44 protein-coding genes are annotated in these 55314 nt (G+C 72.5%); 27 read left to right on the top strand and 17 right to left on the bottom strand.

Annotation, left to right across the window (positions count from 1 at the left end):
• The first annotated feature begins 96 nt into the window (after positions 1 to 96).
• From ACFC0G_RS37250 to ACFC0G_RS37240, 3 genes are all read left to right on the top strand, one after another.
• Positions 97 to 987, top strand: coding sequence for a polysaccharide deacetylase family protein (locus ACFC0G_RS37250; RefSeq protein ID WP_376412802.1), 891 nt, complete (start codon positions 97 to 99; stop codon positions 985 to 987).
• A 97-nt stretch (positions 988 to 1084) separates the two neighbouring features.
• A complete protein-coding gene (locus tag ACFC0G_RS37245; RefSeq protein WP_073910548.1) occupies positions 1085 to 1450 on the top strand; it encodes a YciI family protein in 366 nt (121 codons plus the stop codon).
• Between the two features lie 26 nt (positions 1451 to 1476).
• On the top strand, positions 1477 to 2727 hold the full coding sequence (locus ACFC0G_RS37240) for an RNA polymerase sigma factor (protein ID WP_376412799.1): 1251 nt from the start codon (positions 1477 to 1479) through the stop codon (positions 2725 to 2727).
• On the opposite strand, the gene ACFC0G_RS37235 is transcribed toward ACFC0G_RS37240, so the two are convergent.
• The 3 genes from ACFC0G_RS37235 to ACFC0G_RS37225 form a co-directional block, all read right to left on the bottom strand.
• A complete protein-coding gene (locus ACFC0G_RS37235) occupies positions 2721 to 4202 on the bottom strand; it encodes a hypothetical protein (protein ID WP_376412797.1) in 1482 nt (493 codons plus the stop codon). The two genes, ACFC0G_RS37240 and ACFC0G_RS37235, sit on opposite strands and share 7 nt — an antisense overlap.
• Positions 4195 to 4845: a hypothetical protein gene (locus ACFC0G_RS37230; protein ID WP_376412794.1), complete on the bottom strand. Its 651-nt coding sequence runs from the start codon at positions 4843 to 4845 to the stop codon at positions 4195 to 4197. The genes ACFC0G_RS37235 and ACFC0G_RS37230 overlap by 8 nt, the downstream gene beginning before the upstream one ends.
• Positions 4846 to 4919: 74 nt before the next feature.
• Positions 4920 to 6110: a methyltransferase domain-containing protein gene (locus tag ACFC0G_RS37225; protein WP_376412792.1), complete on the bottom strand. Its 1191-nt coding sequence runs from the start codon at positions 6108 to 6110 to the stop codon at positions 4920 to 4922.
• Positions 6111 to 6239: 129 nt separating this feature from the next.
• Between ACFC0G_RS37225 and ACFC0G_RS37220 the strand changes: the two genes are divergently transcribed.
• From ACFC0G_RS37220 to groL, 4 genes are all read left to right on the top strand, one after another.
• Entirely contained in the window at positions 6240 to 7178 is a 939-nt protein-coding gene (locus tag ACFC0G_RS37220) for a polysaccharide deacetylase family protein (protein ID WP_376412789.1), read from the top strand.
• Positions 7175 to 7450 carry a hypothetical protein gene (locus ACFC0G_RS37215; RefSeq protein WP_376412786.1) on the top strand — a complete coding sequence of 92 codons (276 nt, stop codon included), beginning with the start codon at positions 7175 to 7177 and terminating at the stop codon, positions 7448 to 7450. The genes ACFC0G_RS37220 and ACFC0G_RS37215 overlap by 4 nt, the downstream gene beginning before the upstream one ends.
• Positions 7451 to 7656: 206 nt before the next feature.
• A complete protein-coding gene (groES, locus tag ACFC0G_RS37210; RefSeq protein ID WP_024756677.1) occupies positions 7657 to 7965 on the top strand; it encodes a co-chaperone GroES in 309 nt (102 codons plus the stop codon).
• A 119-nt stretch (positions 7966 to 8084) separates the two neighbouring features.
• Positions 8085 to 9707 (top strand): chaperonin GroEL, encoded by a 1623-nt coding sequence (gene groL / locus ACFC0G_RS37205; protein ID WP_376412783.1) that lies wholly within the window; start codon positions 8085 to 8087, stop codon positions 9705 to 9707.
• Between the two features lie 69 nt (positions 9708 to 9776).
• On the opposite strand, the gene ACFC0G_RS37200 is transcribed toward groL, so the two are convergent.
• From ACFC0G_RS37200 to ACFC0G_RS37175, 6 genes are all read right to left on the bottom strand, one after another.
• Positions 9777 to 10475, bottom strand: a complete 699-nt coding sequence (locus tag ACFC0G_RS37200) for an ester cyclase (protein WP_376412780.1) — start codon at positions 10473 to 10475, stop codon at positions 9777 to 9779.
• A 1251-nt stretch (positions 10476 to 11726) separates the two neighbouring features.
• The gene (locus tag ACFC0G_RS37195) at positions 11727 to 12746 is read right to left on the bottom strand and encodes a hydroxyacid dehydrogenase (protein WP_376412777.1); all 1020 of its coding nucleotides are present in this window, start codon (positions 12744 to 12746) and stop codon (positions 11727 to 11729) included.
• Positions 12747 to 12763: 17 nt separating this feature from the next.
• Positions 12764 to 13618 carry a carbohydrate ABC transporter permease gene (locus tag ACFC0G_RS37190; RefSeq protein WP_376412774.1) on the bottom strand — a complete coding sequence of 285 codons (855 nt, stop codon included), beginning with the start codon at positions 13616 to 13618 and terminating at the stop codon, positions 12764 to 12766.
• Complete coding sequence (locus ACFC0G_RS37185) at positions 13615 to 14502, bottom strand: carbohydrate ABC transporter permease (protein WP_376412771.1); 888 nt, start codon at positions 14500 to 14502, stop codon at positions 13615 to 13617. The genes ACFC0G_RS37190 and ACFC0G_RS37185 overlap by 4 nt, the downstream gene beginning before the upstream one ends.
• 4 nt (positions 14503 to 14506) lie before the next feature.
• Complete coding sequence (locus ACFC0G_RS37180; RefSeq protein WP_376412768.1) at positions 14507 to 15823, bottom strand: ABC transporter substrate-binding protein; 1317 nt, start codon at positions 15821 to 15823, stop codon at positions 14507 to 14509.
• A 102-nt stretch (positions 15824 to 15925) separates the two neighbouring features.
• Entirely contained in the window at positions 15926 to 17032 is a 1107-nt protein-coding gene (locus ACFC0G_RS37175; RefSeq protein ID WP_376412765.1) for a substrate-binding domain-containing protein, read from the bottom strand.
• Positions 17033 to 17208: 176 nt separating this feature from the next.
• Here ACFC0G_RS37175 and ACFC0G_RS37170 point away from each other — a divergent pair, with 176 nt between their 5' ends.
• Together ACFC0G_RS37170 and ACFC0G_RS37165 are read left to right on the top strand one after the other, a co-directional pair.
• Positions 17209 to 19026, top strand: coding sequence for a DUF2264 domain-containing protein (locus ACFC0G_RS37170; protein WP_376412762.1), 1818 nt, complete (start codon positions 17209 to 17211; stop codon positions 19024 to 19026).
• On the top strand, positions 19023 to 20546 hold the full coding sequence (locus tag ACFC0G_RS37165; RefSeq protein WP_376412759.1) for a right-handed parallel beta-helix repeat-containing protein: 1524 nt from the start codon (positions 19023 to 19025) through the stop codon (positions 20544 to 20546). Before ACFC0G_RS37170 ends, ACFC0G_RS37165 begins: the two co-directional genes overlap by 4 nt.
• Before the next feature lie 33 nt (positions 20547 to 20579).
• Here ACFC0G_RS37165 and ACFC0G_RS37160 read toward each other — a convergent pair whose 3' ends face one another.
• Together ACFC0G_RS37160 and ACFC0G_RS37155 are read right to left on the bottom strand one after the other, a co-directional pair.
• The gene (locus ACFC0G_RS37160; protein ID WP_376412756.1) at positions 20580 to 21353 is read right to left on the bottom strand and encodes an SDR family NAD(P)-dependent oxidoreductase; all 774 of its coding nucleotides are present in this window, start codon (positions 21351 to 21353) and stop codon (positions 20580 to 20582) included.
• A 28-nt stretch (positions 21354 to 21381) separates the two neighbouring features.
• Positions 21382 to 22068, bottom strand: coding sequence for an MOSC domain-containing protein (locus ACFC0G_RS37155; protein ID WP_376412753.1), 687 nt, complete (start codon positions 22066 to 22068; stop codon positions 21382 to 21384).
• A gap of 81 nt (positions 22069 to 22149) precedes the next feature.
• Between ACFC0G_RS37155 and ACFC0G_RS37150 the strand changes: the two genes are divergently transcribed.
• On the top strand, positions 22150 to 23043 hold the full coding sequence (locus ACFC0G_RS37150; RefSeq protein WP_376412750.1) for a LysR family transcriptional regulator: 894 nt from the start codon (positions 22150 to 22152) through the stop codon (positions 23041 to 23043).
• 86 nt (positions 23044 to 23129) lie between these two features.
• Here ACFC0G_RS37150 and ACFC0G_RS37145 read toward each other — a convergent pair whose 3' ends face one another.
• Entirely contained in the window at positions 23130 to 23528 is a 399-nt protein-coding gene (locus ACFC0G_RS37145; protein WP_376412747.1) for a WhiB family transcriptional regulator, read from the bottom strand.
• Between the two features lie 433 nt (positions 23529 to 23961).
• Between ACFC0G_RS37145 and ACFC0G_RS37140 the strand changes: the two genes are divergently transcribed.
• The 4 genes from ACFC0G_RS37140 to ACFC0G_RS37125 all read left to right on the top strand — a co-directional run bounded on the left by ACFC0G_RS37140 (position 23962) and on the right by ACFC0G_RS37125 (position 28310).
• Positions 23962 to 24573 carry a response regulator transcription factor gene (locus ACFC0G_RS37140; RefSeq protein ID WP_003948568.1) on the top strand — a complete coding sequence of 204 codons (612 nt, stop codon included), beginning with the start codon at positions 23962 to 23964 and terminating at the stop codon, positions 24571 to 24573.
• 243 nt (positions 24574 to 24816) lie between these two features.
• Positions 24817 to 25419: a sigma-70 family RNA polymerase sigma factor gene (locus ACFC0G_RS37135; RefSeq protein ID WP_376412744.1), complete on the top strand. Its 603-nt coding sequence runs from the start codon at positions 24817 to 24819 to the stop codon at positions 25417 to 25419.
• 157 nt (positions 25420 to 25576) lie between these two features.
• A complete protein-coding gene (guaB, locus tag ACFC0G_RS37130; protein WP_376412741.1) occupies positions 25577 to 27079 on the top strand; it encodes an IMP dehydrogenase in 1503 nt (500 codons plus the stop codon).
• A 106-nt stretch (positions 27080 to 27185) separates the two neighbouring features.
• Positions 27186 to 28310 carry a GuaB3 family IMP dehydrogenase-related protein gene (locus ACFC0G_RS37125; RefSeq protein ID WP_024756695.1) on the top strand — a complete coding sequence of 375 codons (1125 nt, stop codon included), beginning with the start codon at positions 27186 to 27188 and terminating at the stop codon, positions 28308 to 28310.
• Between the two features lie 68 nt (positions 28311 to 28378).
• Here the strand turns inward: ACFC0G_RS37125 and ACFC0G_RS37120 are convergent, their stop codons facing one another.
• Together ACFC0G_RS37120 and ACFC0G_RS37115 are read right to left on the bottom strand one after the other, a co-directional pair.
• Positions 28379 to 28870, bottom strand: a complete 492-nt coding sequence (locus ACFC0G_RS37120) for a hypothetical protein (RefSeq protein WP_376412738.1) — start codon at positions 28868 to 28870, stop codon at positions 28379 to 28381.
• A 108-nt stretch (positions 28871 to 28978) separates the two neighbouring features.
• Complete coding sequence (locus ACFC0G_RS37115; protein ID WP_376412735.1) at positions 28979 to 30220, bottom strand: nucleotide sugar dehydrogenase; 1242 nt, start codon at positions 30218 to 30220, stop codon at positions 28979 to 28981.
• Positions 30221 to 30454: 234 nt separating this feature from the next.
• On the opposite strand from ACFC0G_RS37115, the gene ACFC0G_RS37110 reads away from it, so the two are divergent.
• From ACFC0G_RS37110 to ACFC0G_RS37085, 6 genes are all read left to right on the top strand, one after another.
• On the top strand, positions 30455 to 32161 hold the full coding sequence (locus ACFC0G_RS37110; protein WP_376412732.1) for a glycerol-3-phosphate dehydrogenase/oxidase: 1707 nt from the start codon (positions 30455 to 30457) through the stop codon (positions 32159 to 32161).
• Positions 32162 to 32366: 205 nt separating this feature from the next.
• On the top strand, positions 32367 to 34826 hold the full coding sequence (locus tag ACFC0G_RS37105) for a protein kinase (protein WP_376412729.1): 2460 nt from the start codon (positions 32367 to 32369) through the stop codon (positions 34824 to 34826).
• 148 nt (positions 34827 to 34974) lie between these two features.
• On the top strand, positions 34975 to 38151 hold the full coding sequence (locus ACFC0G_RS37100; RefSeq protein ID WP_376412726.1) for a protein kinase: 3177 nt from the start codon (positions 34975 to 34977) through the stop codon (positions 38149 to 38151).
• A gap of 145 nt (positions 38152 to 38296) precedes the next feature.
• The gene (locus ACFC0G_RS37095) at positions 38297 to 40162 is read left to right on the top strand and encodes a protein kinase (protein WP_376412722.1); all 1866 of its coding nucleotides are present in this window, start codon (positions 38297 to 38299) and stop codon (positions 40160 to 40162) included.
• Between the two features lie 154 nt (positions 40163 to 40316).
• Positions 40317 to 41981 (top strand): succinic semialdehyde dehydrogenase, encoded by a 1665-nt coding sequence (locus tag ACFC0G_RS37090; RefSeq protein ID WP_376412719.1) that lies wholly within the window; start codon positions 40317 to 40319, stop codon positions 41979 to 41981.
• Positions 41982 to 42027: 46 nt separating this feature from the next.
• A complete protein-coding gene (locus ACFC0G_RS37085) occupies positions 42028 to 43857 on the top strand; it encodes a GMC family oxidoreductase N-terminal domain-containing protein (protein ID WP_376412716.1) in 1830 nt (609 codons plus the stop codon).
• A 594-nt stretch (positions 43858 to 44451) separates the two neighbouring features.
• On the opposite strand, the gene ACFC0G_RS37080 is transcribed toward ACFC0G_RS37085, so the two are convergent.
• The gene (locus ACFC0G_RS37080; RefSeq protein ID WP_376412713.1) at positions 44452 to 44745 is read right to left on the bottom strand and encodes a chorismate mutase; all 294 of its coding nucleotides are present in this window, start codon (positions 44743 to 44745) and stop codon (positions 44452 to 44454) included.
• Positions 44746 to 45077: 332 nt separating this feature from the next.
• Here ACFC0G_RS37080 and guaA point away from each other — a divergent pair, with 332 nt between their 5' ends.
• From guaA to ACFC0G_RS37060, 4 genes are all read left to right on the top strand, one after another.
• Complete coding sequence (gene guaA / locus ACFC0G_RS37075) at positions 45078 to 46670, top strand: glutamine-hydrolyzing GMP synthase (protein WP_376412710.1); 1593 nt, start codon at positions 45078 to 45080, stop codon at positions 46668 to 46670.
• 141 nt (positions 46671 to 46811) lie between these two features.
• The gene (locus ACFC0G_RS37070) at positions 46812 to 47600 is read left to right on the top strand and encodes a class II aldolase/adducin family protein (protein WP_376412707.1); all 789 of its coding nucleotides are present in this window, start codon (positions 46812 to 46814) and stop codon (positions 47598 to 47600) included.
• Between the two features lie 144 nt (positions 47601 to 47744).
• Positions 47745 to 48977, top strand: a complete 1233-nt coding sequence (locus ACFC0G_RS37065) for a hypothetical protein (RefSeq protein ID WP_376412805.1) — start codon at positions 47745 to 47747, stop codon at positions 48975 to 48977.
• Between the two features lie 91 nt (positions 48978 to 49068).
• On the top strand, positions 49069 to 49659 hold the full coding sequence (locus tag ACFC0G_RS37060) for a DoxX family protein (protein WP_376412704.1): 591 nt from the start codon (positions 49069 to 49071) through the stop codon (positions 49657 to 49659).
• Between the two features lie 156 nt (positions 49660 to 49815).
• Here the strand turns inward: ACFC0G_RS37060 and ACFC0G_RS37055 are convergent, their stop codons facing one another.
• On the bottom strand, positions 49816 to 51153 hold the full coding sequence (locus ACFC0G_RS37055) for a PspC domain-containing protein (protein WP_376412701.1): 1338 nt from the start codon (positions 51151 to 51153) through the stop codon (positions 49816 to 49818).
• A gap of 156 nt (positions 51154 to 51309) precedes the next feature.
• On the opposite strand from ACFC0G_RS37055, the gene ACFC0G_RS37050 reads away from it, so the two are divergent.
• Together ACFC0G_RS37050 and ACFC0G_RS37045 are read left to right on the top strand one after the other, a co-directional pair.
• A complete protein-coding gene (locus ACFC0G_RS37050) occupies positions 51310 to 52575 on the top strand; it encodes a PspC domain-containing protein (RefSeq protein WP_376412698.1) in 1266 nt (421 codons plus the stop codon).
• Entirely contained in the window at positions 52572 to 53294 is a 723-nt protein-coding gene (locus tag ACFC0G_RS37045) for a LuxR C-terminal-related transcriptional regulator (protein ID WP_376412694.1), read from the top strand. The genes ACFC0G_RS37050 and ACFC0G_RS37045 overlap by 4 nt, the downstream gene beginning before the upstream one ends.
• 72 nt (positions 53295 to 53366) lie before the next feature.
• On the opposite strand, the gene ACFC0G_RS37040 is transcribed toward ACFC0G_RS37045, so the two are convergent.
• Positions 53367 to 54512, bottom strand: a complete 1146-nt coding sequence (locus tag ACFC0G_RS37040) for an NlpC/P60 family protein (protein ID WP_376412691.1) — start codon at positions 54510 to 54512, stop codon at positions 53367 to 53369.
• 345 nt (positions 54513 to 54857) lie between these two features.
• On the opposite strand from ACFC0G_RS37040, the gene ACFC0G_RS37035 reads away from it, so the two are divergent.
• Positions 54858 to 55211 (top strand): hypothetical protein, encoded by a 354-nt coding sequence (locus ACFC0G_RS37035; RefSeq protein WP_376412688.1) that lies wholly within the window; start codon positions 54858 to 54860, stop codon positions 55209 to 55211.
• Positions 55212 to 55314 lie beyond the last annotated feature (103 nt).

Raw genomic sequence — 55314 nt, 5'->3', positions numbered from 1 at the left:
GCTACGACAAACGAGCCCGCCACTACAAAGCCCTGGTCACCCTCGCCTGCCTGCGGCTATGGCTCCCCAACTGACATTGCGGACACCCCCTAGGGCGTGGACAAGAAGATCGTGGTGTGGGCGGCGCTGACCGTCGTCGCTCTGTTGGTGACCGGCTGCGCGGTGGAGGACTCCGCCGCCGCCCCCGCCCGGGGGACGGTCACCACCGCCCCCGCGGCTTCCCCGTCCGCCGGTGGAGCCGGTGGAGCCGATGGAGCAGGCGGAGCGTCCGCCGGCGCCGGTGCCGAGGCACCCGAGGCCGCGTCCGCCGCCGCGTACCGCCGCTGGGGGCTCAAGCCCTTCGCCGCCCCGCCCGCCCCGCCGGCGGTCAAGCCGGTCGTCCGCGAGCCCGGCGGCCCCGTCCCCGTCATCAGCGACATCCCCACCACCGAGAAGATCGTCTTCATCACGATCGACGACGGGGCCGAGAAGGACCCCGAGTTCGTGCGGATGATGAAGGACCTCAAGGTCCCGGTCACGATGTTCCTCACCGACTCGGCGATACGCGCCGACTACGGCTACTTCGCCCCGCTCGCCGCCCAGGGCCACGGCGTCGCCAACCACACCCTCACCCACCCGAACCTCCGCACGCTCTCCCGGGACGCCCAGCGCCGCGAGATATGCGACCAGCAGACGAAGCTGGCGAAGGAGTACGGCACGCCCCCGCGGCTCTTCCGCCCGCCGTACGGCAACTGGAACGAGGACACCCGCGCCGCCGCCGGGACCTGCGGGGTGGACGCGATCGTGCTGTGGCGCGAGTCCATGCAGATCAAGAACATGCAGTACCAGCGCGGCGACCGGAAGCTGCACCCCGGCGACATCATCCTGGCCCACTTCCGGGGCAAGGCCGAGCTCAAGGGCCGGACGATGACCGAGATGACGGCCACGATGCTGCGCCGCATACAGGAGCAGGGCTTCACCGTGGCCCGCCTGGAGGACTACGTCTAGAAGATCTTCGGGCGTGGTGTCGACGGGAGCCCGGCCCGTTCGACGTATGTGTGGAAGGCGGGGAACGGCCCCGCCACCGCACCACCGAGGAGTCGTCATGCCCCGCTTCCTGTCGCTCGTCCGCATCGAGGAGAACACCATCGACATGGAGAGCGCCGACCCCGGCTTCGAGGAGCGGATGGGTGCGCTCTTCGAGGAGATCACCAAGGCCGGCGCCATGGTGGACACGGCCGGTCTCCGGCCCACCGCCGAGTCCACCCGGATCACCTGGTCGGACGGGAAGCTGTCGTTCACCGACGGACCGTTCACCGAGACCAAGGAGGTCGTCGGCGGCTACGCGATGCTCCAGTGCAAGGACATGGCCGAGGCCGTCGAGTGGGGGAAGCGTTTCCTCGCCGTCCACCCGCCGCAGTGGAAGGTCGGCCTGGAGGTCCGCGAGGTCGAGGAGATGCCGGAAGGCTGACCTCCGTGTGTGCTGTCATGTGAACCATGACGGTGGAAAGCACCCTGGAGACGGTCTGCCGGATGGAGTCGGCGCGGATCATCGCCACCGTGGCGCGGATCGTCCGGGACGTCGGCATCGCCGAGGAGATCGCCCAGGACGCGCTGGTCTCCGCCCTTGAGCAGTGGCCGCGGTCAGGAATCCCGGAGCGGCCGGGAGCCTGGCTGACGGCCACCGCCAAGCACCGCGCCGTCGACCTCGTGCGGCGGCGCGAGACGTACGCCCGGAAGCTCGCCGAGGTCGGCCGGACGCTCACGGAGGAGTCGTACGACCCCGAGCCGTCCGGCCCGGGCGACATCGACGACGACGTCCTCCGGCTCGTCTTCACCACCTGCCACCCGGTGCTCTCCGCCGACGCCCGCACGGCGCTCACGCTGCGGCTCGTCGGCGGGCTCCGGACGGACGAGATCGCCCGCGCCTTCCTCGTCCGGGAGGCGACGGTCGCGGCGCGGATCACCCGCGCCAAGCGGACCCTGGCGCAGGCGGGCGTCGAGTTCGAGGTGCCGTACGGGGAGGAGAGGGTCGCCCGGCTCGGCTCCGTCCTGGAGGTCGTCTACCTGATCTTCAACGAGGGGTACGCGGCGACCGCGGGCGACGACCTGCTGCGGCCCGGCCTGTGCGAGGACGCGCTGCGGCTGGCCCGCGGCCTCGCCGCGCTGCTGCCCGGGGAGAGCGAGGTCCACGGGCTCGCCGCCCTCCTGGAGCTCCAGGCCTCCCGGACGGCGGCCCGTACCGGCCGCGACGGGCAGCCGGTCCTCCTCGCCGACCAGAACAGGAGCCGCTGGAACCGGCTGCTCGTCCGGCGCGGGTTCGCCGCCCTGGAGCGGGCCGGGGACGGGCGCTCCTACGGGCCGTACGCCCTCCAGGCCGCGATCGCCGCCTGCCACGCGCGGGCCGCCTCGTACGCGGAGACGGACTGGCGGACCATCGCCGCCCTGTACGGCCGGCTGGCGGCCGTCGCGCCCTCCCCGGTGGTCGAGCTGAACCGCGCGGTCGCCGTGTCGATGGCGGAGGGCCCGGAGGCCGGACTCGTGCTCGTCGACGCCCTGGCCGGCGGAACCGCCCTGGCGGGCTACCACCTGCTGCCGAGTGTGCGCGGCGACCTGCTGGCCCGGCTCGGGCGGACGGCGGAGGCCCGGGCGGAGTTCGAGCGGGCCGCCTCGCTGACGCGCAACGCGCGGGAGCGGGAGCTGCTCCTCGGCCGTGCCCGGGAGGGCGGGGAAGCAGGGGCTCAGTAGCGGAGGATCTGCCCCGCCGTCGTACCGACGAGGACCGTGCCGTCGGGAGCCGCGTGCACCGACACCGGCCCGTAAGGGGGCAGGGCACGCCGGTCGAGGACGGTGCCGTCGGTGGTGTCGACCGAGAGCAGGGTGCCGTCGACGCACAGGGCGTGCAGGACGCCCTCGTGGGCGTCGAGGGCGAAGACCTCGGAGTCCAGGGGCGTGGTCCAGGTGACGCCCCCGGCGGGGAAGGTGCGGCGGACCAGCTCCGTCCGGCCGTGCAGGAGCGCGGGGCCGGCGCTGTCGGAGACGTACACCGCCCTGCCGAGCGGCCGGTCGACCATGAAGGGCTCCAGTGGGAAGAGCACGGTCTCTGCGGTGGTGACCGGGTCGAAGGCGATCACCTCGCGGCGCCGCCGCCCGTACAGCAGCTCGGGGCAGCGGCGGACGTCGAGCGGGACGAGGTCGTACCGGTCCGGTTCGTGGACCCCGCCGAGCGGGGTGCCGTCGGCGGCGAAGGCACGGGTGTTGGGCGGGGCGGGGGGTTCGGTCTCGGAACCGCGGTCGTACGTGTCCCGGATGGCCCACACCCCGTCGGTACGGGCCGACAGCGCGGCCGCGAAGGGCACCGAGGGCCGGTCGAGGACCGTGCCGTCGGAGAGGTCGACGAGCGGGAAGTCCGTCCGGGTCCGGGAGTCGGGGCCGGGGACGGCGACGCGTGCCGTCCGCTCGTCGGCGGCGACCTCGATCCGCTGACCGCCGGCCCCCGACGGCGCGGGAACGCTCCACAGCAGCGAGCCGTCGGGGGACCAGCACTCGACCACGGCGTGGCCGCGGGTGGCGAGCACCCGGCCGTCGCTCAGCCCGGCCACGGCCCGGACCCCGCCGAGGCCGTCGTAGCTCCGGCCCGCGCGTGCGGCGAGCGCCTGGAGCAGGGGGCGCGTGGGCTCCGTGTCGAGGTACTCGACCTGGGCGTCCGGGGGGAGCGGTGTCCGGGGGAGGGTGCGCAGGTCGAGGGCGTCGGGGGTGAGGCCGAGCCAGTCGCCGCGGACGACGGTGGCGCGGGAGTGGAGCTGCGCGCAGTCCGACTCCCAGGTGAAGAAGGTGAGTTCGAGCGAGCGGTCGTCCAGCCAGCGGGCCGGCTCGATGCCCCGGTCGGGGTCGGTGAAGTCGACGCGGTGGCCCGTGTCGGGTTCGAAGAGGGTGAGGCCGCCCACGCGCTGGTACGCGTCGCCGTTGTTGAGGCCGATGGACAGCAGCGGGAGCGTGGGGTGGAAGTCGATCGCCTCGGCGTCCAGCGGGAACGTCAGGAGGTGCGCGCAGGAGAGGTCGGCGGCGCGGTAGACGGCCACTCGACTCTCCTGGTACCCGATCCAACTGGCCGCGATCCACTGCTCGTCGGCGCTGGTGATCACCTGGGAGGCGTAGCCGAACACCTCGGGGAAGGGCTCGTCGTGGAAGGGGGCGCTCGGCGGTGCCGTCGGCTCAGGCATGGTGCTCCGTCATGTGGGTGAAGGTGGTGCGGGTGATGACGGCCAGCGTCTCCGGGGTCGCCTCCGGTGCGAGCTTCCGGAAGGACGCGGCGAAGGCGGCCGACTCCGCGCAGCGCGTACGCGCCTCCAGGGCCTGGGTGAGGCGCGGGACCACCTCGTAGGAGCAGTCCGGGTGTTCGCCCTCGATGTACGCCCGCAGGCTCTCCTCGTACGAGGCGTACTCGCCGTCGTACGCCCAGCCGTCCAGCGACAGCAGCAGCGGGAACCGCGCCCGCACCTCCCAGGCGGCGAGCGGCACGTCCTCGTACGTGGCGTCGCCCTGGCGGTCCGCGAGCCGCAGCAGCATCGCGAGCTCGGTCAGGAACGCGGGCACGCCCTTCGCTCCGGCGGCCGCCCGCCAGGCGCGACGGTCCGCCTCCGGGCAGGTCGCGAAGAACTCCTCGCTGAACGCCGCGGCCATGTAGTCGAGTTGGGAGGCGAGGGTCTGCGGGGTGTGCCGCCAGGCGGGGTCCCAGTACTCCGTCCGCGTGACGCGGGTGAAGCGCAGGACCTCCCACTCCAGCGGATCGGATCCGGCGGCGGCCAGTCCGACGAGGTGCGCGATCGGCCCCGTGGTGAACATGCCTTCCGGATGTAGCGCCATGATCTCTCCCCCCCCGTTCGGATCCTGCCGCTACGGAAGGGTAGCCACCGGCCCTTCGTGCACCGGCCCTTCGTTCACCGGCCCCCGCCCGCCGGGCGGCCGATCAGCATCGTCGGGGCCCCCGCGACCCGGGTGAGGAGCACCGTCGCGGAGTGGGGGCCCTTCGGCTTCACCTTCCGCCGGATCTCCTCGGGTTCGACCGCAGAGCCGCGCTTCTTCACGGTCAGGGTGCCGACCTCGCGCTCCCGCAGCAGGGCCTTCAACTTCTTGAGGTTGAAGGGGAGTTCATCGGTGATCTCGTACGCGGAGGCGTACGGGGTGGGGACGAGCTCGTCCGCCGTGACATAGGCGATCGTCTCGTCGATCAGGCCGCCCGACACGTCCTGCGCGAACTCGGCGACGAGGTGCGCGCGGATGACGGCGCCGTCCGGCTCGTAGAGGTAGCGGCCGACCGGGCGGACCGCCGGGTCGGGCAGTCCCCGGCCGAGGAGCCCGGCGCCCGCGGGCAGCAGCGTGGCGCGGCGGGCGCCCGGCTCCGTACCGAACCAGAGCACGGCCTCCTTCACGTCCCCGCCGTCCGAGATCCACTCGGCCTCGGCCTCCGCGGGGACGGCCTCGTGCGGGATGCCGGGGGCGACCTTCAGGGCGGCGTGCGGGGCCTTGCGGGCCGCCTCGACGGCCCAGGAGAGCGGCGGGGAGTACGCCTCGGGGTCGAAGATCCTGCCCCGGCCGCCGCGCCGCGCCGGGTCGACGAAGACCGCGTCGTACGGGCTGGTGTCGATCGCGGTCACGTCGGCCTCGCGGACCTCGATGAGCGTGCCGAGGCCGAGCGCCTCGGCGTTGGCGCGGGCCACCTCGGCGGTGAGCGGGTCGCGGTCGACGGCGAGGACGGAGATCCCGGCGCGGGCGAGGGCGATCGCGTCGCCGCCGATCCCGGAGCAGAGGTCCGCGACGCTGCCGACGCCGAGCGCCTTGAGCCGGGCTGCCCGGTACGTGCCGACCGAGGCGCGGGTCGACTGCTCGACGCCGTTGGGCGTGAAGTACATCCGGTACGCGTCCTCGGCGCCGAACTTCGCCACCGCGCGCTGGCGCAGCCGGGCCTGGCCGACCGCTGACGTGACGAGCTCGGCGGGGTGGTCGCGGCGCAGCCGGGAGACGACCGCCAGCTCCTGGGCGGGGTCGTAGTCGCGCAGGGCGGCGAGGAGCGCCTGTCCCTCGGGGGTGAGCAGGGCGGTGAAGTGGGCGAGGTCGGTCACCCGTCCCATTGTGGGCCCTGCGGCGCTGTGGGCCGGCCGGGGGACGTGGGCGCCGTACCGCGGTGTCGTGGTCCGGTGGGGGTGTGTGCACTGACAGGATGCGGCGCCATACCGCTTGTACGACAAGAGGAAGAATTTATGGTGATCAGCGCGCACCCTGTCCGGCGGACCCTCGGGGCCGCTCTCGTCGTCGCAGCCCTCGCCACCACCGCCACGGCCTGCTCCGGCGCGGACCCCGCCGAACCGCAGCGCGGCGCGCCCGCCCCCGCCGCCGGGCAGCAGGGAGGGGTCCAGGCCCAGGCCCCGGACTCGGCCGGCGCGCTCAACGCGTACGTCGAGAGGGTCCGCAAGCAGAAGGCGGCCCGCGCGCTCGCCGCCAAGAAGTGGGGCCTCGCCCGGCCCCCGCTCGACGCGCCGGCCCCGCCGAAGGTCAAGCCGAGGATCACCACCCGCAAGGGCTTCGAGACGGACGGCGAGGGCCTGCCGCCCGTCTTCACCACCGTGCCGACGAAGCAGAAGGTCGTCTTCCTGACGATCGACGACGGCGCGGAGAAGGACCCCGCGCTGCTGCGGATGATGAAGGACCTCCGCATCCCCTTCAGCGCCTTCCTCAGCGACTACGTCGTCAAGGACGACTACGCCTACTTCGCGCGGATGCAGAAGTCGCAGGAGTCCGGGGTCTCCCTGCACAACCACACCCTCAACCACCGCTACCTGCCCGGGCTTTCGTACAAGCAGCAGAAGCGCGAGATCTGCGGGATGCAGGACGTCATCGAGAAGCGGTTCGGCAAGCGGCCCCCGCTCTTCCGCCCGCCGTACGGCAACTACAACGAGGACACGCTGCGCGCCGCGAAGTCCTGCGGGGTCAAGGCGGTCCCGCTCTGGGCCTCCGAGGCCTTCCCGGACCACATGGAGTGGCGCGAGTGGGACCGGGACCTGCACCCCGGCGACATCGTGCTCACCCACTTCCGGGGCAAGGAGGACTGGAAGGGCAGCATGCCCGACATGATCCGGCGGGTGATGAACGTGATCACGGCCAAGGGGTACGCGGTCGCGAAGCTCGAGGACTACGTATGAGCGGGCGGTCGGTGAACGGGTCGCACCGGCTGCGCACGGCGCTGGCCGGCGTGGCACTGACCGGCGCCGTGCTCGCCGTCTCCGGCTGCGCCTCGTCGGTCGACCCGATCGAACGGCTGGGCCGGAAGGCGGCGGAGCGGATGGGGACACGGGACGCGACGACTGTTGCGGAGGGCACGGCCCGGACCGCCGGGGAACCCGTACGCCCGGCCCACCCGGCCCACCCGGCACGCGCTGACGATCTCGTCCGGAGCGGCGGCCGAGCCGGCTGACCCCGGAGGCCGGAACGACGCGCGGCGGTGCGGAATTGGCACTCCGCTTGACCGAGTGCTAATCGCGGTCATAGTCTCAGGTCTGGCACTCCCCACTGGAGAGTGCCAACACAGCGACAGGCAGGTCCGGCACCCGCGACGACGGATCCACCTGGTCGCCACCTCAGACAGTTGACCCCGTAATCTCCGAAGGGGGAGGTCGGATCGTGACGACCACCAGCTCCAAGGTTGCCATCAAGCCGCTCGAGGACCGCATTGTGGTCCAGCCGCTCGACGCCGAGCAGACCACCGCCTCTGGCCTGGTCATCCCGGACACCGCGAAGGAGAAGCCCCAGGAGGGTGCTGTCCTCGCCGTGGGCCCGGGCCGCTTCGAGAACGGCGAGCGTCTTCCGCTCGACGTTCAGGTCGGCGACGTCGTGCTCTACAGCAAGTACGGCGGCACCGAGGTGAAGTACAACGGCGAGGAGTTCCTCGTCCTCTCGGCTCGCGACGTGCTCGCGATCATCGAGAAGTAATTCACCGAGTACCTGAAGTATCTGAAGCAGATGCTTTGAGCTGCGCCCCTTGACCCCGCACCAGGGCGTCCGGGGGCGCAGTTCGTTCCACCCGATTCCGAGAGGGCTGAACCGCTCCCATGGCGAAGATCCTGAAGTTCGACGAGGACGCCCGTCGCGCCCTTGAGCGCGGCGTCAACAAGCTTGCCGACACGGTGAAGGTGACGATCGGCCCCAAGGGCCGCAACGTCGTCATCGACAAGAAGTTCGGCGCCCCCACCATCACCAACGACGGTGTCACGATCGCCCGCGAGGTCGAGATCGAGGACCCGTTCGAGAACCTCGGCGCCCAGCTGGTGAAGGAGGTGGCGACCAAGACCAACGACATCGCGGGTGACGGCACCACCACCGCCACCGTGCTCGCCCAGGCCCTGGTCCGCGAGGGTCTGCGCAACGTCGCCGCCGGCGCCTCCCCGGCCGCCCTGAAGAAGGGCATCGACGCCGCCGTCAAGGCCGTCTCCGAGGAGCTCCTCGCCACCGCGCGCCCGATCGAGGACAAGTCCGACATCGCCGCCGTCGCCGCGCTCTCCGCGCAGGACCAGCAGGTCGGCGAGCTCATCGCCGAGGCGATGGACAAGGTCGGCAAGGACGGTGTCATCACCGTCGAGGAGTCCAACACCTTCGGCCTGGAGCTCGACTTCACCGAGGGCATGGCCTTCGACAAGGGCTACCTGTCCCCGTACATGGTCACCGACCAGGAGCGTATGGAGGCCGTCCTCGACGACCCGTACATCCTGATCAACCAGGGCAAGATCTCCTCGATCCAGGACCTGCTGCCGATCCTGGAGAAGGTCATCCAGGCCGGCGCCAGCAAGCCGCTGCTGATCATCGCCGAGGACGTCGAGGGCGAGGCCCTGTCGACCCTGGTCGTCAACAAGATCCGTGGCACCTTCAACGCCGTGGCCGTCAAGGCCCCGGGCTTCGGCGACCGCCGCAAGGCGATGCTCGGCGACATGGCCACCCTCACCGGTGCCACCGTCATCGCCGAGGAGGTCGGCCTCAAGCTCGACCAGGCCGGCCTGGACGTGCTGGGCACCGCCCGCCGCGTGACGATCACCAAGGACGACACCACCATCGTCGAGGGCGGCGGCAACGCCGACGAGCTCGCGGGTCGCGTCAACCAGATCAAGGCCGAGATCGACGCCACGGACTCCGACTGGGACCGCGAGAAGCTCCAGGAGCGCCTCGCGAAGCTGGCCGGCGGCGTGTGCGTGATCAAGGTCGGCGCCGCCACCGAGGTGGAGCTGAAGGAGAAGAAGCACCGTCTGGAGGACGCCATCTCCGCGACCCGCGCCGCGGTCGAGGAGGGCATCGTCTCCGGTGGTGGCTCCGCTCTGGTCCACGCCGTCAAGGTCCTCGAGGGCAACCTCGGCAAGACCGGCGACGAGGCCACGGGTGTCGCGGTCGTCCGCCGCGCCGCCGTCGAGCCGCTGCGCTGGATCGCCGAGAACGCCGGCCTCGAGGGCTACGTCATCACCTCGAAGGTGGCGGAGCTCGACAAGGGCCAGGGCTTCAACGCCGCGACCGGCGAGTACGGCGACCTGGTCAAGGCCGGCGTCATCGACCCGGTGAAGGTGACGCGCTCCGCCCTGGAGAACGCCGCCTCGATCGCCTCCCTCCTCCTCACCACCGAGACCCTCGTGGTGGAGAAGAAGGAAGAGGAGCCGGCGGACGCGGGCCACGGCCACGGCCACTCCCACTGAGGCTCGTAGCTGACCACTGAGGCCCGGTGCTCCCGTCGCGGGAGCATCGGGCCTCGTGCTTGACCCGTGTCAGCCCTCGACGGCGCCGAGCTGCCCCATGAGCCCGAGCAGGTCGTACTGCCACCATCCCTCGACGATCTTCCCGTCGTCCCGGAAGCGGTGGATGACCGTGCCGCCCATGGTCACGTCCATGCCGGTCGGCTGGAGCCCCATGAAGTCCCCGGTGTGGCTGCCCTTCCACGTCCAGCGCGTGCAGACGCGGTCGCCCTCGGCGATCTGGTCGTCGACGGCGAAGGCGAAGTCGAAGCCGCCCCGCCACATCTCCACCTCGCGCCGGACGGCGTCCATGCCGATGACGTCCTGCTCGTTGGTCGGGTCGTGGTCGTGATAGCCCTCGGCCATCACCTCGTCGAGCAGCGCCAGCTCCTGCTCCTCGGCGAGCATCGCCATGAGCCGTCGGGCGTTCGCCTTGTACAGCGCCTCGTCCCGCACCACGTCCAGATCGGTGAAGGTCGGCATCTCGTCACAGAGCGCGACCATCTCCCGGAAGATCCGGTCGGTCTCGGGGAGCTGCGAATTCCGCATGGCCACGTCGTAGGACGGGAACTCGATGATCTCCACGATGTGGGAGGCGTCGGAACGATCCTTGCCGACGATGCTGTGGGTGGCGGTCCGCTTGCCCTCGGTGCGCTCCACCCACTGGTCCATGAGCCGGTTCAGGTCGTCCGCCCGGCTCGTCTTGCAGTCGATTATCTGTACGAAGGTCATGACGCCTCCCGGCCCCGGTAGGACCCTTCCAGTCTAGGTTGGGTGCATGGAGCGGGCAGGGGGAGAGCGGTCGATCACGGTCGAGAACGGGACGGGCGTCGTCGTGATCGGCGACGGCAACCGCATCGGGTCACCGGAACCGGCGGCGGTCCGCTCCGGATACCGCGAACAGGTCCGCCGGATCGCCCCCGCGGAACTCGTCGACCGCGAAGCCGAGTTGGCGGAGCTGGCGGCCTTCTGCCGTGCCGACTCCGGCCCCGCGTACGTGTGGTGGCGCGCGGAGGCCTGGGCCGGCAAGACCGCGCTGCTCTCCTGGTTCGCCCTCGACCCGCCACCGGGCGTACGGATCGTCCCCTTCTTCATCACCGCGCGACTCGGCGCCCAGAACGACGTCGTCGCGTACGTGGACGTCGTCCTGGAGCAGCTCGCGGAACTGGCCGGCGAAGGCCTCCCGGCGCTCCTGACGGCCGCCACCCGCGAGGCCCACCTGCTGCGTCTGTACGCCGCGGCCGCCGCGTCCTGCGCCGGCCGCGGCGAACGGCTGGTCCTCCTGGTCGACGGTCTGGACGAGGACCGGGGCGTGACCACGGGCCCGGACGCCCACTCGATCGCGAGCCTGCTGCCGTACGACCTCCGGGTGATCGTCTCCGGCCGCCTGAACCCGCCCCTCCCGGCCGACCTGCCGGAGAACCACCCGCTCCGGGACCCGGAGGCCGTACGGATCCTCTCCCCGTCCCCGAAGGCCCGCGCGATCCGGGCGGAGGCGGAACGCGAACTGAAGCGCCTGCTGGAGGCGGGCGGACTTCCGTACGACCTCCTGGCCCTCCTCACCGCCGCCGGCGGCGGCCTGACGGCGGACGACCTCGCGGAACTGACGGGCGCCATCCCGTACCGGGTGAAGGACGTGCTGCGGACCGGCCCGGGGCGGACGTTCGCGCTGCGCGGCGAGGCGTACCTGCTCGCGCACGAGGAACTCGCCGCGAGGGCACGGGAGATGCTGGGGGAGCGGGAGCTCGACCGCCGGCGCGGGGCCGTGACCGCCTGGGCGGAGGAATGGCGGGCGGGCTGCACGGCCTCGGGCGGCGCTGCGCCGAGGCCCTGGGCGTCCTCGCCGTCGCCGATCCGGAGCCCGCCCGGGCCCGGGAGTCCACGGCGGTCGCCCTGCACCTGGGGCTCTGGTACGAGGTGCTGCCGGCCGTCCTGCACTGCGAGCCCGGCGCGGTGCCCCTGGTTCTGGAAGAGGCCGACCGCCTACGCCGAGCGCTGGAGGTCTGACGCCCGTACCTCCTCCGCGAACGGCTCCCCCCTCCCGTACCGCGCCACCTCCTCGATCGCCTGGTCCGCCATGCGGTGGAGTTCGTTGCCGAGGGAGCCGGCGACGTGGGGGGTGAGCAGGACGTTCGGGAGGGTGTAGAGCGGGGAGTCCGGGGGCGGGAGTTCCGGGTCCGTCACGTCGAGGATCGCGTGGAGGCGGCCGGCGAGGAGGTGGGGGAGGAGGGCCGTCTCGTCGACCAGGGAGCCGCGGGCCGTGTTGATCAGGGTGGTGCCGTCGGGCATCGCCGCGAGCTGGGCCGGGCCGATCATCCGGTACGTGGACGGGAGTTGGGGTGCGTGGACCGAGACGACCGTGCTGCGGGCGCACAGGTCGTCGAGGCCGGTGAGCTCCACGCCGGGCGGCGGGGTCGTCACGTACGGGTCGTACAGGAGGATCTCGAAGTCGAAGGGGCGGAGGAGTTCGACGACCCGGCGGCCGATGCGGGACGCGCCGATGATGCCGATCGTGCGGCGGTGGTTGCCCCAGGCCGCGGATTCGGTGAGCCAGGCCTGGTCGGTGCGGAGTTCGGCGTAGCGCTGGGCGGAGCGGAGGACCTGCTTTCCGGCGAAGAGGATCGCGGCGAGGGTGTACTCGGCGACGGGCAGTGCGTTGGCCGCGGCGGCCGTCGTGACGCGGAGGCCGCGCTCCCAGCAGGCTTCGGTGATGTGGTGCTTGACGGAGCCGGCGGCGTGGACGACGGCCCGCAGGCGGGGCGCGCGGTCGAGGATCTCCGCGGTGAGGGGCGTCGCGCCCCAGCCGGTGAGGAGGAGTTCGGCCTCGGCGAGGGCGGCGGCGGTCCGCGCGTCCGGGGCGGTGAGGTCGTGGGCGACGAGGTGCGGGTCGGTGCGGGTGAGGGCCGCGAGGCGCCGCCGGTGGGCGTCGCTGAGCAGGCGTTCCGCGGTGTCCGGGCCCATCGCGAGGAGGAGGGAGGGACGGTTGTCAGTGGCGGGGTGCATCGTGGGACGTGTGCTCCTCACTTGACGCTGCCGGCCGTCAGACCGGCCTTCCAGTGGCGCTGGAGGGAGACGAATGCGACGACGAGGGGGACGACGGCGAGCAGGGATCCGGTGACGACGAGGGGGTAGAAGTCGGGTTCCGCGTGGGCGTTGCTGTTCCACGCGTACAGGCCGAGGCTCAGGGGGTAGAGCTTCTGGTCCGAGAGCATCACCAGGGGGAGGAAGAAGTTGTTCCAGATGGCGGTGAACTGGAAGAGGAAGACGGTCACGAAGCCGGGCATGACCATGCGCAGGCCGATGGACCAGAAGACGCGCAGCTCGCCGGCCCCGTCGATACGGGCCGCCTCCAGGGCTTCGTCGGGTATGTAGCCCGCGCAGAAGACCCGGGAGAGGTAGACGCCGAAGGGGTTGACGAGGACGGGGATCAGGACGGCCCAGTAGGTGTTGACGATGCCGACCTCGCTGGCGAGGAGGTACATCGGCAGGGCGAGCGCGGTGGTGGGGACCAGCACGCCCAGGAGGACGAGGCCGAAGAACTTCTCCTTGCCCCGGAAGTCGTAGACGTGGAAGGCGTATCCGGCGGCGACGCTGACGAGCGAGCAGGCGAGGGCGCCGAATCCGGCGTAGAGGAGGCTGTTCAGGTACCAGTGGAAGTAGATGCCGTCGTTGTACTCGGCGAGCCGGGAGAGGTTGCCGCCGAGGTCGAAGCCCTCGAAGGAGAAGGCGTCTCCGGCGAGGAGCCCTCCGGCGTCCTTGGTGGCGGCGGTGAGCAGCCAGACCAGGGGGAAGAGCATGTAGACGACGGCGAGGACGAGGGCGCCGTTGACGGCGGCCTTGGAGAGCCAGACGGTGCCGGTGCGGGGCTTGCTCATGCCCTCTTCCCCTTCCGGCCCGTCAGACGCGTCACCGCGAAGGAGAGCAGCGCGGCCGTCAGGGCCAGGAGGACCGAGGCCGCCGCCGCGAGCCCGTAGTCGTTGCGGTCGAAGGCCGCGGTGTAGGCGTACATGTTCGGCGTCCAGGTGGAGGTGACGGCGGAGCCGGTGCCCTTGTTGAGGATCAGCGGCTCGGTGAAGAGCTGGAGGGAGCCGATGATCGTGAAGAGGCCGACCATCGCGAGCGAGGCCTTGACCAGCGGGACCTTGATGGAGAAGGCGATGCGCCAGGCGCCCGCCCCGTCGACGGTGGCCGCTTCGAGGACGGAGCGGTCGATGGCCTGGAGGGCCGCGTAGAAGATGACCATGTTGTAGCCGAGCCACTCCCACAGGGCGATGTTGACGACGGAGGGCAGCGCGCCTTCGGGGGAGAAGAAGTCGAAGCCGATGCCTCCCGCCTCCATCGCCTTCACGACCGGGCTGAGCTGGGGTGTGTAGAGGTAGACCCAGATCAGGGCGGCGATGATGCCGGGGACGGCGTGCGGCAGGAAGAGCGCGAGCTGGAAGAAGCGGCGGGCGCGGGCGAGGGCCGAGTCGAGGAGGAGGGCGAGACCGAGCGCTCCGACGAGCAGCAGCGGAATGTAGAGGAGGCAGTATCCGAGCAGGACGCCGAAGCCCTCGCGGAAGGCCCGGTCACCCAGCGCCGCCGTGTAGTTGTCGAGGCCGCTGAAGACGGTCTCGGTGCCGCCGAAGCCCAGTCCGGACTGCTTCTCGGTGAAGAGGCTGAGCCAGACCGCGTAGCCGATCGGCACCACCATCACCGCGGTGAACAGCACGAAGAACGGGGTCAGCAGGATCGTGGCGGCGCGGGTGCGGGCCTTCATCCGGTCAGCCCTCGACCTTCAGGCCGCGCTTGGTGAGTTCGGCGACGGTGGCGTCGTGGCCGGCCTTGACGGCCTCCGTGATGGTCGGGCCGCCCTGGGTGATCTTGCCGAAGTGGTCCTTGATCGTGGTGTTGGTGGTGCCGGTGGTCGGGCCCCAGGCCCAGCTGGGGTTGATGGACGCGCCGGAGGCCTCGAAGAGGGTGTAGATGTCCTGGCCGCCGTAGTAGCTCGCGTCGAAGGCCTTCTTGGCGACCGGGCGCAGGCTCGCGGCGGCGGGGAAGGCGGAGGAGGTGCCGGAGGCGATGCGGGCCTTCACGCCCTCCTCGGTGGTGGACATCCACTCGGCGAAGGCGACGGCCGCCGCCTTCTGCTTGCTGTCCTTGGTCACGGCGAAGGAGGTGCCGCCGAGCATGCCGCTCGCGGGCTTGCCGTCCCAGCTGGGCATGGGCGCCACGGCCCACTTGCCGCTCTGCTCGGGCAGCGTGCCCTTGAGGACGCCCGCGCCCCAGGAGGCGCCGAGGTAGCCGATGGTGGTGCCGTTCTTGAGGGAGCCGGTCCACTCGGGGCTGAACGAGGCGTTCTTGTGGACGAGCCCGGCGTCGAGGAGGCCCTGCCAGTAGCCGGCGACCTTGGTGGTGGCCGGGTCGGTGGTGTTCACCTTCCAGGTGTCGTTCTCGGCCTTGAACCACTGGGCGCCGGCCTGCCAGGCCATCGCCTCGAAGGTGGTCGGGTCGTCGGGGAAGAACGTGGCGATTCGGGCCTTGGCGTCGGCCTTCTTGACCTGCTCGGCGGCCTTCCTGAACTCGTCCCAGGTGGTGGGGACCTGGACCTTGTACTTCGCGAAGAGGTCCTTGCGGTAGAAGAAGGCCTGCGGCGCGGCGTCGAAGGGGACGGCCCAGGACTTGCCGCCGAGGGTGGTGAGTTCGACGGTCTGCGGGAGCAGCTTGGCGCGGTCGGCCTCGGTGAACTCGCCGCCGATGTCCTGGAGGGCGCCGGAGCTCACGAACTCGGGGAGCGAGGAGTACTCGATGGAGACGAGGTCGGGGGCGTTGCCCGCCTTCACGGCGTTGGAGATCTTGGCGTAGCCGCCGGCGGTGCCGGAGGGGATCTCCTCGAAGGTCACCTTGATGTCGGTGTGGGAGGCGTTGAAGGCGTCCACGACGTCCTTGGAGCCCTTGGCCCAGCCCCAGAAGGTGAGGGTCACGGGCTCGTTCGGCTTGTTCGCGGTGTCGTCACCGCCGCCGCCGCAGGCCGTGAGAACGGCGAGGGCGGTGGCGGTGCCGGCTATGACGCGGGACGTTCTGCTCCAAGTACGGGTCACGGCACGGCTCCTGGGGGCGGGGCGGCTGGGAGGTTGTGGCCGTGATCCTGTGACCGTTCATGACCGAAGTCAAGAGCGAAAGATTGATTGATCGAAAAAAGATCAGATCGATCGGCTGCCGCTCGTCCCGCACGAGTCCCGCACCCGCAGGCGCGGCAGCAGGCTCAGATGGCGTCGCGCCGCCTCCTCGCCGGACTCCGACTCCCCCTCGGTGAGCCGCTCCACCAGCAGCTCGGCGGCGTACCGCCCCACCTGCCGCTTGGGCGGGGCGACCGCCGTCAGCGGGGTGTCGGCGAGGGCCGCGACCTCGTCGTCGTACGCGATCAGGGCCAGGTCCTGCGGCACCCGCACGCCCAGCTCGGCCAGGCGCTGCACGATCTCGATCGCGTCCACGTCGTTGTGGACGAGCGCCGCGCCCGCCAGGCCCGAGCGGACCGCCTCGTACAGCGCCCGCACGGCCCGCTCGAAGCCCTCCGGGTCCGCCTCTGCGGGCACGGACTCGATGACCGGCCGGGGTTCCTTCAGGCCGAGCGTCCCCAGCGCCTCGGTGTACCCGGCGCGCACCGCGAGCGCGGTCGGGGAGTCCCCGCGGGCCACCAGCAGCGGCGTCGAGTGGCCGAGTCCGAGCAGGTGGCGCAGGGCGAGGAGGACGCCGTGGCCGTGGTCGGAGACGACCCGGTCCAGGCCGTCGAGCGGGCTGCCCGGCTCGGCCCTGCGCTCCAGGAGCACGGCCGGTACGGGCAGTTCGGCCAGCCAGTCCCCGTACGCGAGCCGGTCCTCGGGCCCGCGCCAGCCGGGCGCGACGAGGACGCCCTCGGCGCCCGCCGCGAGCAGGCCCTCGGTGCGGGCCCGGTCCTCCTCCGGCCGGTAGTCCGAGACGCGCAGCACCAGCCGGGCGCCGGCGCGCGCCGCTGCCTCGTGCGCACCCCGGATGACCTCGGCGAAGTAGTACGTGGCGGAGGGGGCGACCAGGCCGAGGACCAGGCCCTCGCCGGGCCGCCCCGCACCCGGGGCGCCCTGCCCCCGGGGCCAGGACACCTGGCCGTGCACCCGGTCGAGCAGGCCCTGCCCGGCCAGCGCCTCGACGTCCCGGCGGGCGGTGACGGGGGAGACCCCGAGCCGCTCGGCCAGTTCGGCGACGCGGGCGGTGCCGCGCTCGCGGACCAGGGCCAGCAGTCGGTCGTGTCGTTCGGCGGCACTCTCGCGCACGGTGCGGTTCCCCCTCGCGGTGGTGGTGGTCCCTGGACCAGGTCTCTCGACTCTAGTCCAGGAATGATCGAACGACGGGAGTTTCGATCATTCGCTCCGATTCTCTTGACGTTCGATCGAAGCGTGTTCAGGATTCCGGGCGACGCAGCCGTCACAGGGAGCCCTCAGGGAGCATCATGCCCACGCCGCCCGAGAACCGTGAGCTCAGTCCGTACACCGGCTGGACCCGTGCCCACTGGGAGGCCACGGCCGACCGCCTCCTCCTGGCCGTACGCCCCCACGCCTCGCCCCGCGGCGGCCTCATCGACCTCCCCGGACCCCGCCCCAGCTGGTCCGGCGCCCGCTCCGACGGCCTGGAGGGCTGGGCCCGCACCTTCCTCCTCGCGGCCCTCCGCGTCGCGGGCGCCCAGGGCGAGGACCCCCACGGCCACCTCGACCGGTACGCCGAAGGCCTCACCGCAGGGACGGCGCATCCCGGCACCGGCGACCCCGACTCCTGGCCCCTCACCACCGACACCCGCCAGGCGGTCGTCGAATCCGCCTCGATCGCCCTCGGCCTCCGTCTCACCCGCCCCTGGCTCTGGGACCGCCTCGACGACCGCACCCGCCAGCGCGTCGTCGACTGGCTCCGCCCCGCCCTCCGGCCGTCCCCCGTCGACAACAACTGGTGGCTCTTCGGCCTCACCGTCGCCGGCTTCCTCCAGGACGCCGGCATCGAGACCGACCGGGCCGCCGCCACGATCGACCGCTCCCTCGCCCGCGTCGAGGACTGGTACCTCGGCGACGGCTGGTACAGCGACGGCGACAACCGCGCCTTCGACCACTACAACGCCTGGGCCCTGCACTTCTACCCCGTCCTCCACGCCCACCTCGCCGGCGACCGGACCCTCCTCGACCGGTACGGCCCCCGCCTCCGCCGCCACCTCGACGACTACGTCCACCTCTTCGACGCGAGCGGCGCCCCCCTCCCGTACGGGCGCTCCCTGATCTACCGGTTCGCCGCGGCCGCCGCCCCCTGGCTCGGCACCCTCACCGGCCACACCCCGCTCACGCCCGGCGCGACCCGCCGCCTCGCCTCCGGCTCCCTGCGGTACTTCCTCGACCGCGGCGCCACCGACGAGCGCGGGCTGCTCACGCTCGGCTGGCACGGCCCGTACCCGCCCCTCGTCCAGGAGTACTCGGGCCCCGGCTCCCCCTACTGGGCCTCCAAGGGTTTCCTCGGCCTCCTCCTGCCCGCCGGACACCCGGCCTGGACCGACCCCGAGGAAGCCCTGCCCGCCGAACGGGCCGACACCGTCCGCCCCTTCGCCCCGGCCGGGCTGCTCGTCCAGACGACCGCCGCCGACGGGCTCGTACGCCTCCACAACCACGGCAGCAACCACGTCCACAGTGCCGGAGCGGACGAGGACGACCCCGGCTACGCCCGCCACGCCTACTCCACCCGCACCGGCCCCACCACCGGATCCGCCCCCGCCGACAACCACTTCGCCCTGATCGTCGGGGGAGAGGCCACCCGGCGCGGCACCGCCTTCCCGGCCGGCACCGGCCACGGCTGGGCGGCCTCCGCCCATCACCCGCTGCCCGGCGTCCGGGTCGTCTCCGCGACCCTCGCCCACGGCCGCGCCGAGGTCCGCGCCCACCTCGTGCTCGGCGCCCCGGAAGGGACTCCCGTACGGCAGACGGGCTGGTCCACCACCCCCGAAGGGCCGCACGCCCAGCTCCACTCGGTCCACGGCTACGGCCCGGACGGGACCGAACTCCCCACCGGGGAAACCCTTCAGGGCCCGGGCAGCCGCGCCCTCGCCCTGCACGGCGCCACGCGCGGCCCCGAGAGCCTTTTCGTCGCCCTCGCCTCCCTCACCGCCGAACCCGCCCCGGCCCCCGTGGCCGACCTCGCAGACGTCCGGGTCACCGGCCACACCCTGCACGTGACCCGGCAGAACGGCACCACCACCCGACTGGACCTCGACGCCCTCGTTCCGGAGGATCTGTGACCCAGCGCCGTGCGTACGCCCTCGCCGCCGCCCTCGTACTCCCCCTGCTCGCGCACGTCCCCGCCCAGGCCGCCGCCCCGCCCGGCCACCGCCACCACGTCGACTGCTCGGCGCAGGGCACGGGCGACGGCAGCGTCCAGCACCCCTGGACCACCCTCGCCGAGGCCAACGCCCACCCCTACGGGCCCGGCGACCGGCTCCTCTTCAAGCGCGGCACCACCTGCGTCGGCACCCTCCAGCCCCAGGGCTCCGGCTCCGCCGCGCACCCCTTCACCATCGCCGACTACGGAGACGCGGCCGGCCGCGCGGTCATCGACGGCCGCGGCGCCCACGACGCCGTACTCCTCGCCAACACCCGGTACCTGCGCCTGACCCGACTGGAGATCACCAACGCCGCCGCCCCCGGAACCGAGCGCAACGGCGTCCGGCTCCGCCTGGCCGACTACGGCGCCGCGCAGGGCATCACGCTCGACCACCTGTCGATCCACGACGTCCGCGGCGGCGACTTCAAGACCCTCACCGGCTCCAGCGCGATCCACGTCGCCGTCGAGGGAACGACCGTCCCCAGCTGGTACGACGGCCTCGACATCCACCACAACGACATCCGGAACGTCGACCGCGAGGGCATTTACTTCAAGTCCCGCTTCTCCAAGCGCGACCTGGTCGGCAACCAGCAGGACCCGAACGCCTACCCCGGCGCCTGGACCCCGAGCCTCCGCGTCCGGGTCCACCACAACACGCTGACCTCGCTCGCCGGCGACGGCATCAAGATCGACACGACCAGCGGCGCCCGGATCGACCACAACAGGATCGACGGCTTCCAGCTCCGCTCCCAGGCCGCCAACGCGGGCATCTGGACCTTCAACACCGACGACACCCTCATCGAGTACAACGAGGTCTCGGGCGGCGGCAACACCAAGGACGGCATGTCCTTCGACGCCGACGGAGCCTCGAAGGGCACCGTCTTCCAGTACAACCACAGCCACGACAACGCCGGTGGCTTCCTGCTGATCTGCCCCTACAGCGGAGCCAAGACCCTCGACACGGTGGTCCGTTACAACATCAGCGTCGACGACGGTGCCCGGCTCGTCCAGAACTGCTGGGGTCCCATCCTCAACACCCGTATCTACAACAACACGTTCGTCAACAGGACCACCGTGCCCGCCTACCTCGTCCAGGACGACGCCGGCAGCCCCGCCACCACCCAGCACGAGCTGTCGATCCGCAACAACGTCTTCGTCAACGAGGGCGCGAGCGGCGGCTACGCCTTCAAGAACCCCACCCCCGGGCTCTCCTTCTCGCACAACCTCTTCCACGGCATCGCCATGACCCGGCCGAACCCCGGCGGCATCGACGCCGACCCCCTGCTCCGCCCCGACCTGCGGCTCGGTGCCGGTTCCCCGGCCCTGGCCGCCGGCACGCTGATCGCGGACAACGGCGGCAGGGACTGGTTCGGGAACGCCGTGTCGGCGACGACGGTTCCGAACATCGGGGCGTACGAGGGACCGGGCGTCGACTAGCTCCGGTACGGCACTACCAGCTCCGGTACGGCACTACTTCGGCCCGTACTTGCGGCCCGCCTTGGAGGAGACCCCGCCGAGCAGGCCGCGCGGCGCCAGCTTCACCACACCCATCAGGGCCTTGTAGCGGGGGTCGGGGATCGACAGCGTCTTCCCCCGCTCCAGGTCCGCCAGCGCCGCCGTCACCAGCTTGTCCGCGTCGAGCCACATCCAGCCCGGGATGTTCTCCGTCCCCATCCCGGCCCGCTCGTGGAACTCGGTCCGTACGAAGCCGGGGCAGAGCGCCATCAGCCGCACCCCGCTGCCCGCGAGGTCCCGCGCCGCGCCCTGGGTGAACTGCACGACCCAGGCCTTCGACGCCCCGTACGTCCCGCGGGGCACGAAGGCCGCCACCGAGGCGACGTTCACCACCGCGCCACGGCGGCGCCCCTTCATCGAGGCGGCCGCCGCCGAGGTCAGCCGCAGCACCGCCTCGCAGTGCACCGTGAGCATCTTCAACTCGTCGGCCATGGAGACTTCCAGGAAGCGGCCCTTGTTGCCGAAGCCCGCGTTGTTCACGAGCATGTCGACCGGCTGCTTCGGGTCCGAGAGCCGCGCCTCGACGGCGGCGATGCCCTTCTCCTCGGCCAGGTCCGCCGAGAGGACCTCGGCCTCCACGCCGTGCCGGTCGTGCAGTTCGGTGGCCTGCTCCCGGAGCCGCTTCACGTCCCGGGCCACCAGCACGACGTCGTGACCGTCCGCCGCCAGTCTCCGTGCGAAGGCGGCCCCGATGCCCGCGGTGGCGCCCGTAATCAGTGCAGTCGTCATACCGGCACGTTAGTGCCCCGCCCGGCGGCTACGCCCCGCCGTCCGCGCGCCCGTACTTCTCCGCGTACTGACGCGCGAGCGCGAGCAGCCCCGACTCCATCCACTCCGCGGCGGCCAAGGTGCCGGGCAGCAGCGTGCGTTCGGTGGTCGCCGCGCGGTGCAGCAGCGCGACGGTGACGTCGTGGTCCGGCCGGTGCACGACCGTGATCGGGTCGCCCGCCCGCACCTCGCCCGGCGAGATCACCCGCAGCAGCGCGCCGGGTCCGGCCGTCGACTGCGTGAACCGCTTGACCCAGCCCTTCTCCTCCACGAAGCCCGCGAACGTCCGGCACGGGATGCGGCCGCCGGTCACTTCGAGGACGACGTCCTCGCCGATCCGCCACCGCTCCCCGATCAGGGCCCCGTTCACGTCGAGGCCGCGGGTCGTGAGGTTCTCGCCGAAGGAGCCGTTGGCCAGCGCGCGGCCGAGCTCCCGCTCCCACGCGTCCATGTCCTCACGGGCGAAGGCGTACGCGGCCCGGTCGTCGCCGCCGTGGAACCGCAGGTCGCAGACCGCGTCCCCGGCGACCCCGCTCCCTCCGACGCCGGGCGCCCCGGGCGCCTCGATCCGTACGGGCCCGTCGACGGGCCGCTTGTCGATGCCCGTCATCCCCGACGCGGAGTCGGTGTACTCCGCCGCCCTGGCCCGGCCCGCATTCACGCTCAACAAGGTCATGCGGGCACTTTACGGGGATATCCCTCAAAGGATCGCCTGGATATTCGCCGCTTCACCCAAGATTCCCTTATGCTTGAACGCATGATCGAGGCCCGCCACCTCCGCGTCCTGCGCGCCGTCGCCGCCACCGGCTCCTTCTCGGCCGCCGCGCGCGAACTCGGCTGCACCCAGCCCGCCGTCAGCCAGCAGATGAAGGCGCTCGAAAGCTCCGCCGGCACCCCGCTGCTGATCCGTACGGGCCGCGAGATGCGCCTCACCCAGGCCGGCGAGGTCCTCGTCCGGCACGCCTCCGGCATCCTCGCGGGGCTCACGGCCGCCGAGGAGGAGGTCGCCGCCATCGCCGGGCTCCGGGCGGGCCGCGTCCGCCTGGTCTCGTTCCCCAGCGGCAGCTCCACCCTCGTCCCCACCGCGCTCGCCGCCCTGCGCGCCAAGCACCCCGGCACCCGGGTCTCCCTCGTCGAGGCGGAACCGCCGCGCTCGATCGACATGCTCCGGGAGGGCGACTGCGACGTGGCCCTCGCCTTCCGGTACGGGGCGGGGCGGGCCGAGTGGGACGACCTCGTCGTCCGCCCGCTGCTCGCGGACCGTCTGGTGGGCCTGGTGCCCGAGGGGCACCGGCTCGCCGGGGCCGGGTCGGTCGGCATCGAGGAGCTCGCGGAGGAGTCCTGGATCGCGGGCTGCCCGCGCTGCCGCCGTCAGCTCGTGGACGTCTGCGAGGAGGCGGGCTTCACCCCGCGCATCGACTTCGCCACCGACGACTACCCGGCCGTGGTGGGCCTGGTCGGCGCGGGTCTCGGCGTCGCCGTCCTGCCCGAGCTGGCCATCGAGTCCGTACGGCCCAAGGGGGCGCGGACCGTGACCGTGGAGCCCGCCGTGGAGCGGGAGATCGTGGCGCTGACCCTGCCGGACCTTGCCCAGGTCCCGGCCGTCGCGGCCACGCTCGACGAACTGACCCGCGCCGCCACGCGCGCGTAGGCGACACCGCCCCGCGCGCGTGGGCGCGACTCGCTCGTGCTCGGTTCAGGCGTCTTCGGTCGTTCAGGAGTTGAGGAAACGTTCCTTCACATGCGCTCCACGATCGGGCGGCCGGCGGCCGCCGCTGTTGTCGTCATGGACGTCACGGATGAAACGGACGTCACGGTAGTGACAGGTGCGGCCGTCGGCGCCGCCGTGATCAGGCGGTTCCGGGCGCGTCCCATGAGCTCTTCGCGTTCGTCCTCGGTGAGGCCGCCCCATACGCCGTAGGGCTCCCGCACGGCGAGTGCGTGTGCCGCGCACTCCGCGCGTACCGGGCACCGCATGCAGACCTCTTTCGCCGAGTTCTCGCGCGCACTCCGTGCCGCGCCGCGCTCTCCCTCGGGGTGGAAGAACAGGGAGCTGTCCACCCCGCGGCAGGCCGCGAGGAGTTGCCAGTCCCACAGATCGGCGTTGGGTCCGGGAAGGCGGGAGAAATCTGCCATTGCGCTAGTCCCCTTGAAACCGTGTCGAACGGATAGGTGGGCGGGTGGATGGCTGATCGGCCGGGGCTCCTCGGGCCCCGACGTGTCGGGGAGGTACAACTACTGTCGAAGTAGATGTAAATATGACTCATTGCGAATCTAGCCACAGACACTGCGAAAAGGGAAGAAAACCCGCTAAATGGGGCATAGCTTTCGATGATGGACAGAAGGGCCGCGTCGCTCTCCTCCGCTTACGACTCCTCACGTAGAGTGCCGAAGGCTGCCGTCCGACCCGTAACTCTTTCGAGTGACCGTCGTTGAGTGTGCGGAGGCGGTTGAAAGAACAAGCGATCGGGCAGGTGTCCGAGAGCGTCAATCGCACAGGTGACGATACGTACCAGCCCTGGAGGCTCAAGGTGACGCGCAACAGCTGCGAGAGCCACGGAGGTCAGTCATGACATCCGTCCTCGTCTGCGATGACTCCCCGCTTGCCCGAGAGGCGCTCCGGCGCGCGGTCGCGACCGTGCCCGGCGTCGAGCGCGTGACCACCGCGGCCAACGGCGAGGAAGTCCTCCGCCGCTGGGGCGCGGACCGCTCGGACCTGATTCTGATGGACGTACGCATGCCCGGTCTGGGCGGCGTGGAGACCGTCCGCAGGCTGCTCTCCGCGGATCCCGGCGCCCGGATCATCATGCTCACGGTCGCCGAGGACCTCGACGGCGTCGCGCTCGCGGTCGCCGCGGGTGCCCGTGGCTATCTGCACAAGGACGCCTCGCGCGCCGAACTGCGGGCCACCGTCACCCAGGCGCTCGCCGACCCGACCTGGCGGCTCGCCCCGCGCCGGCTCCGTTCGGCCGAGATGGGCGCCGCGCCCACGCTCACCGCGCGCGAGATCCAGGTCCTCGAAGGAATGAGCCACGGCCGGTCCAACGCGGAGATCGGGCGCGAGCTCTTCCTCTCCGAGGACACCGTCAAGACGCACGCCCGGCGCCTCTTCAAGAAGCTCGGTGCCTCGGACCGGGCGCACGCCGTCGCACTGGGTTTCCGCTGGGGCCTGGTGCGCTGAATCGCAGGTCACCGGCCAGATCCCCGTCCGCATCCGCGCCCGCCGCGGGGTGGACGGGGTGGGCTTGTGTCACTTCCCCGCGCGATGCCGCATCCTTGAGATGTGGAGTTCCTCGGGGACGAGTCGGTCGAGCGGGAGGGGAGGGCGCGGGAGATGAGTTCCGGCGCACCTGCTCATAACGCTTCGGTGCACAACTACGGACGCGGTGCCGCGAACGCAGAAGCGTCGAGGCACCATGGAGCGATGCGCGACGACGAGACCGTGGGTTCCCCCATGCCTGCCGGGCAGGGGGAGATCGGCGCGCTCGTACGCCGCGCGGTCGAAGGCGACGCACAGGCCACGCACGACCTTCTGGCGCGTGTGCACCCGCTCGCCCTGCGGTACTGCCGCACCCGGCTGAGCCGGCTGCCCGGCGACGCCCGCCACTTCGTGGAGGACCTCGCACAGGAGGTCTGCGTCGCCGTCCTCATGGCCCTGCCGCGCTACAAGGACACGGGCAGGCCCTTCGAGGCCTTCGTCTTCGCCATCGCAGGACACAAGGTCGCCGACCTCCAGCGGGCCGCCATGCGGCACCCGGGGTCCACGGCCGTGCCCTCCGACGAGATGCCGGAGCGGCCCGACGACTCCCTCGGTCCCGAGGAGCGCGCGCTGCTCAGCGACGACGCCGAGTGGGCCAAGAAGCTGCTCGCCAACCTTCCGGAGAACCAGCGCGAGCTGCTCGTGCTGCGGGTCGCCGTCGGGCTGACCGCCGAGGAGACCGGGCAGATGCTCGGCATGTCCCCGGGGGCCGTCCGGGTCGCGCAGCACCGGGCGCTCAGCCGGCTCCGCGCGCTGGCCGAACAGTGAGTCTGGCCGAACAGTAAGTGTTGCCGGGGCCTGTCAGCCCTTTCGTACACGTACAAACGTCCAAAGCTTCCGGCTGATCTTGATCGTGGAATGAGACACGGCTTCGGCCCGTTAGCATGGACATCCGCACCGATCAAGGCCATTTGGGGAAGGTGTCATGACTGCATACGTCGACGGAGTGCCCGAGAAATTCGCGACACTCGGGCTGACCTACGACGACGTGCTGCTGCTGCCGGGCGCGTCCGAGGTCCTCCCGAACGCGGTCGACACCTCGTCCCGCATCTCCCGCAACGTGCGCGTGAACATTCCGCTGCTGTCGGCGGCGATGGACAAGGTCACCGAGTCCCGCATGGCCATCGCCATGGCGCGACAGGGCGGCGTCGGCGTGCTGCACCGCAACCTGTCGATCGAGGACCAGGTCAACCAGGTCGACCTCGTGAAGCGCTCCGAGTCCGGCATGGTGACCGACCCGATCACCGTGCACCCGGACGCGACGCTGGCCGAGGCCGACGCGCTGTGCGCCAAGTTCCGCATCAGCGGCGTCCCGGTGACCGACCCGGCGGGCAAGCTGCTCGGCATCGTCACCAACCGCGACATGGCCTTCGAGTCGGACCGCAGCCGCCAGGTGCGCGAGGTCATGACCCCGATGCCGCTCGTCACCGGCAAGGTCGGCATCTCCGGCGTCGACGCCATGGAGCTGCTGCGCCGCCACAAGATCGAGAAGCTGCCGCTCGTCGACGAGTCCGGCATCCTCAAGGGCCTCATCACGGTCAAGGACTTCGTCAAGGCCGAGAAGTACCCGCACGCCGCCAAGGACGCCGAGGGCCGGCTGCTCGTCGGCGCGGCCGTCGGCGCCAGCCCCGAGGCGCTGGAGCGCGCGCAGGGCCTGGCCGCGGCGGGCGTCGACTTCCTGATCGTCGACACGTCCCACGGCCACAACAGCAACGCCCTGAACTGGATGGCGAAGATCAAGTCCAGCGTCGGCGTCGACGTCATCGGTGGCAACATCGCGACGCGTGACGGTGCGCAGGCCCTGATCGACGCCGGTGTCGACGGCGTCAAGGTCGGTGTGGGCCCCGGCTCCATCTGCACCACGCGTGTCGTCGCCGGTATCGGCGTCCCGCAGGTCACCGCCATCTACGAGGCGGCGCTCGCCGCCCGCGCGGCCGGCATCCCGGTCATCGGCGACGGCGGTCTGCAGTACTCCGGCGACATCGGCAAGGCGCTCGCCGCCGGTGCCGACACGGTCATGCTGGGCAGCCTGCTCGCCGGGTGCGAGGAGTCCCCGGGCGAGCTGCAGTTCATCAACGGCAAGCAGTTCAAGTCGTACCGCGGCATGGGCTCGCTCGGCGCGATGCAGTCCCGCGGCCAGGGCCGGTCGTACTCGAAGGACCGCTACTTCCAGGCCGAGGTGGCCTCGGACGACAAGCTCGTCCCCGAGGGCATCGAGGGCCAGGTGCCCTACCGCGGCCCCCTGGCCAACGTCCTGCACCAGCTCGTCGGCGGTCTGCGCCAGACGATGGGCTATGTGGGCGCGGCCACCATCGAGGAGATGGAGTCCAAGGGCCGCTTCGTCCGGATCACGTCCGCGGGCCTCAAGGAGAGCCACCCGCACGACATCCAGATGACGGTCGAGGCGCCGAACTACAGCAGGAAGTAACACAGCGCGACGCGTGGGGGCGGTTCCGGCATGTGGCCGGAGCCGCCCCCCACGCTTGTGTCGGGGATACTGGTAGGCGCAGACGTAGAGGGAAAGGCCACACATCGTGACTGAGATCGAGATCGGGCGCGGCAAGCGCGGCCGCAGGGCGTACGCGTTCGACGACATCGCCGTCGTCCCGAGCCGGCGCACCCGGGACCCGAAGGAGGTCTCGATCGCCTGGCAGATCGACGCCTACCGTTTCGAGCTGCCGTTCCTGGCCGCTCCCATGGACTCGGTCGTGTCGCCGCAGACCGCCATCCGCATCGGCGAGCTGGGCGGCCTCGGCGTCCTGAACCTCGAAGGGCTCTGGACCCGGTACGAGGACCCGCAGCCGCTGCTCGACGAGATCGCGGAGCTGGACGAGGCCACCGCGACCCGCCGTCTGCAGGAGATCTACTCCGCCCCCATCAAGGAGGAGCTGATCGGGCAGCGCATCAAGGAGGTGCGCGACTCCGGTGTCGTCACCGCCGCCGCGCTCTCCCCGCAGCGCACCGCGCAGTTCTCCAAGGCCGTCGTCGACGCCGGCGTGGACATCTTCGTCATCCGCGGCACGACGGTCTCCGCCGAGCACGTCTCGGGCGCGGCCGAGCCGCTGAACCTGAAGCAGTTCATCTACGAGCTGGACGTCCCGGTCATCGTCGGCGGCTGCGCCACGTACACCGCGGCCCTGCACCTGATGCGCACCGGCGCGGCGGGTGTCCTCGTCGGCTTCGGCGGCGGCGCGGCGCACACCACGCGCAACGTGCTGGGCATCCAGGTCCCGATGGCGACCGCGGTCGCCGACGTGGCCGCGGCCCGCCGCGACTACATGGACGAGTCCGGCGGCCGGTACGTGCACGTCATCGCCGACGGCGGTGTCGGCTGGTCCGGCGACCTGCCGAAGGCGATCGCCTGTGGCGCCGACTCCGTCATGATCGGCTCCCCGCTGGCCCGCGCCACGGACGCGCCCGGCAAGGGCCACCACTGGGGCATGGAGGCCGTCCACGAGGACGTTCCGCGCGGCAAGCTGGTCGACCTGGGCATCGTCGGCACCACCGAGGAGATCCTCGCGGGCCCGTCGCACATCCCGGACGGTTCGATGAACTTCTTCGGCGCCCTGCGCCGGGCGATGGCGACGACGGGCTACACGGAGCTCAAGGAGTTCCAGCGCGTCGAGGTCACCGTCGCGGACGCACAGCACAAGCGCTGACCTCCGCTGTACGTGACGAGGGGCCCCGCACCGGGTGGTGCGGGGCCCCTCGCCGTGTGTCCCGCGGCTCAGCGGGCGGCCTTCTTGGCCGCCGAGAAGGCGGCGAAGGCGGCGAGGGCGAAGAACAGGAACGTCATGGCGTCCTTGCCCTCGTTCCAGGCCTCCGTCAGGAGTCCGAACTCCTCGAAGAACAGCTCCGTGGCGGAGACGTTCAGCTCCTTGGCGCCCAGGACCGCGATGCCCACGAGCTGGCCGAGGTAGACGGCGCCGAGGGACAGGACCGCGCTGGCGACGGGCAGGACGGGGTTGCGGCCGCCGACCTTGCCGGCGGCGAGACCGACGAGGAAGCCGACACCGACGGCGGCCCAGCCGATCTCCCGCTCGATGCCGCCGATGACGGCTCCGTACACCCCGCCCGCGACGAGTCCCGCGACCAGGGCGGCCAGCAGGCCGAGCCCCACGTTGTCGCGGACGGGCGCGGGCGGCGGCGCCATCGGGTACGGCTCGGGCGCGGGGCCGTTGGCGAACGGGTTGCCGGGCGGCGGAACGGGCTGGCTCATGCTGCGGATCCCCCAGGGACGTGGACGCACGGGTGTGCGAACGAGAGGTCCCGGAGATTAGCAGCCCCCTGTGACGGCGCCCCAGGGGTTTCGCGTGCGGTGGTCCGGTCAGAGGCGGTGGGCCGCGCCGCCGGGGGTGGCGCCACGGGTGTCGAGGAGGAGCTGGGCCTTCACCGAGAGGCCCTGGAGGTCGTAGGTGCGGTGGTGCTGGAGCAGGACCGTCAGGTCGGCGTGGGCGGCGGCCTCGTAGAGGGAGTCCGCGCGGGGGACGGGGAGTTCGCGGACGCGCCAGTCGGGGACGTGCGGGTCGTGGTAGCTGACGGCCGCGCCCAGGTCCATGAGGCGGCGGGCGATCTCGTCGGCGGGGGAGCCCTGACGGTCCGCGAGATCGGGCTTGTACGTGATCCCGAGCAGCAGGACGCGGGCTCCGCGGGCCGACTTGCCGTGCTCGTTGAGGAGGGTGGCGGCGCGCTGGACGACGTACTGGGGCATGCGTTCGTTGACCTGGCCGGCGAGTTCGACGAGGCGGAGCGGGCGGTGGGCGCCGACGGTGTCGACGGGGACGCCGTGGCCGCCGACGCCGGGGCCCGGGCGGAAGGCCTGGAAGCCGAAAGGCTTGGTCTCGGCGCAGCGGATGACGTCCCACAGGTCGACGCCGAGCTCGTTGCAGAGGACCGCCATCTCGTTGACGAGGGCGATGTTGACGTGCCGGAAGTTGGTCTCCAGGAGCTTGACCGTCTCCGCCTCGCGCGGCCCGCGCGCGCGGACCACCTTGTCGGTGAGCCGGCCGTAGAACGCGGCGGCGGACTCCGTACAGGCCGGGGTGAGGCCGCCGATGACCTTGGGGGTGCCGGCGTAGCCGTGGGTGCGGCTGCCGGGGTCGAGGCGGCCGGGGGAGTACGCGAGGTGGAAGTCGCGGCCGGCGCGGAGGCCCGAGCCCGCTTCGAGGACCTCGCGGAGGAGGCCCTCGGTGGTGCCCGGCGGGACCGGGGACTCGAGGAGGACGGTGGTGTGGGGGCGCAGTCGGGCGGCGAGGGCGCGGGCCGCGTCGGTGACGGCGGTGAGGTCGAGGGTGCGGTCGGGGCCGAGGGGGGTCGGCGCGCAGAGGACGGCGGTGCGGACGCGGCCGAGTTCGGCGGTGTTCGTGGTGGGCCGGAAGCCCCCCGCGAGCATCCGGCGGATCTCCGGGGCGGTGAGCGAGCCGTCGACCGGGGACCGGCCGGCGGCGAGTTCGGCGACGGGGCGGGGGTCGGTGTCGTAGCCGATGGTGGCGATGCCTGCGGCGGTGGCGGCCTGGGCGAGGGGGAGTCCGTGGTGGCCGAGGCCGATGACGGCGAGATCAGCGGGCATGGGGGGTGGGCCGTCCTTCCCAGTAGCCGGAGGGGACGCGAGGCGCAACCCCGGTGGACAGAACGGGGTGAGCGCAATGTCAGACTAGGCGTAAATATGACCGATATGCGGCATTGTGGGGCCGAAGGTCGCCGAGTGTTATCCACAGGACGGCGGCGAGGCGGTGGCTGAAGTCACCGGACCGGGCCAGAATCGAAACCGGAAAGGCCCGGGGGACGACGGGAGGCTGCAGTGGTGAGGACAGCGACACTGGGACCGGCCGAGCGCGCCGAGGCGCTCACGGCCATGGCGGAGCGCGAGTTGGACGTACTGGTCGTCGGCGCCGGAGTGGTCGGCGCGGGGACGGCCCTCGATGCCGTCACGAGAGGACTCTCCACCGGCATCGTCGAGGCCCGTGACTGGGCCTCCGGCACGTCGAGCAGGTCCAGCAAGCTCATCCACGGCGGCCTGCGCTACCTGGAGATGCTGGACTTCGCCCTGGTGCGGGAGGCGCTCAAGGAGCGCGGGCTGCTCCTGGAGCGGCTCGCCCCCCACCTCGTGAAGCCCGTCCCCTTCCTCTACCCGCTCCAGCACAAGGGCTGGGAGCGGCTCTACGCGGGCTCGGGCGTCGCGCTGTACGACGCGATGTCCCTCTCCTCCGGACACGGCCGCGGCCTGCCCGTGCACCGCCACCTCTCCCGGCGGAACGCCCTGCGGGTCGCGCCCTGCCTCAAGAAGGACGCCCTGGTCGGCGCCCTCCAGTACTACGACGCCCAGATGGACGACGCCCGCTTCGTCACCACCCTCGTGCGCACCGCCGCCGCCTACGGCGCGAAGGCCGCCAGCCGGGCCCGCGTCGTCGGATTCCTCCGCGAGGGCGAGCGGGTCGTCGGCGCGCGCGTCCAGGACGTGGAGTCCGGCGGCTCGTACGAGATCCGGGCCAAGCAGATCGTCAACGCCACCGGGGTGTGGACGGACGACACCCAGGCCCTCATCGCCGAGCGCGGCCAGTTCCACGTCCGCGCCTCCAAGGGCATCCATCTGGTCGTGCCCAAGGACCGCATCCACTCCACCACCGGGCTCATCCTGCGCACCGAGAAGTCCGTGCTGTTCGTCATCCCCTGGGGACGGCACTGGATCGTCGGCACCACCGACACCGACTGGGACCTCGACAAGGCCCACCCGGCCGCGTCCAGCGCCGACATCGACTACCTCCTGGAGCATGTGAACACCGTGCTCGCGACCCCGCTCACCCGGGACGACGTCCAGGGCGTCTACGCGGGCCTGCGGCCCCTGCTCGCGGGCGAGTCGGACGCCACGAGCAAGCTCTCGCGCGAGCACACCGTCGCCCACCCGGTCCCCGGCCTCGTCGTGGTGGCCGGCGGCAAGTACACGACGTACCGCGTCATGGCCAAGGACGCGGTCGACGCGGCGGTCCACGGCCTCGACCAGCGCGTCGCCGCCTGTGTCACCGAGGACGTCCCGCTCCTCGGCGCCGAGGGCTACCGGGCCCTGTGGAACGCCCGGGCCAGAACAGCGGCCAGGACCGGGCTGCACGTCGTCCGGGTCGAGCATCTCCTCAACCGGTACGGCTCCATGACGGAGCAGATCCTCGACCTCATCGCGCGGGACCCCGGGCTCGGGGAACCGCTCGCGGCGGCCGACGACTATCTGCGCGCCGAAATCGTCTACGCCGCCTCGCACGAGGGCGCGCGCCACCTCGACGACGTCCTCACCCGGCGGACCCGGATCTCCATCGAGACCTTCGACCGGGGCACCCGCAGCGCGCGCGAGTGCGCCGAGCTGATGGCGCCCGTCCTGGGCTGGGACGCCCACCAGATCGACAAGGAGGTCGAGCACTACGAGAAGAGAGTGCAGGCCGAACGCGAGTCGCAGCGGCAGCCGGACGACCTGACGGCGGACGCCGCACGGCTCGGGGCGCCGGACATCGTGCCGATCTGACGGGCCGTCTCGGGCGGGAGGTCCGTGTCGTCCGGAATCCTGCGGGAACCTGAAGGGTGTCCGGGGGCGTCGTCATCCCGGAGTACGGACCCGGGGGCGGCACCGGTCCCGAGGTGAGGGACAATGGCCTCTCTTCCAGGGCGGGTTACCGCATCGCGCGGGAAGCGGCATACGCGGCGGAGATCAGGGATCGCAGAGGGGACGCATGTCGGAGGCGGAGCAGTCGCGGGACACGGCGAAGGACCCTCGGCGGGACGCCGCCGCGGGGGCCGCGACCGACGGCGACCGAGGGGCGGTCCCGGCCGCGCGCGAGGCGGAGCGGGACCCGCGGAACGTGAAGGACGCGCAGGTCACGGACGCTGCGCCGGGCGCGGAGGACGTCGTGGGCGACGCGGGAGCCGAGGGCTCGGGCGGCGCCGAGGACGCGGGCGGCGCGAAGGGCGAGGCCGGCGGCGCGAAGGGCGACGCGGGGGCGGGTGAGCCTCGGGACGCCGTCGTCGGTGAGCCTCGCGACGCTGTCGTCGACGGGCCCCGGGACGCCGTTCCTGGCGGGGTGTCCGACGCGCCCTCAGGCGAGCCCGCCGGCGTGTCGGGCCGGCTGCGGGGCACCGAGCCGTCGACCGGCAGCGCCGGCTTCGGCGCGGGGGACGGCGACGGCGGCACCGGACGTGCCGAGCGGGGCAGTGGCTTCGCCGGCGACCGGATGCGCAAGGACCCGGTGACCGAGGGCAGGCTGCTCGCCGGCCGCTACCGGCTCGGCGTGGTCCTCGGGCGCGGCGGCATGGGCACCGTGTGGCGCGCGGTCGACGAGACCCTCGGACGTACCGTCGCCGTCAAGGAGCTCCGCTTCCCCACCAGCATCGACGACGACGAGAAGCGACGCCTCATCACCCGGACCCTGCGCGAGGCCAAGGCCATCGCCCGGATCCGTAACAACGGCGCCGTGACCGTGTACGACGTCGTCGACGAGGACGACCGTCCGTGGATCGTCATGGAGCTCATCGAGGGCAAGTCCCTCGCGGACGCCGTGCGCGAGGACGGCGTGCTCACGCCCCGCCGCGCCGCCGAGGTCGGCCTCGCCATCCTCGACGTCCTGCGCTCCGCGCACCGCGAGGGCATCCTCCACCGCGACGTGAAGCCGTCGAACGTGCTGATCGCCGAGGACGGCCGGGTCGTCCTGACCGACTTCGGCATCGCCCAGGTCGAGGGCGACCCCTCGATCACCTCCACCGGCATGCTCGTCGGCGCCCCCTCCTACATCTCGCCGGAGCGCGCCCGCGGCCACAAGCCCGGACCGGCCGCCGACCTGTGGTCGCTGGGCGGCCTGCTGTACGCGGCGGTCGAGGGCAGCCCGCCGTACGACAAGGGCTCCGCCATCGCGACCCTCACGGCGGTGATGACCGAGCCGGTCGACCCGCCGAAGAACGCGGGACCCGAGCTGGAGCAGGTCATCTACGGCCTGCTCGCCAAGGACCCGGCCCAGCGCCTCGACGACGCCCGCGCGCGGGTCCTGCTGCGGGCCGTGCTCGACGCGCCCGCCGCCGCGCCGGAGATCTCGCCCGAGGTCACCCGGGCCATACTCCTTCCGCCGCGACCCGACCGGGCTCCCGTCGCCCCGGCCGCCGACCGGGACGGGACGCCCGACGCGGGCGTCGCCGCCGACCGGATGCGGGGCGCGCTGAAGTCCGTGCGCAACGCGGCTGCCTCCGCGAAGGCCGAGCCGAAGGCGAAGCCGAGGCCGAAGGCGGCCGAGCCGCTGCAGGGCGGCGGCAGGCAGGCCCCGGCCCGTGCGTCGCTGACCGACGTCGTGCCGCGCCGCACGCTGATCATCATCGCCGCGGTCGCCGTGCTCGCCCTGCTCGGCACGATCCTGACGGTCTCCCTCACCGGGGGCGGCGACAAGGACAAGCAGAGCCAGGGGACCGGCGGCGCCACGGCGTCGGCCGGCGCGTCCGGCGGCGACGCGGACGGGTCCGGCGGATCCGAGGGCTCCGGCGGCAAGGGGCAGACGCCCGGCGGCCCCGGCCAGCAGGGCGGCGCACAGCCCGGGGGCGCCGGCTCCGGCGGCTCGACGGGCGACACGGGCACGACGGGGACCACCACCGGAACGACGACGGGCACGACGACGGGCACGACGGTCGGCACGACGACCGGGCAGGGCGGCACCAAGCCGTCCGGCAAGCCCAGCGGCGGCACCGGCGCGCAGCTGCCCGCCGGGTACGCCCTCGTCACCAACAAGCGGCTCCACTTCTCCATGGCGCTGCCCGGCACCTTCAAGCCCGGCTCGATACCGGGGTACGCCCTCGGCGTGATATTCAGCGAGAGCGGCGGTTTCCCGCGCGTCCAGGTCGACTTCAACGACAGCCCCAAGGACAACGCGCAGAGCGCCTGGGAGCTGGCCAAGGCCGGCGTGGCCGTCACCAGCCAGGACTACGAGCACATCGGCATCAAGCAGGTCTCCTACAAGGGTTACCCGACCGTCGCCGACTGGGAGTTCAAGCGGACGCAGAAGGGCATGACCGTCCGTGTGCTCAACCGCGGCTTCAAGGTGGACGCCTCGCACGGCTACTCCATCATGATCACCTGCAAGGCGGACGAGTGGGACGGCGCGGAGTGCCGGACGCTGCGGGAGACGGCGTTCGCCACGTTCAGCCCCAAGGACTGACCGGCGCCACGTATCGTGAGAGCTCGTGGACCGTACGCAGCCGACAATTGCCGCTAACTGCACGGTGCCGGACCGGAATTGACGGACTCGTGTGATCCGATGGATCCGCGGGTCCACGGGGGACAGCGTGCGCGCGTGGGGAGGCGTCGTGGACGACTACGCGGGAAGGGTGCTGGCGGACCGCTACCGCCTGCCGCTGCCGCCGACCGGCTCGGAGGCGGGCGCGGGCCCGGAGGCGCACGACTTCGCCGAGACGCGCGCCTTCGACACGTACAGCGGGCAGGAGGTCCTGGTCCGCCAGGTGCCGCTGCCGGAGTTCGTCGACGCCGAGGTGCTCGACGGCGCGGACGGCCCCGCCCAGCCCTACGGGAGCTCGGGGCGGGCGACCCGCCGGCCGGCCGAGCCCGTCGTGCGCCGGGCGATCGAGGCGGCCCAGGCCGCCGCGCAGATCCCCGACCATCCGCTGCTCGACCAGGTCTTCGACGTCTTCGCGGAGGCCGGTTCCCTGTGGATAGTGAGCGAGGTCGTGGCGGCCAGGCCGCTCGCCGCGCTCCTCGCCGAGCAGCCCCTGAACCCGTACCGGGCGGCCGAGATCGGCGCCGACGTCCTCACCGCCCTGCGCGCGCTCCACGCCCACGGCTGGGTCCACCGGAACATCACCGCCCGGACCGTGCTCGTCTGCGACGACGGCCGGGTCGTCCTCACGGGCCTCGCGGTGGGCGCCGCGGAGGAGGCCCTCTGCGGCTACGCGCCGGTGCCGGAGCCGGGGGACGACGGGCAGGAGTTCGGGGCGAGATTCGGGGCCGGGACGACGGCCGGGACGGGGTCCGGGTTCGCGTCCCGGGAGTTCGAGCCCGATTTCCCGCTCGCGCCCGAGCCCGAGTTCGCCGAGGTGTACAGCTCCGACCTGTACGAGGCGGAGGTCTACGAGGAGATCGAGACCGAGGCCGACGAGGAAGAGGCGGACGAGGAGGTCGACCGGGAGGCCGAGGAGGCTGAGGAGGTCGAGGAGGCCGAGGAGGCCGGGGAGTTCTCGTACGGGACGGACTCGGACGACGAGCTTCTCGGGGAGGCCGACTACGGCTACGGGCCCGACCCGTACGGGCCCGACCCGTACGGCGGCGAGAGCGACGGCGGTGCGTCCGACCCCGGCGAGGACGACGCGCCCGGAGCCGACGCCTACGGTCGTGAGCCCTACGGGGCCGATCCCTACGGGGCCGACCCGTACGGCGCAGGGGCGAGGGCCTCGGCCGAGCCCCGGACCGGGGCGGAGCCCCCGGCCGCCGCCCCGCCGCCCACCGCCGACGTGCGGGCCGCACGGGCCGGGGCCATCGCGGCGTACCGCGCGGGCGCGCGTGCCGCGGCGCGGCTCGGCGAGGCGGGGGCGCTCCCCGGCCAGCGCACCGCGCCGACGGACCCGCCCGCCCCTCCGCCCCCGCCGGCCCCGGTGCCCGCCTCCGGCGCGCCCGAGCCGCAGTGGTGGTCGCAGACGGCGGACGACGACGACGACGAGGACGACGAGGGCGGTACGGCGTACGGCGGCCCGCAGGCCGGTCCGCCGCCGCGCGTGTACCTGGCCGGCAACTGGAGCGACGGTCCGCACGCCGCGCGCGACGGCTCAGGACCGATCCCCGCCGGCGGCTCCGGACCCGGCCGGGGCCCTGTGCTGCCCGGCTCGGGCCGCCCGGCGCTGCCCGCCGGGTACACGGCCGCGACCCCGGACCCCGCGCGCCTCCCGGTGCCCGCCGGCGCCTCCGGGCCGTCGGGGCATGAGGGGCGCGTCGCCGTACCGGCCCAGGTCCACCGGGGCCCCACCACGCGCCTCGACGCCGAGCGGGCCCGCCAGACCCGGATCGCCGTCGTCGGCGCCGTCACCGAGCGCTGGGCGCCCGAGCAGGCCGGCCCCGTGCACGAGAACTGGCGGCTCGCCCCGCCGATCGGCCCGGCCACCGACCTGTGGGCGCTCGGCGCGCTCCTCTACCGGGCCGTCCAGGGCCACGCGCCCTACCCGGAGGACAGCGCCGCCGAGCTCGTCCAGCTGGTCTGCGCCGAGCCGCCCGCCTTCGCCGAGGAGTGCGGGCCGCTGCGCCCGGTCGTGGAGTCCCTGCTGCGCCAGGACCCCACCGAGCGCCCCGACTTCGAGGAGCTGCGCGGCTGGCTGCGCTCCCTCGTGCGGTCGGCCCCGGAGCCCGAGGCCGGCCTCGGAGTCGTACCGCTGCCGTCCTTCGACGAGACGCGGCTGCCGATCGTGCGCCGCCGCGGCGAACTGGTGCGCCGGCGCCGCAAGGGCGCGGGCGCGGGAGCCGGGGCGGGCCGCCACCGTCACAAGCGGGGCAAGGACCCCCGCCCCGCGCCGGCCGCGCCGCCCGAGGCGGCCCTGCACGAGGCCGGTCCCGAGACCCTGCACGACGGCGGGTACGACGGCGCGTACGAAGGCGGGTACGAGGGCGCGCGCGACGGCGGGTACGGGGCCGGATTCGAGAGCGGGCACGCCGACGCGCGGGCGGAGTTCGCGGAGGAGATCCCCCAGCGCGCGCCCCGCGCTCCGCGAGCCCCCCGCGCGCCCCGGAGTGCTGCCCGTGGCGAGGACTCGCCACGCGCCCTCGGTCGTACGCTGCTGCTCCTCGTCCTGCTCCTGCTCGGCGGGGCCGTGGCGTACGCCGTGTTCTTCCTGCCGGGCGAGGAGGAGCCCGGCGCGGGTGCTCCGCCGGCCGGCCAGTCCCCGCGTACCACCGCGCCGGGCACCGCACCCACGAACGGCCCGTCGGCGACCACGGACCGGCCCGCCGAGCCGTCGGCCGAACCGTCCACCAAGCCGTCCGCCACACCGTCCAAGACCCCGCCCGCGGCCGATCCGTCGGCGCCCGCCCTGGCCGCCGGGTACTCCCTGCGCCAGGACCCGGAGGGCTTCCGGATCGGGGTCCCGAGCGGCTGGCGGCGCAGCCCGATCAACGACGCCGGGCAAGTGCGCTACACGGGCGGCGACTTCACGATGATCGTGGTCCCGGGCAGGGACACGGTCGCCGACCACGGGTCCGACCCCTTGGAGTACCAGAACACCAAGGAGCCCGAGCTGGAGCCGTTGCGCGTGTCCAGCTGGTCGGGTACGGACTCGTCCCGCCGGGTCGACATCGGCACGACGGCGACGGCCACGGGCAGTTACTGGTGGCTGGACAGCGCCGGGCGCCAGGTCTCCGTACGGAACCTCGCCCTCATCGCCGGCGGCCGCTACCACCTCGTGCTGGTCATCGGCCCGAACAGCGAGCGCGACAAGGTCTCCGAGATCTACGACGAGGCCACGAAGGGGTTCCGCCCGGGGCGCTGACCCGTCCCGACCGGGGTGCTGATCCGTCTGTCGTACCGGGTCGTCATCGGCCCCTGGTCACAGTGCTGTTCCTATGGCAGCCCCGAGGTTCCGCAGTCCCGGCCCCCCTCCGTAACCTGTCATCCGAAGGAACGGGCGGGGGCAAGTGGAACATTCTCAGAGCACAGGAGCGGGGTTGTTGCTCGCGGGTCGTTACCGGCTCGGCGAGTGCATCGGACGCGGCGGTATGGGCAAGGTCTGGCGCGCGCACGACGAGGTACTCCACCGCGTGGTCGCGGTGAAGGAGCTGACGGCGGGTCGGTTCGTGGCGGAGGCAGACCGGCTCGTGCTGCACGCGCGGACACAGAAGGAGGCCCGGGCCGCCGCGCGGATCACCCACCCGGGCGTGGTCACCGTCCACGACGTCCTGGAGCACGACAGCCGGCCGTGGATCGTGATGCAGTACGTCGACGGGCCCTCGCTCGCCGACGCCGCCAAGGAGTCGGGCGCGCTCGAACCCCGCGAGGCGGCCAGGGTCGGGCTGCACGTCCTCGGCGCGCTGCGGGCCGCCCACGCGGCCGGCGTGCTGCACCGGGACGTCAAGCCGGGCAACGTCCTGCTGGCGCGGGACGGGCGCGTGCTGATCACCGACTTCGGGATCGCGGCGATCGAGGGGGACTCGACGATCACGCGGACGGGGGAGATCGTCGGTTCCATCGACTATCTGGCGCCCGAGCGGGTACGGGGCGGCGATCCCGGTCCCGCCTCCGACCTCTGGTCCCTCGGGGCCACGCTGTACACGGCGGTGGAGGGCACTTCGCCGTTCCGCCGGACCTCCCCGATCAGCACGATGCAGGCCGTGGTGACCGAGGAGCCGCCGTACCCGGAGCAGGCGGGGCCGCTCGCGCCCGTCATCGTGGCGCTGTTGCGCAAGGATCCCGAGCACCGGCCCCGCGCGGACGAGGCCGAGCGGATGCTGCTCGACGCGATGGAGGGGCGGACGCCGCAGGCGGCGCAGGCGTACGTGCCGACCCAGCGCGTGGCGAGGGGCGAGGTGCCCCCGGGCATGCTCGGTGGCGATCGGCGCGCCCCGGCCGACGAGGCGGGCCGGGCAGGTCAGGCAGGTCAGACGGGCCGGGCGGGCCAAGCGGGTCAGGCAGGTCAGACGGGCCGGGCGGACGACGTGGCTGCGGGGGACACGGCCGGAAGCACGGCCGGAAGCACGGCCGGTACGGACGCGGCGGCGCGTCCGGCCGGTGGGCCGCGGACGTCCACGGCGCAGTGGCCCCACCCGGCTCAGGAGCCCCACCAAGCCCACGGACTCCAGCAGGCGCAGTCACCCCCCACCCTGGTGCCCTCCCCTTCCACGTCCACTGCCACATCCCCCTCCGCCTCCGGTCCCGCGTCTTCGGGCCGAGGCCGCTGGCGCACCGTCGCCCTCGCGGCCCTGCTCGCCGGTCTCGTCGCGGGCGGCGCCGTCTTCGCCGCCATGCAGTACGCGGGCGGCGACCGCGACGGGGGCGGTGGACGGCCCACGGCCACCGGCTCCGCCCCTGCCACCCAGGGCACCGGGACCGACATCCCGGACGGCTGGCACCGCGTCGACGACCCGGCGGGCTTCAGCCTGCTCGTGCCGGACGGCTGGAAGCGGCAGACCGAGGGCGACCAGATCGACTACACCCCGGACAACGGCAATCACCGGATCCGGATCAGCATCGACCCGAAGCCCGACTTCGAGAATCCGTACATGCACGCCCTCGACCTGGAGCGGGTCCTGGAGAAGCGGATGGACTACACCCGGGTCAAGCTCGGCCAGGTCACCTACCGCGACCAGGTGAAGTCCTGCCAGTGGGAGTTCACCTGGACCGAGCGGAAGGACTTCCCCGGGCCGCGGCACGCGATCGACCTCATGTACTACGAGGACGACGGCACGGAGTACGCCCTGTACATGTCCTCGCCGGAGTCGAGCTGGGAGACCACCCGCGAGCAGTTCGACATCATGCTCCAGCACTGGCGGGCGCCGGGCGACTGAATCCGCCGGAAAATCTCCGGGAAGGGCCGTCGCTCAGCCATGAGCCGCTGATCAGGGCTTATGTGCCAGTGATCGCTGGCGCGATGTGCGCAGCCGGTGAAAACGCGTTACCGACGGGTACCCAAAGGGCGGAACGCCGCCTACGCTCGCCCTCATGACGGACTCGCAGGCCCCCGCCGCCCCCTCGGTTCCCGACGCCCCCGCCGCGAAGGACGGAGCGGCCGCGCCCGCCGGCGCCACCAACCCGGTCGCGCCCGCGCCCGCCGGTGCGCGGACCGCCGCCGACGTCGTGACGCCCGAGGTGGTCGCCCGGCTCACCCGGGGCGTCCCCGGCTCCGGCCGGACCGCCAACCACACCCCCTTCACCGGGGAGAAGCTGGCGGAGCTGCCCGAGTCCACCCCCGAGGACGTCGCCGAGGCCTTCGCGCGCGCCCGCGCCGCCCAGCCGGCCTGGGCCGCCACCCCGGTCAAGGCCCGCGCCGCCGTCCTCCTCCGCTTCCACGACCTGGTCCTCCAGCGGCAGTCCGAGGTCCTCGACCTCATCCAGCTGGAGACGGGCAAGGCGCGCCTCCACGCCCACGAGGAGGTCCAGGCGGTGTGCGTCGCCGCCCGCCACTACGGCCGCAAGGCCGCCTCCTACCTGCGCGCCAAGCGCCACACCGGAGTCGTACCGACCCTCACCAAGGTCACCGAGCTGCGCCAGCCGCGCGGGGTCGTCGGCCAGATCGCGCCCTGGAACTACCCGCTGGAGCTCTCCGTCGGCGACGCGCTCCCCGCCTTCCTCTCGGGCAACGCGGTCGTCATGAAGCCCGACACCGAGACCGCGCTCACCGCGCTGTGGGCCCGTGACCTGCTCGTCGAGGCCGGACTGCCCGCCGAGGTCTTCCAGGTCGTCCTGGGCGAGGGCCCGGTCGTCGGCCCCGAGGTCGTCAAGCACGCCGACTACGTCTCCTTCACCGGCTCCACCCGCACCGGCCGCGAGGTCGCCCAGGGCGCGGCGGCCCGGCTCGTCGGCGTCTCCCTCGAACTCGGCGGCAAGAACGCGATGCTCGTCCTGAAGGACGCCGACATCGAGAAGGCCGCCGCCGGAGCCGTCCGCGCCTGCTTCTCCTCCGCCGGACAGCTCTGCATCTCCATCGAGCGGCTGTACGTGCACGAGTCCGTCGCCGACGCCTTCCTCGACCGCTTCGCCGCCCGCACCAAGGCCATGCGGCTCGGCAGCTCCCTCGCGTACGGGGCGGACATGGGCTCCCTCGTCGGCGACCGGCAGCTGGAGACGGTCACGAAGCACGTCGACGAGGCCGTCGCCAAGGGCGCCAGGCTCGTCGCCGGCGGCGTCGCCCGCCCCGACATCGGCCCCCTCTTCTACGAGCCGACCATCCTCGACGGCGTCGAGGCCCCGATGGCCGTCTGCTCCGAGGAGACCTTCGGCCCGGTCGTCTCCGTCTACCGCTTCACGGACGAGGACGAGGTCATCGAGCTCGCCAACGGCACGCCGTACGGCCTCAACTCCTCCGTGTGGACCAAGGACTCGCGCCGCGGCCACGCCGTCGCGGCCCGGCTGCGCACCGGCACCGTCAACATCAACGAGGGGTACGCGCCGGCCTACGGCAGCGTGCAGTCCCCGATGGGCGGCATGAAGGACTCCGGTCTCGGCCGCCGCCACGGCTCGGAGGGCATCCTCAAGTACACCGAGGCCCAGACCGTCGCCCAGCAGCGGCTCATGCCGCTCGCGCCGTCCTTCGGCATGGACGACGAGAAGTACGCCGCGGTGATGAGCCTGTCCCTGAAGGCGATGAAGGCCCTGCGCCTGCGCTGACCCCGGACCTCCGTCCGTTTTCGCCCTTTTCCGTACGAGGAGAGCCATGACCGCGGTACCCCCTACCCAAAATCGGGATCAGGCACAGGACGACGGGCACGACGACGCGTACGACTACGACGTCCTCGTCGTCGGCTCCGGCTTCGGCGGTTCGGTCACCGCCCTCCGGCTCACCGAGAAGGGCTACCGGGTCGGCGTCCTGGAGGCCGGGCGCCGCTTCACCCGCGCGACCCTGCCGAAGAACTCCTGGGACGTGAAGAACTTCCTGTGGGCCCCGGCCCTCGGCCTCTACGGCATCCAGCGCATCCACCTGCTGGGCAACGTGATGGTGCTCGCGGGCGCCGGCGTGGGCGGCGGCTCCCTCAACTACGCCAACACCCTCTACGTACCGCCCAAGCCGTTCTTCGACGACCCGCAGTGGAAGGACATCACGGACTGGCAGGACGAGCTGCGGCCGTACTACGACCAGGCGCAGCGGATGCTCGGCGTCCGGCTCAACCCGACGACGACCCCCTCGGACGTGCACCTCAAGGCGGCCGCGCAGGCGATGGGCATCGGCGACACCTTCCACATGGCGCCGGTCGGGGTCTTCTTCGGGGACGGCGACGATGCCGACGGTACGGCGAAGGCGAAGCCGGGCGCGGAGGTCGCCGACCCGTACTTCGGCGGCGCGGGCCCGGCCCGGCGCGCCTGCACCGAGTGCGGCGAGTGCATGACGGGCTGCCGCCACGGCGCCAAGAACACCCTCAACGAGAACTACCTCCACCTCGCCGAGAAGGCGGGGGCCACCGTCCACCCCATGACCACGGTCGTCACCGTCACCGAGGACTCGCGGGGCGGCTACGCGGTGCAGACCCTCCCCACCGACAACCGGAAGAAGGGGAAGGGCCGGACCTTCCGCGCCCGCCGGGTGGTGATCGCGGCCGGCACGTACGGCACGCAGACCCTGCTGCACCGGATGAAGGACGGCGGGCTGCTGCCCCGGATCTCGCACCGGCTCGGCGAGCTCACCCGCACCAACTCCGAGGGCCTGGTCGGCGCGCAGACCACCGACCGGCGCTACCGCAAGCGGCACGGCAAGGAGAAGGCCGACTTCACCCGCGGCGTCGCCATCACCTCCTCGATCCACCCCGACGCGAACACCCACATCGAGCCGGTGCGGTACGGCAAGGGCTCCAACTCCATGGGCGGTCTGACCGTCCTCCAGGTGCCCTACGGGGCCCACCGGGTGCGCAACTGGTTCCTCAACCTGCTCAGGCACCCCACGCTCGCCGCCCGCTCGCTCTCCAACTGGCACTGGTCGGAGCGGACCATCATCGGCCTGGTCATGCAGTCCCTGGACAACTCCCTGACGACCTACCGCAAGCCCGGCGGGCTCGGAAAGGGCCTGCTCACGGCCCGCCAGGGGCACGGGGCGCCGAACCCGGTCCAGATCCCGGAGGCCACCCGGGCCGCCACCCTCCTCGCCGAGGAGATCAACGGCTTCCCCGGCTCCAACGTCGGCGAGCTCATGGGCACCCCGCTCACCGCCCACTTCCTGGGCGGCTGCCCGATCGGCGCCGACGCCGAGTCCGGCGTCATCGACCCGTACCACCGGCTCTTCGGCCACCCCGGGATCTCCGTCGTCGACGGGGCGGCGGTCTCCGCGAACCTCGGCGTCAACCCGTCCCTGACGATCACGGCGCAGGCGGAGCGGGCGATGTCCTTCTGGCCGAACAAGGGCGAGGAGGACCGGCGGCCGCGGCAGGGGGAGGCGTACGTACGGCTGGCGGCGGTCGAGCCGAAGTCGCCGGCGGTCCCGGCCGAGGCCTTCGGCGCCCTGCGGCTGCCGTTCCTGGGAATCCCGACGGTCCCGCCGAAGAAGGACCTGAAGTAGGGCCCTCCCGAGGAAGGGCCTGGAGAGCCAGGCATGAGAAAAGGCGCTGCACCCCCCTCCGAGTGCAGCGCCTTTCCTGCTTTTGGTGATGCTGCATAGATGACCCGCGACCGACGGGATTGGTTGTAGCGGTTGCACAGGATCTTCGTGTGACGCGCGTCACGCTGGAGGTTCAGGGGGTGCGGGCGCGCGAAGAAGGGCCCCGTGCCGCGATTCCGGTCGCGGTACGGGGCCCTGGGCGTCGGCGCCGGGGGGTTGCGCCGAGCGGGGAGAAACGAAGGAGGGGGAGGGGACGGGGTTCGGGGTTTCGTTCTGAGCCGGTTGCGGCCGGCCCCGGGCGTCCCCGGGGCCGACCGCCCTTTCTGGGTGACCGGGCTGCTGTCCCCTGCTGCCCGGTCACACGCGCTGGTGCGAGGTCCCACGGCGCACCTGAGGTACGCCACACGCCCCAGCGAAGCCACGCGTGGTTTCTACAGGCCCGCCCCTGGCTGGCACGGACACCCGGACCAACGAAGCCGGGTCCGGGCCGGTCACGCGCCGTACGGGTGAGAGCGGTCCCGAACTCAGATGCGGGCCTTACCCGGGCGCGGTCGTTCAGATGCGCCCCCGGCACAGCTCCAGCATGGTCATCGCGAGGGCCGTGCCGGGCTTGCCCAGCGCGTCGCGGTAGTGGCCGAGGACCTCCATCTCGCGCGCCAGGTTCACCCGGCGGCCGCCGGAGGAGATCCGGGCCTCCTGGATGACGGCCGAGACGGCCATCCGTTCCTGGATGAGCCCGATGATCCGGTCGTCGAGCGAGTCGATGCGGTCGCGGGCGCCACCGATCAGCGTCGCCGCCTCGTCGGTGCGGGCGCCGGTCTTCTCGGTGAGGGTGGTGTTCGTCGTCATGGTGGGGCTCCTCGCGGGTTGAGGGTGTCGGATGCCCCGGGGCGACACGGCCCGGAAACGACAGAACGCCCCGGGCCTTGTCGGCCCGGGGCGCCTGGGAAGTCGCTTGTCAGTTGCTCAAGCAGCACGACCATGGCAGCCGGACGGGCCGGTGCCATAGGTAAAGACGAAGGTCGAGAGCTTGCGCATGGCGACAGTATGGACCCCGCCGCGGAGCCGGAGCCAACCCGGGTTCGGATGGTGAGACGAAAAGTGCTACCGGCGCGCCGGTAGAATCGACAAATAGCACCCCCCTTCGGGGGACCCCCTCCTACCGCCGGAAGGCCGCCGTAGTGTCATCAGCGACCCCCGCTGCCGCGCCCGACGTCACCAACCCGGACGTAGTCCTCGTTGTCGACTTCGGCGCCCAGTACGCCCAGCTCATCGCCCGCCGCGTCCGTGAGGCCCGGGTCTACAGCGAGATCGTCCCGTCCACCATGCCGGTGGCCGAGATGCTGGCCAAGAACCCGAAGGCGATCATCCTCTCCGGCGGCCCGTCCTCCGTGTACGCGGAGGGCGCCCCCCGCCTCGACCGCGAGATCTTCGAGGCGGGCGTCCCCGTCTTCGGTATGTGTTACGGCTTCCAGCTGATGGCGACGACCCTCGGTGGCACCGTCGACAACACCGGAGCCCGCGAGTACGGCCGTACGGAGCTGCACGTCTCCAAGGCCGGCTCGACCCTCTTCGAGGGCACCCCGGTCGAGCAGTCCGTGTGGATGTCGCACGGCGACGCCTGCTCCGCCGCCCCCGAGGGCTTCTCCGTCACCGCGTCCACCGACGTCGTGCCGGTTGCCGCCTTCGAGAACGACGAGAAGAAGCTCTACGGCGTCCAGTACCACCCCGAGGTGCTGCACTCCACGCACGGCCAGCAGATCCTGGAGCACTTCCTCTACCGCGGCGCCGGCATCGAGCCCAGCTGGACCACGGGCAACGTGATCGAGGAGCAGGTCGCGGCCATCCGCGCCCAGGTCGGCGACAAGCGCGCCGTCTGCGGTCTCTCCGGCGGCGTCGACTCCGCCGTGGCCGCCGCGCTCGTGCAGAAGGCCATCGGCTCGCAGCTCACCTGCGTCTACGTCGACCACGGCCTCATGCGCAAGGGCGAGACCGAGCAGGTCGAGAAGGACTTCGTCGCCTCCACCGGCGTCAACCTGAAGGTCGTCGACGCGCAGGAGCGCTTCCTCACGGCCCTCGCCGGAGTCTCCGACCCCGAGACCAAGCGGAAGATCATCGGCCGCGAGTTCATCCGGGTCTTCGAGCAGGCACAGCTGGAGATCCTCCAGGAGGAGGGCCCCGAGGTCGCGTTCCTCGTCCAGGGCACGCTGTACCCGGACATCGTCGAGTCCGGCGGCGGCACCGGCACCGCGAACATCAAGTCCCACCACAACGTCGGCGGTCTCCCCGACGACATCGAGTTCGAACTCGTCGAGCCGCTCCGCCAGCTCTTCAAGGACGAGGTCCGGATGGTCGGCCAGGAGCTCGGCCTGCCCGATGAGATCGTCCAGCGCCAGCCCTTCCCCGGCCCCGGCCTCGGCATCCGCATCGTCGGCGAGGTCACCAAGGAGCGCCTGGACCTGCTGCGCGATGCCGACGCCATCGCCCGCGAGGAGCTCACCGCGGCCGGTCTCGACCGCGAGATCTGGCAGTGCCCGGTCGTCCTGCTCGCCGACGTCCGCTCCGTGGGCGTCCAGGGCGACGGCCGCACCTACGGTCACCCGATCGTGCTGCGCCCCGTCTCCTCCGAGGACGCGATGACGGCCGACTGGTCGCGCCTGCCCTACGACGTGCTCGCCAAGATCTCGACCCGCATCACCAACGAGGTCGCCGACGTGAACCGCGTCGTCCTCGACATCACGAGCAAGCCCCCGGGCACCATCGAGTGGGAGTAGTCCCTCCCGTACGTGCCGAGGCCGTAAGCGCCTGAGGCCGTACGTGCCCGAAGCCGCCGCCCCGCGCCCGCCGCGCGGGGCGGCGGCTTCGTCGTGTCCGGGCTCTGGTGAGTTGCCCGGCCGGGCGTTACCTTCCGGCGCATGAGCGTGATACCGGACCCCGTCCCCGTCGACCGGCTCCACTTCGCCATGCCACCCGTCCACGCGACGGCCGAAGAGGAACGCACCCACCGCAGACAGCGGCTCGCGGCTGCGCTCCGGCTCTTCGGACGGCTCGGATACGAAGAGGGCGTCTCGGGCCACATCAGCGCCCGCGACCCGGAGCTCCCCGACTGCTACTGGGTGAACCCCTTCGGGGCGCCCTTCGCGGACCTCACCGCGAGCGACCTCGTCCTCGTCAACGGCGACGGGCAGGTCGTCCGGGGCGGCCAGCACGTGAACCAGGCGGCCTTCACCGTCCACGCCCAGGTCCACCGGGCCCGGCCCGACGTCGTCGCCGTCGCCCACACCCACTCCCTGCACGGGCGGGCACTCGCCGCCCTCGGCGAACTCCTCGACCCGCTCACCCAGGAGGCCTGCGCCTTCTACCAGGACCACGCCCTCTACGACGCGTACACCGGCGTCACCGTCGACGCCGAGGAAGGCCGCCGGATCGCCCTCGCCCTCGGCTCGTTCAAGGCGATCGTGCTGCGCAACCACGGGCTGCTCACCGTCGGCACCTCCGTCGACGCGGCGGCCTGGTGGTTCATCGCCATGGAACGCTGCGCCCAGGTCCAACTGGCCGCGCGGGCCGCCGGGAAGCCGGTGCCGATCGACCACCGGGACGCCGTCGCCACCCGCGAACAGCTGGGCAGCGACCTCGTCGGCTGGATCAACTACCAGCCGCTCTGGCGCAGGATCAGCCGAGCGGAGCCCGAACTCCTGTCGTAACACCATCGCTTCACCCTTCTGTACGTCAATGAGATGGCGCGGCAATCACTCTCCGGCGGGGCGCACACGGCGGCTCCGGGAGCCGCCGGTACGACACAATTCCGGGGAATCAACGGCTGGTTGACCGTTCTGGAAGTGAGCACCGTGGCGGTTCAAGAGGCGAGACAGTACGGCGGACACGCGACGGCCTGCGCCGGCTGCGCCCACTGCGGGAAGGCCGGCCACCGGCGCGCGGTCGCCGCCTTCCTCGCCCGGCGGGACGAGCTGGCCGCCGGGCACGGCGTCCCCGCGGCCGTCGCCCACTCGCCGGTCGCCGCCCGCCAGTGGGTCTCCGACGAACTGGCCCAGTCGGCCCGCGCCGTCGCCGTGCGCGGCCGCGAGGCCGGGGTGGCCTGGCTCGACCGGGTACGCAGCGGGGGCATCGGCGCCGTCTGGGGCGCCGTCCTCGCCCTGCTGCTCGGCCAGGCCCTCACCGCGATCGGCAGCGGCTGGACCGGGGCCCGCACGGCCGGGCTGTGCACCGCCCTCGTTTTTGCCGTCCTCCTCAGTGTCGCCGCGCACGCCCACCGGGCGCGCGGCGGTCTCCTCGCCCCGCTGATCGGCGAGGACAACCGGCTCTCCACCACCCGGGCCGTCGCCACCGCCTGGCTCCTCCTCCTCGGCTTCACCCTCCTCTTCCTGGCCTTCCGGTCGCCGGGCCCGGCCGCCTTCGGCCTGTCCCGGGGCGCCGGCCTGCTCACCGTCTTCGCCCTCGTGTCGGCGGTCACCGTCACCGCCCGCCTCGTCGTCTCCGTCCGGATCGCGGCGCGCCGCCTCCAGAAGGTCCGCGCCGACCGCCCGCGCGCCGCCGACCTGCTCTGCGACGACAGCGGCCGGGCCAGCCTCGCCGACGTCCAGTACCTCCTCGTCTCCTGCGCCGTCCTGGCCCTGACGGCCGTCGGCCTCGCCCGCGACCCCGGCCGGCTCCCCGAGGTGCCCTGGTCGCTCGTGCTGCTCCTCGCCGTCTCGGCGGCCTGGCACCTCGCCGCGAAGTGCACCGAGGGCGTCCGCCCCACGATCCACTCCGTCGTCCGCTCCCGGGAGGCGGGCGACCTCGACGCCCCGATCCGTACGGGCGACGACATCGAGATCCGCGGCTGCGGCTTCGTCCCGCCGGGCGCCGCCGCCCCCGACCCGCTGACCCGGCTGGTCGTGCGCATCGGCGCCGTCCACGCCCACGTCCCCCTGGTCCCGGTCCCCGGCGGCTTCGCCAACCCGACGGACGCGGCCCTCACCGTCCCCCTCCCGGCGGACGTGGAGCCGGGCCGGGTGGAGGTCTCGGTCGTGACGGCGGCGGGCGTCGAGACCAATCGGGTCACGATCGACGTCGTCGACTGAGCGTCCGGCCCCCTCCACGTATCCCCAAGGCGCGGGTCCGAGGAGAATCGTTCCGCGAACAGTCGTACGGGGCGTGGAGAGGTGACCGGCGATGGCGGGACAAGCGGACCGGACGAACGGCACGAGCGGCGAACCGGGCGGCCCCGGCGGGACCGACGGAACCGGCCACCGTGCGGACCGGAAGGCGCGCCTCGCCCGGTGGGAGGCCACATTCGCCCCGTGGAAGGCCGTCGCCTCCCGCTACGCCCTCCTTCCGCTGCGGCTCTTCCTCGGGATCACGTTCGTCTACGCCGGGCTCGACAAGCTCACCGACTCCGCCTTCTTCGCCGCCGAGGGCAGCGGGTCCATCGGCGAGACGATGCGCGCGGTGCGGGACAGCTCGGCCATCCCCGGCCTGGTCGACCTCGCCCTCAAGAACCCCGCCGGCTTCGGGTACGCCATCGCCTTCGGAGAGCTCGCCGTCGGGATCGGGACCCTGCTCGGTCTCTACGCCCGCGTGGCGGCGCTCGGCGGCGCGCTGATCTCCCTGAGCCTCTGGCTGACCGTGAGCTGGCAGGTGAACCCGTACTACCTCGGCAACGACCTCGCCTATCTGATGGCCTGGCTCCCGCTGCTGCTGGCCGGGGCGTCCGAGCTGTCGGCGGACAGGTTCCTCGCCGATCGACGGCGCCGTATTCGATAGGCGACCCAGGTCGCGAGGGCGGCCGTGCCCAGGCCGCCGCAGAGCACCGGGATCACCGTGTACCACGGGGTCGTCCAGGCCTCGGCGAGGTCGCCCGCGTAGACGGCGGCCAGAGCGAGGGCCGTGAGGCCGACGAGCAGCCTGCCGGGGCGGAACTCATGAAGCAGCACGGGTGACCTCCACCTGTCCGATTCCGACCTCGAGCGAGAGGTCCAGAGTGCCTGCCGGGACGGTCCCGGCCGGCGGGGCGATCGTGCGGGTCTCGACCCGGTCCGGGGCGATGTCGATGTCGTCCGCGGGCTGTCCGGGAAGCTGCACGTCGCCGAGCCCCACCTCGGCGTGGAGCTTCACGACCACGTCCTTCGGGACGACCACCTTGAGCTGCCCCGCGCCGACCTCGGCCTGGGTGGCGACGGTCGTGCCCGCGGGGACCGGGAGCGCCGACAGGTCGAGCAGACCCACGCCGCTGCCCAGCTCGTAGCGGGGCTGCACCGCGGCGACGGAGGCCGGCTTCCACGTCTCGCGGACCCAGTCCGTGGTGATCCCGTCGGGCAGGGCGACCGCCCCGGCGAGCAGGCAGGCCGTGATCACGGTGTGGACGATCGTCCCGAAGCCGGTGCGGCCGAGGAAGCTGCTGACGACCAGGCCCAGGCCGAACACCGTGAGGGCGGCCACCAGGCCCGTCGCCAGACTCCTGCCCAGCGGCTCGGACTCCCAGGTGAGCGCGGTGCCGACGACGGCCGCGAGCAGTGCGAGCAGATGGACGAGACCGGCAATGGAGAGCGGACTCCGCCGGATGGACGGTATCGGCCGGTCGGCGCGGGAGGGATCAGGCCCCCACTGGCTGCCGGGCTTCGGCACCTCGCCGTCGACCTTGCCGTCCTTGTCGACGATGCCGTGCGGTCCCCACAGGTAGCCGAGCGCCACCGGGCCCGTCGATCCGTCCTTCACGATCGGGTCCTTCCACCAGGACTGGTGCACGAAGCGGGGCGGGGCCTTGGTCTCGGGGGGTGCCTCCGCGACCATGGCGGCGGCCGCCGCCTCGATCCGGGTCTCCTCGCCCACGCCCCTCGCCCGTCGCGACCAGACGGCCGCTCCGCACACGGCGAGCGACAGCAGCATCGTGAATCCCAGCATCGAGCCGCTGCGCAGCATCGACAGGAAGACCCCGCAGCCGATCAGCGCCGTGAACACGGCCGCCAGGCAGGCGCCGGAGACCCGGCCGGTCAGCAGTCTGCGTCCTTCGTTCTCGTCCTCGCCCGCGAGCGGGACGAGCAGCCACGCGAAGCCGTAGAAGATCAGGCCGACGCCGCCCGTCACGGAGAGCACGCCGACCGTGATCCGGAAGATCACCGGGTCGAGGTCGAAGTGCCGGCCGAGGCCGGCGCAGACCCCGCCCACGACCTTGCCGCTCCGCGAGCGCTGCAGAGGCAGCGAGGCATCGGCCTCCGCCGGCGGCGGGGCCTCGTGGGTCGAAGGCTTCGAACTCGTCATGCGTCCATGGTGACGGCCCGTGACCCGCCGCGGCACCGGGATCGACCCTGGCCCGACCCTGATATTCGGAGGGGCGTCGCCCCTGAGTCGTTACCAGGGACGATCTCAGGGCCGACCCTGATGTCCGGGGCGGGCCGAACGTGTGACGATCGGTGCATGTCCGCAGCCGCTCGTGTCACCGAGACCGACGAACCACCCGTGCGCAGGCTCTACCGGAGCGCCGACGGGCGGTGGCTCGGCGGTGTCGCACGCGGCCTCGCGGGACACCTCGGACTGCCGGTCGTCTGGGTGCGCGCGCTGTTCGTGGTGCTCTTTCTCACGGACGGCCTCGGCGTCCTGCTCTACGCGGTCTTCTGGATAGTCGTTCCGCTCGGCGTCGGCGGCCGGGCAGCACCCCGCCCCGTTTTCGAGACCACCCCGGACGGCCGCCGCCGACTGCGCAAGCCCGACCGCGGACAGGTCTTCGCCCTGATCGCGCTCGTGATCGGCGGCGCGGCCCTCGTAGGGAACGTCAATGTCGACAACGAGTCCGGACGGTACGTCTGGCCCGTCCTCCTCATAGGCGTCGGTGTCGTCCTCGTCTGGCGCCAGGCGGACAACGCCCGTCGGGCCAGCTGGACCGATGCCGGAAAGCGCAGACGCACCCTCCAGCTCGTCCGCGGACTCGTCGGTGTCGCCCTGGTCGGTACGGGCCTCGCGGTCTTCCTGGTGGTCCGGGGTTCCGTCGCCCAGCTCGGGACGGCGCTCACCGCCTCCGTCGCGGTCCTCACCGGGATAGCCCTGCTCGCCGGCCCCTGGCTGGTCCGGATGTCGCAGGACCTCACGGAGGAGCGGACCATGCGCATCCGCGCGCAGGAGCGCGCCGAGGTCGCGGCCCACGTCCACGACTCGGTGCTCCACACCCTCACGCTGATCCAGCGCAACGCCGACGACGCGGGGGAGGTGCGCCGGCTCGCCCGCGCGCAGGAGCGGGAGCTGCGGAACTGGCTCTACAAGCCCGAGGGAACCGGCAGGGACGAGGAGGAGCCCTCGACCCTCGCGGAGGCGGTGAAGAAGGCCGCGGCCGAGGTCGAGGACAAGCACGGAGTCCCGCTGGAGGTGGTCGTCGTCGGCGACTGCCCGCTCGACGACAAACTGACCGCACAGATGCAGGCCGCGCGCGAGGCGATGGTGAACGCCGCCAAGTACGGTGGCGAGGGCGGGGCGGTGCAGGTGTACGCCGAGGTCGAGGGCCGCACGGTCTTCGTCTCGGTGCGGGACCGGGGTCCGGGCTTCGACCTGGACGCGGTGCCCGAGGACCGGATGGGCGTACGGGAGTCGATCATCGGTCGTATGCAGCGCAACGGCGGTTCGGCCCGGCTGCGGTCCGTGCCGGGCGGGGGCACCGAAGTGGAGCTTGAGATGGAGAGGGCGGACGGATGAGCGACGAGACCGGGGCAGCGACCGGGGCCGATGCGGGGGCGGCGGAGCCGGGGACGGAACGCCGGGTGCGGGTCGTGCTCGTCGACGACCACCGCATGTTCCGCACGGGAGTGCAGGCGGAGATCGGCCGGACCGAGATCACCGGGGTCGAGGTGGTCGGCGAGGCCGCCGACGTCGACCAGGCGGTCACGGTCATCACCGCGACCCGACCCGAGGTCGTCCTCCTCGACGTGCACCTGCCGGGAGGCGGCGGCGTCGAGGTGCTGCGCCGCTGCGCGAACCTGATGGCGGCCGCCGAGGACCCGGTCCGCTTCCTGGCCCTGTCCGTCTCGGACGCGGCCGAGGACGTGATCGGGGTGATCCGGGGCGGCGCCCGCGGCTACGTCACGAAGACGATCACCGGCACCGACCTGGTCGATTCGATCTTCCGTGTCCAGGAGGGCGACGCCGTCTTCTCCCCCCGACTGGCCGGCTTCGTCCTCGACGCCTTCGCCTCGACGGACGCGCCGCCGGTCGACGAGGACATGGACCGGCTCACGCAGCGGGAGCGGGAGGTGCTGCGGCTGATCGCCCGCGGCTACGCGTACAAGGAGATCGCCAAGCAGCTCTACATCTCGGTGAAGACGGTCGAGTCGCACGTCTCGGCGGTGCTGCGGAAGCTCCAGCTCTCCAACCGCCACGAGCTGACCCGCTGGGCCACCGCCCGCCGCCTGGTCTGAGCTCACGCCACTGAGCTCACGCCACTGAGCTCACGCCACTGAGCTCACGCCACTGAGCTCACGCCACCGGGCTCACCCGACCCGGGTTGCTCCGGCGAAGGGCATCTCGTCGATCGGGGCGATCCGCACCGGGGCGCCGGGGCGGGGAGCGTGGATCATCCGGCCGCCGCCGATGTAGAGACCGACGTGGCTGATCCCCGAGTAGAAGAAGATCAGGTCACCGGGGGCGAGCTGGGAGCGGGAGACGCGCTGCCCGGCGTTGATCTGGGTGTACGTCGTGCGCGGCAGGGAGACGCCGGCCGCGCGCCAGGCCGCCTGGGTCAGCCCGGAGCAGTCGTACGCGGACGGCCCCGTCGCCCCCCACACGTACGGCTTGCCGAGCTGGGCGTGGGCGAAGGAGACGGCCTCGGCGGCCCGGGTGTTCGGGGCGGTCACGGGACCGCGCTCGCCGCCCGAGGAGCGATCGGCGCGCACCGAAGGCGAGACGCCCGTTCCGGCGGCCGCCCCGGTCGTGCCCGTGCCCCCGTTCGTGCCGCTGGTCGTTCCCGTGGCTTCCGGGGCGCGGGCGCTGTCCCGGGCCGCGACGGCGGCGTCGTACCGGGCGCGCTCCTCCGCGGTCAGCCGGGCGAGCAGGGTCCGGGCCGCCTCCAGCTTGCCGACGACGGCCGCCTTCTGGCGCCGCAGTTCCTCCTCGTGCCCGCGCAGCGTGGTGAGCCGGCCCGCGGCCTCGCCGCGCAGCTGCCGGAGCGCGCCGAGCTCGCGCCGTACGGCGGTGACGGCCGCCGCCTGCCGGTCCCCGGCCTTCTCCGCGAGCGCGGCCCGCTCCAGGTACTCGTCGGGATCGGAGGTGAGGGCGAGCTGCACGGCGGGGTCGAGACCGCCGGAGCGGTACTGCGCGGCGGCCATGGCCCCGAGTCCGTCCCGCGCGGTGTTGAGCCGCTCGGTCCTGCGGGCGGCCTCGTCGCGCAGCCGGTCGAAGGCCGCGCGGGACGCGTCGGCCTGCTCCTTCGCCCCGTTGTACTTCTCCGTCGCGACCTCGGCCTCCTGGTAGAGCCGGTCGACCTTCGCCTTGACCTGGGCGGTGGTGAGTCGCGGGTCCGCGTGCCCGGACCCCTCGAAGAGCGTGGCGGTCGCCGCGGAGGCGAGGGCGAGGGTGGCGGCGGTGCGGACCGCCTGGCCACCGAGCGGGGACTGCCTGGGTTTTCGGTGCGCTGCCACGAGGGCGGGTCACATCCTCTTCCCTGCGGGGGAACGGTGCCCGCCGGGCCGACGGCGGGCCGCACAGGGGAGACGGACCGCCGCCGGGTTTTCCTGGCGGGGATGGCCGGCAGCCGCCGGGTGACCGGCGGTGGTGGGAGCCGGCCACCTGCTGGAGGACGCTAAACGCCGGGGTCACGCCCCGGCAGTGACTTGACCGCTATTGGCGTCAGGTGACGGACATGGACCGAACTTTTCCGTCCGGGGTGACGGGCCGGGGGACATTGCGGCAGACGACCGACCGAAGCGCCGGAGTGAGTGGACCCGGCCGGCGAGCGGTGCTAGGGCCCCGGTTAGGCTCCGCCCATGGACGTACTCATCAATGTCTTCGTCGCCCTGCACATCATCGGTATCGCCTCCCTCCTGGGCGGATTCCTCACCCAGATGAAGGCGATGGGCGCCGGTACGGCCCGCTTCACCCCGGCGATGCTGCACGGTGCGCTGGTCATGCTGATCACTGGCGTCGCGCTCGTCGGCCTCAACCAGGCAGACGACCAGCCCGTGAACAACCTCAAGATCGGCATCAAGCTGGCGGTGCTCGTCGTCGTCCTCGGCCTGGTCTACGTCAAGCGGGACGAGGAGAAGGTCGACAAGGGCCTTTTCGCCGCCGTCGGCGCCCTGACCACGGCGAACATCTTCATCGCGACCCTCTGGACGTGACCCGTCCAGGGGGCGCGCGACGCGTTCCCGGACGCGTTCCCGGGGGAGCGTGACGAAGGCCGTCCCCAAGGCGGACCCGGATGTCGGTGGGGCGTCCTAGACT

The sequence above is a fragment of the Streptomyces sp. NPDC056169 genome (genome assembly GCF_042268445.1).
Classification (GTDB): Bacteria; Actinomycetota; Actinomycetes; order Streptomycetales; family Streptomycetaceae; genus Streptomyces.
The sequence above is the reverse complement of the archived record's forward strand: the minus strand, read 5'-3'. Positions and strand labels throughout refer to the sequence as shown.

What these genes read in the sequence shown, in the direction of transcription:
- ACFC0G_RS37145 (WP_376412747.1), bottom strand. Translation starts at nt 23,528, where the DNA reads ATGGCAGATTTCTCCCGCCTTCCCGGACCCAACGCCGATCTGTGGGAC.
- ACFC0G_RS37115 (WP_376412735.1), bottom strand. Translation starts at nt 30,220, where the DNA reads ATGCCCGCTGATCTCGCCGTCATCGGCCTCGGCCACCACGGACTCCCC.
- ACFC0G_RS37090 (WP_376412719.1), top strand. Translation starts at nt 40,317, where the DNA reads ATGACGGACTCGCAGGCCCCCGCCGCCCCCTCGGTTCCCGACGCCCCC.
- ACFC0G_RS37135 (WP_376412744.1), top strand. Translation starts at nt 24,817, where the DNA reads ATGCGCGACGACGAGACCGTGGGTTCCCCCATGCCTGCCGGGCAGGGG.
- ACFC0G_RS37235 (WP_376412797.1), bottom strand. Translation starts at nt 4,202, where the DNA reads ATGCCTGAGCCGACGGCACCGCCGAGCGCCCCCTTCCACGACGAGCCC.
- ACFC0G_RS37070 (WP_376412707.1), top strand. Translation starts at nt 46,812, where the DNA reads ATGAGCGTGATACCGGACCCCGTCCCCGTCGACCGGCTCCACTTCGCC.
- ACFC0G_RS37120 (WP_376412738.1), bottom strand. Translation starts at nt 28,870, where the DNA reads ATGAGCCAGCCCGTTCCGCCGCCCGGCAACCCGTTCGCCAACGGCCCC.
- ACFC0G_RS37140 (WP_003948568.1), top strand. Translation starts at nt 23,962, where the DNA reads ATGACATCCGTCCTCGTCTGCGATGACTCCCCGCTTGCCCGAGAGGCG.
- ACFC0G_RS37045 (WP_376412694.1), top strand. Translation starts at nt 52,572, where the DNA reads ATGAGCGACGAGACCGGGGCAGCGACCGGGGCCGATGCGGGGGCGGCG.
- ACFC0G_RS37055 (WP_376412701.1), bottom strand. Translation starts at nt 51,153, where the DNA reads ATGACGAGTTCGAAGCCTTCGACCCACGAGGCCCCGCCGCCGGCGGAG.
- ACFC0G_RS37185 (WP_376412771.1), bottom strand. Translation starts at nt 14,502, where the DNA reads ATGAAGGCCCGCACCCGCGCCGCCACGATCCTGCTGACCCCGTTCTTC.
- ACFC0G_RS37245 (WP_073910548.1), top strand. Translation starts at nt 1,085, where the DNA reads ATGCCCCGCTTCCTGTCGCTCGTCCGCATCGAGGAGAACACCATCGAC.
- guaB (WP_376412741.1), top strand. Translation starts at nt 25,577, where the DNA reads ATGACTGCATACGTCGACGGAGTGCCCGAGAAATTCGCGACACTCGGG.
- ACFC0G_RS37035 (WP_376412688.1), top strand. Translation starts at nt 54,858, where the DNA reads ATGGACGTACTCATCAATGTCTTCGTCGCCCTGCACATCATCGGTATC.
- groL (WP_376412783.1), top strand. Translation starts at nt 8,085, where the DNA reads ATGGCGAAGATCCTGAAGTTCGACGAGGACGCCCGTCGCGCCCTTGAG.
- ACFC0G_RS37230 (WP_376412794.1), bottom strand. Translation starts at nt 4,845, where the DNA reads ATGGCGCTACATCCGGAAGGCATGTTCACCACGGGGCCGATCGCGCAC.
- ACFC0G_RS37215 (WP_376412786.1), top strand. Translation starts at nt 7,175, where the DNA reads ATGAGCGGGCGGTCGGTGAACGGGTCGCACCGGCTGCGCACGGCGCTG.
- ACFC0G_RS37225 (WP_376412792.1), bottom strand. Translation starts at nt 6,110, where the DNA reads ATGGGACGGGTGACCGACCTCGCCCACTTCACCGCCCTGCTCACCCCC.
- ACFC0G_RS37080 (WP_376412713.1), bottom strand. Translation starts at nt 44,745, where the DNA reads ATGACGACGAACACCACCCTCACCGAGAAGACCGGCGCCCGCACCGAC.
- ACFC0G_RS37195 (WP_376412777.1), bottom strand. Translation starts at nt 12,746, where the DNA reads ATGCACCCCGCCACTGACAACCGTCCCTCCCTCCTCCTCGCGATGGGC.
- ACFC0G_RS37160 (WP_376412756.1), bottom strand. Translation starts at nt 21,353, where the DNA reads ATGACGACTGCACTGATTACGGGCGCCACCGCGGGCATCGGGGCCGCC.
- ACFC0G_RS37170 (WP_376412762.1), top strand. Translation starts at nt 17,209, where the DNA reads ATGCCCACGCCGCCCGAGAACCGTGAGCTCAGTCCGTACACCGGCTGG.
- ACFC0G_RS37190 (WP_376412774.1), bottom strand. Translation starts at nt 13,618, where the DNA reads ATGAGCAAGCCCCGCACCGGCACCGTCTGGCTCTCCAAGGCCGCCGTC.
- ACFC0G_RS37060 (WP_376412704.1), top strand. Translation starts at nt 49,069, where the DNA reads ATGGCGGGACAAGCGGACCGGACGAACGGCACGAGCGGCGAACCGGGC.
- ACFC0G_RS37240 (WP_376412799.1), top strand. Translation starts at nt 1,477, where the DNA reads ATGACGGTGGAAAGCACCCTGGAGACGGTCTGCCGGATGGAGTCGGCG.
- ACFC0G_RS37155 (WP_376412753.1), bottom strand. Translation starts at nt 22,068, where the DNA reads ATGACCTTGTTGAGCGTGAATGCGGGCCGGGCCAGGGCGGCGGAGTAC.
- ACFC0G_RS37220 (WP_376412789.1), top strand. Translation starts at nt 6,240, where the DNA reads ATGGTGATCAGCGCGCACCCTGTCCGGCGGACCCTCGGGGCCGCTCTC.
- ACFC0G_RS37150 (WP_376412750.1), top strand. Translation starts at nt 22,150, where the DNA reads ATGATCGAGGCCCGCCACCTCCGCGTCCTGCGCGCCGTCGCCGCCACC.
- ACFC0G_RS37200 (WP_376412780.1), bottom strand. Translation starts at nt 10,475, where the DNA reads ATGACCTTCGTACAGATAATCGACTGCAAGACGAGCCGGGCGGACGAC.
- ACFC0G_RS37050 (WP_376412698.1), top strand. Translation starts at nt 51,310, where the DNA reads ATGTCCGCAGCCGCTCGTGTCACCGAGACCGACGAACCACCCGTGCGC.
- ACFC0G_RS37085 (WP_376412716.1), top strand. Translation starts at nt 42,028, where the DNA reads ATGACCGCGGTACCCCCTACCCAAAATCGGGATCAGGCACAGGACGAC.
- ACFC0G_RS37105 (WP_376412729.1), top strand. Translation starts at nt 32,367, where the DNA reads ATGTCGGAGGCGGAGCAGTCGCGGGACACGGCGAAGGACCCTCGGCGG.